Genomic DNA, 56,795 nt, shown 5'->3' with positions numbered 1-56,795 from the left:
TGTACAGGCTGAGGTGGACGGCGTAGCCGATCGGGATCAGCGTGCAGGCGGTGAACAGGACCAGGAACGGGGCGAGCAGCAGGGCCGCCGCCCCGTGACGGCCGCGCCGCCGGGCGCCGGCTCCCTGCCGAGGGGGCCGGCCGGCGGCACGGGCGGACGCCGCGGGCGGGGTGCGGTCCGTCACTGCTGGACCTTGAGTCCGCGGTTCTTCAGCTCGCCGAGGGTGGCCTGCTGTGCCGCGTCGAGGGCGCCCTGGACGGTGCCGCCCTGGGTGAGCTTGCCGAAGGAGTCCTTGAGCGAGGTGTTGGTGGCGCCCATGGCCGGGCCCCACTGCCAGTTCGGCTTGATCGACTTCGCGGCGTCGGCGTAGACGGCGTAGATGTCCTGGCCGCCGTAGAAGTCCGCCTTGAAGGCCTCCTTGGCGACCGGCACCAGCGCGGGGGCGGCCGGGTAGGCGGAGGAGGTGCCGGAGGCGATCCGGGCCTTGATGCCCTCGGGCGTGGTGGTGGCCCAGGTGGCGAACTCGACGGCTGCCCTGGCCTTCCTGCTGTCCTTGGAGACGGCGAAGGTGGTGCCGCCGACCATGCCGCTGGCCGCATTGCCGTCCCAGGTCGGGACGGGCGCCACGGCCCACTTGCCGGCGGCGTCGGGCAGGGTGCTCTTCAGCACGCCACCGCCCCAGGAGGCGCCCAGGTAGCCGGCGGTCTCGCCCTTCTGCAGGGAGGCCGTCCACTGCTGGCTGAACGAGGGCTGGACGCGGACGAGGTCCTCGGCGATCAGCTGCTGCCAGTACTCGGCGGCCTGCTTGGTCCGGCCGCCGTTCACGTCCACGTTCCAGGTGTCGCCGACGCCGGTGAACCAGTGCGCGTCGGCCTGCCAGGCCATCGCCTCGAGGGTGACCGGGTCGTCGGGGAAGAAGGTGGCGATCCGGGCGTCGGGCTGGGCCTGCTTCAGCTTCTGCGCGGCGGTGCGGAACTCCTGCCAGGTCTTCGGCGGGGTGAGGCCGGCCTTGTCGAAGAGGTCCTTGCGGTAGTAGAAGGCCTGCGGAGAGGCGTCCAGCGGCAGGGCCCAGGTGGCGCCGCCGAGGGTGGTCAGCTCGACCGCCTGGGGCAGGTACTTCGCCTTGAGGTCGGTGCCGACCAGCTTGCCGATGTTCTGGACGGCGCCCTGGCTGACGAAGTCCGGCAGCTGGGCGTACTCGACGTTGAACACGTCGGGTGCGTTGCCGGCCTTCACCGCGTTGGTGATCTTCGCGTAGCCGCCGGCCACGCCGGACGGGATCTCCTCGAAGGTGACCTTGATGTTCGGGTGCGAGGCGTTGAAGGCGTCGACGACCTCCTTCGTCCCCTTCGACCAGGCCCAGAACGTCAGGGTGACGGGCTTGCCGTCCGAGGCCCCGGCGTCCGAGCTGCTGTCACCGCTGCCGCAGGCCGCGAGGAGGGTGGTGCAGAGGGCGGCCGCGGTGGCACCGGACGCGGCGCGGAGGGCTCTGCGACGGGAGAACGAAGCTGAGGGCATGCACGGCTCCTGGGGCGAGAACGCGGTCCGGGCGACGGGTCGGGGTGGATCGGCCCGCGGACCGCGAGGGGTGGGGGCGAATGCACGCCATCTTGGGCGGGCGTTCGATCGGAGTCAAGGGATTGAGATCAAATGATGTCATTCGATCGCTCGATCCGGGGTGCCGGTGCGTCGCTCGTCACTCCCATGACCTGCGACTATGCGGGCTCGGTGGAGAATCCGGCCGAGGGGTTACGATCCGATCTCGTGGATCATTCGATCGGTAAGGTGTGGCGAATGATCAGCCGCTTCCCGGCGACGCCGCAGCGCCCGCCGGTTCGGCCCGCAGGTCGGGAGCGCGGTGCGGAGCTGGAGCGGGTGCGGAGTTGGGGTAGTGCGGAGTTGGGGTAGTGCGGAGTTGGAGCGCAGGGCCGACCGGGTGGGTCGGGGGTGGGCCGGGTGGACCGGTGCCCGTCCGGGCTCAGCCGCCGCAGGAGGTGCGGACGCTGAGCCCGGGCAGCAGGGAGATCCGGTGCACGGGCAGCTCGCGGCCGGCCGCGAGCCGGCGCAGCAGCAGACCGACGGCGGTCTCGCCGACTGCCCGGGTCGGCGGGGCGACGGCGGTCAGCGCGGGCGCGGCGAGGGCGGCGAACACGTCGTCGTAGGAGATCAGCGCGAGGTCGTCCGGTACGGCCAGGCCGTGCGAGCGCAGCAGCGGGGGGAGCTGGATGGCGTCCTGGTCGTTGTGGACCAGGACGGCCCGCACGCCCTCCGCGGCGGCCTCCGCGATCCTCCGTGCGAGCTCGCCGGGGTCGGTCGGCCGGCCGTCCGGTCCCAAGGTGTCGAGGACCGGCAGCGGGGCGAGGCCGAGCCGGCGGGTGCCGTCCTCGTACCCCGCCCGGACTTCGCGGGCCGTCCAGGAGTCCCCGCGGGCCGCCAGCAGGACCGACCCGTGGCCCAGCCCGGCGAGGTGGTGCAGGGCCAGCAGGACGCCGTGGCGGTGGTCGGAGCTGACCGCGTCCAGGCCGGCGCCGGGCGTGCCGTACCCGGGGGAGCCGCGCTCGACCAGGACGGCTGGTACCGGGAGGGTGTCCAGCCAGTCGTGCTCCCGGCCGGCCCGCCCGGGAGCGAGACCGGGGGTGAGGTCGGGACCGAGGTTGGGGGTGAGGAGCAGGCCGTCGGCGCCGGACTCCAGCAGCCGTTCGGCCTGGGCGCGGTCGTCGCCCGCCTCGTACGGGGCGATGCCGAGGATCAGGTGGGAGCCGCCGGCCGTGGCGGCGGCCCGGGCGCCGGCGATCAGTGCGTCGAAGTAGGAGCCGACGGACGGCACCAGCAGTCCGAGGGTGTACTGCCGGACGCCGGACGCGGCGGCGGGCGGGCCGGTCCGCGGGTCCGACAGCCCCGCTCCCGGACCGGTCCGCGGGTCCGCCCGCCCGTCGGCCTGCGGGCGGCCCAGGGAGACGAAGCCGTGCGAGCGGCCCAGCCGGCCCGCCTCGGCGAGTTCGGCGACGTCGCGGCGCACCGTGACCGCTGGGATGCCGAGGTGGGTCGCGAGGTCGGTGAGGCGGACGGGGCCGTCCAGATCGCGGACGGCCCCGAGGATCAGCTCCCGACGCTCCTCGGCCGAGATGGCCATGGTTCTCCTCCAGGCTGGTCCGGACCGGGCGCTCTTTGATCGAACAGTATCGTTCGATCAACTTCCGATCAAGTGTGCCGTGCCTGCCGGCTGTGTCCTACCGCTGTGTCCGCCCGCCGGCACCGCCCCGACGCATCGGGGCGGTGCCGGCCGCCCGGCCCGTCAGCTGTTGAGGGCCGACCAGAGCCAGGCGCCGTTCACCCGGACGTAGAGCCGACGGTCGGCCGTGTCGACGGCGAGCGTCCCGTCCGCCGGGGGCCGGGGGAACGACGCGTCGCTCACCGGTCCGGCGACCAGCCGCAGCGGTGCGTTCGGTGCGTGGCGGGTGGGCAGGGTGCCCCCGGCCTGGCTGCCGGTGTTCCCGTAGGAGTTCTCGACCCGGAAGTCACCGGTGCTGGAGCTCTCGTAGTAGACGTGGTGGCCGGTCGGCCGGGTGCCGTAGAGGCCGACGACGTCGCGCAGTACGGCCACCGCGCCGGGGCCGGAGTACAGGTCGACGCCGGAGTTCACCGTCGCGACCGGCCCGTTGGCGATCAGGACGTTCTCCAGGGCGGAGGCGGTGCCGGCCCAGGCGATGATGTTCTGCGGCGTGGACCAGCCGGCCGCGAAGTTGCCGGCGTAGGCGTAGATGTTGCGGGCGTACACGTGCTTGCAGGAGGCGTCGACCTTGAGGTGCGGGCCGCCCTGCATCTGCGAAGTCTCGAACTTGCAGTCCGTCAGGTAGATCCCGTTCGGGTTGTTGGACGCCGCGGCGCCCTGGGTGATCCAGAGCGCGCCGGTGCCGAAGGCCTCGAACCGGCAGCCGGTGAAGTGGATCTGGTTGACGTTGTCGCCGCTGTAGCCCCAGCCCGTGGTGGCGGAGGAGTTGCGCAGCCAGACGTTGGGCTGGGTGGTGCTGCCCGCCGGGCCGGTGCTGGACTCGACGACCAGGTTGTAGAACCGGGAGTCCCAGAACTCCACCGCGTCGATGCAGAGATCGTTGTTGCTGCTGATGTAGACGTCGCGGACGTAGGTGTTGTCGTTGTAGTAGAGCTCCAGGACGAGCCCGGTGCGGCGGTTGCCGTTGAAGCCGAGGTCCTCCACCGAGCAGTAGCGGCGGTGGGTGGCGCCGCTCGGGTCGGCCCGGTCGCCCGAGACCCGCAGCAGGATCCCGTCCCCGCCCTTGACCAGCGTGGACGCCTTGCTGCTCGCGCCGACCAGCCGGATTCCGTTGCCGCTCACGGTCAGCGCGGGCGCGCCGGCCGCCGGCACGACGAGGTACGCGCCGACCGGGAAGTAGACGGTGCCCCCGCCGGCGGCCGCCGCCGCGTTGATCGCGCCCTGCACGGCGGCCGTGTCGTTGGCGACCCCGTCGCCGACGGCGCCGTGGGCCTTGACGTCGAACCAGTCGGGAGCTGCGCCGGTCGTCGCCGTGGTCGCCGCCGTCGCGGGCCCGGTGGCCGCGACCGTCGCCGCCCCCGCCAGCCCGGCCACCGCGCCGGCGAGCAGCGCCCGGCGCCGCGTGGTGTCCCCCGATGCCCGTGCGGCTGCTGCCCGGTCGGTCTCTGCCCTGTTCATCGTGGCCCCCTGGGGTGTCCGCCGGGCACGGCCCCCTGCCGCCCCCGGATCGGCCCACAAGATCGCAGGACGTCCGACGGGCCGTCAACCCCGTTCCGGCGGGCCGGCCGCCGGGGAGGGGCCGGTGCCGGCGGCCCGCCCGGTGCGCTGCCGACCGCGCGCTCCCCGGCGGTCGACGGGGTGTCCGGACGGACCCGCCGCGCCTAGACTGCGGAACTCGCGCGTATTACCGGCCGGTAGGGATGGGAGTTCGCATGGCGGAGGAGCGGGTTCACGCGTTCGGGGACGACGCGCTGGGGGAGCACGACGCGGTCGGGCTGGCGGCGTTGGTGCGGGCCGGTGCGGTGAGTCCGGCGGAGCTGGCGCAGGCCGCGGCGGCCCGTGCCGAGCGGGTCGACGCGGCCCTGGCACCGGTCGCGTACGCCGCGTACGGGCATCCGCGGACCGCGCCGGCCGGAGCGGACGGTCTGCTGTTCGGAGTGCCCAGCTACCTGAAGGACAACGTGGACCTGCAGGGCATGCCGACGGGGCAGGGGAGTTCGGCGTTCCGTGCCCGGCCCGCGCGCCGGACGGCCGGCTTCGCCGAGCAGTTCCTCGGCACCGGCCTGGCCGTCCTCGGCAAGACCAGGCTGCCGGAGTTCGGCCTCAACGCCTCGACCGAGTTCGCCGAGGCCCGCCCGGTGCGCAACCCGTGGCGGCCCTCGCACTCGCCCGGCGCCTCCTCGGGCGGTGCGGCCGCGCTGGTCGCGGCGGGTGTCGTCCCGATCGCGCACGCCAACGACGGCGGCGGCTCGATACGGATCCCCGCGGCCTGCTGCGGCCTGGTCGGCCTGAAGCCCACCCGCGGCCGTACGGTCGTCAACGACCAGGGCCGCCGGCTGCCGATCGACCTGGTCACCGACGGCGTGCTGACCCGCACCGTGCGCGACACGGCCGCGTTCTTCGCCGCGGCCGAGCGCCACCACCGCAACCCCGCGCTGCCCCCGCTGGGCCTGGTCGAAGGCCCCGGCGACCGGCCGCTGCGGATCGGGCTGGTGGTGGACTCACCGGTGGCGGTCACCGACGCGCCGACCCGGCAGGCGGTCGAGCTGACGGCGGCCCGGTTGGAGGCGATGGGCCACAAGGTGACGCCGGCGGTCCTGCCGTTCGGCGAGGAGTTCTCCCGCGACTTCACCCTCTACTGGGGCTACATCGCCTTCCTGATCGCCGCCACCGGCAAGCTGATGCTGGACCCGGGCTTCCAGGCCCGCAGGCTGGACGGCCTGACCACCGGGCTGCGGCGCACCTTCCACCGCGAGTTCCGGAAGACGCCGGGCGTCCTGCGCCGGCTGCGGCGGGCGGAGGCCGCGTACGCGGGGCTGTTCCGCGACCACGACGTGATCCTCTCGCCGGTGCTCGCGCACGTGGCACCGCCGATCGGGCACCTGAGCCCGAACGTGGCGTTCGAGGAGCTGATTCAGCGGCTGCACCGCTACGTGGCGTTCACGCCGGTGAACAACGTGACCGGCAGCCCGGCGATCTCGCTGCCGGCCGAGCCGGCGGGCAACGGCCTGCCGATCGGCGTGCACCTCTCCGCGGCGCACGGTCAGGAGCGGCTGCTGCTGGAGCTGGCCTTCGCCCTGGAGGCGGACCGGCCCTGGCGCCGGATCCAGGACTGAGCCGGGCCGGTCGCGAGGGCCCGCGGCCGGTCGCGAGGGCTTGCGCCCGGTCGTGAGGGCTCGCCGGGAGTGTCTGCCGGGAGTGCCCGCTCAGGCCGGGGCCGGTGTGGCGATCACCTGCGCGGCCCGGACCTCGCGGCGGAGCGGGTCCAGCACACCGCTCGGCCCGCCGCCGCGAGCACCGGGGCTGCGAGCACCGGGGCCGCCGGGGCTGCCGCGGTCGTCGAGACCGCCCGGGCCGCCCGGGCCGTCGGCGCCGTCCGTCGCCCCCGCCGGGGCCGTCGGCCCGACCCCCGTCCTCAGCGCGTCCGCCAGTGCGGTCAGCTCCCGGGAGATGGCCGCGACCTCGGCGGGCGGCGGCTCCGGCTCCCCGTGGTCGACCCGGACCCGGGTGGCCGTGGTGGCCTCCACGATCCGCTCGACGGCGATCACCAGCGGCCACCAGGCGGCCGCGCGCGTCCCCACCGGCGGCGGCTCGGTGAGCGCGCGCTGGAACTCCGACCGGACGACCGACAGGTCGCGGTAGAGCCGCCGCCGGTGGCGCAGCCGGCCGCCCTGGTCCCGCCCGGGCGGCCGGGCGAAGGCCAGCGTGACGTACGCGGCGGTGTCCGCGACGGCGTCGGCGAGCCGGTCGCCGATCCGGGTGTGCCAGGACTCCGGCCAGCACAGGTACCCGGCCAGCAGCGAGATCGCGCAGCCGATCAGCGAGTCGTACAGGCGGGGCAGCACCAGCTGGAAGCCCTGGTGGTTGAGCTGGTCGGAGAGCAGCAGGATGACCGGTGTGACGGCGGCCGTCTGGAACGCGTAGCCCTTCGCCGAGAAGGCCGGGATCAGCATGGCGAGCAGCGCCGCCATGGGGACGTCCCACCACCCGCGCGGTACTTCGGCGAGCACCGGGATGGCGATCAGCAGGCCGGCCGCGGTGCCGAGCGCGCGCAGCACGGCCCGCGAGAAGACCGAGCCGAAGTCCGGCTTCATGACGAAGGTGACGGTCAGCGCCACCCAGTACGAGCGGGGGACGACCAGCGTCGAGACGAGCACCTGGGCGAGGCCGATGCAGAGCGCGAGCCGCAGCCCGTACCGCCAGGAGGCCCCGGAGAGCAGGGCCGCCCGGGCGGCCCGCCGGGTGCGGACGCGCAGGCCGGCGGGCCGTCCGAGCCGGTCGGCCGGGCCGAACGGGTCGGGCGAGGGCTCCCGGGCGATGTCGGCCGCGTACCGCAGCGCCTGGTCCAGGGCGCGCTCCGAGGGGCCGGTCGGCGGCGGCAGGTCGAGGGCGCCCGTGCCGGGCCGGCCCCGGTCGACGACGGTGGCCAGGCTCCGCAGCGCCGCCGGGTAGGCGGGCGCGAGCGGGCCCAGCGAGGGCGGCCGCAGCTTGGCCGCCGAGCCGGCCTCGACGACCGGCATCACCGCGTTGAGCTGGGCGATCAGCCGGGCGAGCGCGGGGGAGCGGCCGTGCCGCCGGGTGCGGTGCGCGAGCAGCAGGTCGTAGGAGCGGTTGAGGGACTGCGTGACGGCCTGCCGCTGCTCGTCGTGCGCGGGTGTGCCGGCCGCCGCCAGGAAGTCGGCGACGGTCCGGTACGCCGCGGCGACGGCCACCCGTTCCGGCACGCCGCCGCGCAGTGGCCAGGCGAACAGCGTGAGGACCAGCACCCACAGGCCGCCCAGGGTCAGCAGCAGCGGCGGCTTCCACCACGGCGCGGGCATCGGCAGGCCGGCGCCGACCACGGCGTTGAGCAGGAGCAACAGCCCGGAGGCGGAGGCGACGGCGCCGATCGAGGAGATCATGCCGGAGACCAGCGCGACCGCGGTGAGCGCGACGACCGCGCTCCAGCCCTCCCCGTACACGAGCGTCCCGAGGGTGACGCCGAGCGCGCCGAACAACTGGGGGACGGCGATGTTGAACACCCGCATCCGGTACGCGTCGGCGGTGTCGCCGATGACGGCGTTGAGCGCGCCCATCGAGGCGATCGCGCCGTAGCCGGGCTGCCCGGCGGCCAGGCCGACCGCGAGCGGCGCGGAGAGCGCGAGGCCGGCCCGGGCCACCGCCGCCCGGGGGACGGGTGTGGGGTGCGGGCGCAGGCCCGCCGTGAGCCAGCTGGGGGGTGCGAGCCGCCCGGCCCGTGAGCTCCGTGTCACAGGAAGAACGTACGGCTCCGGGGGCTGCCGGGCCCGGGGGCGGCCCGGGCCCGGCGCGCCGCGTCAGTGACCGGGCAGGGCGGCCGGTCCGTCGCGGCGGGTCAGCTCCATGACCCAGTTGGTCAGCCAGGTCGTGCCCCCGTCGACGGAGAACGCCTGCTCCCAGCGGGCGGAGTCGGCGGTGATGCCGGACCAGACGAAGCGGACCCGCACCGCCCGGCCGTCGTACGTGTCGTCGCCGTGGAACTCGCCCCGGCCGTCCGTGAACCCGCCGACGACGGGCGGGAACAGGGTGCCGCTCCGGGTGCTCGACCAGTACAGCGACCACGTCCGGGCCGCGGGGTCGAAGAGCCGCAGCGTCAGGCCGGTGAAGCCCTCGGTCGGGAACTCGATCTCGTCGAAGCTCGCGCCGCCGCCGAAGTGCCGGGTGGCGCGGCTGACCGCGGGGAACTCCCGCCAGTCGGCGGCCGGGTCGAGGAAGTCGGCCCGGCGCCGGTTGGCGACGTCCCAGGTGCCGAGCAGGAAGTCGAAGTCGTTCACGGGCAGGGTGTCCACGGGCAGGTCGCTCACGGGCGGTCTCCGGTCGTGCGTGCGGGCAGGGCGTCGGCGGCCGGACCGGCAGGGCTCTCGCCGCCGGGGGCACAGCTGGACGCTAGGCGCCGTCCGCTGACATCCTCTGTCAGTGAAGTCCGGCCGCATGCTCTCGATCCTGCTGCTCCTCCAGACCAACGGCCGGATGACCGCGGCCCGGCTGGCCGAGGAGCTGGAGGTCTCGGTCCGTACGGTCTACCGGGACATCGACTCCCTGCAGGCGGCCGGCGTGCCGCTGTACGCCGACGCCGGGCACGGCGGCGGCTACGAAGTCCTGGCCGGCTACCGCACCCGCCTGACCGGGCTCAACTCCGGCGAGGCGGAGGCGCTCTTCCTCTCCGGCCTGCCCGGGCCCGCCGCCGCGCTCGGACTGGGCCCCGCCCTCGCCGCCGCCCAGCTCAAGCTGCTCGCCGCGATCCCGCCCGAACTGCGCGCGGACGCCGACCGGATCCGCTCGCGGTTCCACCTGGAGGCACCCGGCTGGTACGCGGAGAACGACGAGGTGCCGTTCCTGCCGCAGGTCGCGGAGGCGGTCTGGACCGGGCGCGTCCTCCGGGTGCGGTACCGGCGCTGGAAGGAGCCGGCCGAGGTCGAGCGGCGCCTGGAGCCCTACGGCCTGGTGCTGAAGGCGGGCCGCTGGTACGTCGTGGCCGGGCCAGGACCACGCACCTACCGGGTCGACCAGATCATCGAACTCGCCTTCTCCGGCGAGCGGTTCGACGCTCCCGAAGGGTTCGACCTGCCCGCCCACTGGCGGGGCTACGAGGCGGACTTCCACGCCCGGCTGCACCAGGGCGAGGCGGTGGTGCGGTTGGCGCCCGCCGCCGCGGAACGGCTCACGGGTGCCGTGGCGCGGGCCCTGCGTGCGAGCGCGGTCACCGAGCCCGACGGCCGGGTGCGGGCCGTCCTGCCGATCGAGTCGCTCGACCGGGCCCACGCCTTCTTCCTCGGGCTCGGGGCGGACGTCGAGGTCCTGGAGCCGGCGGAGCTGCGGGAGCGGCTGGCCGGGACGGTCCGCACGCTGGCCGCTCGCTACGGTGCGTGACCGTCGGTGGCCCGACGCACCGCGTGACGGCCGGCCGCGCGTTGCCGTGACACGCCGGCCGCCCGCCGCCCGCCGCGCACTACGGCGCCACCGGACCGCCCCCGGTGGCCGCGTGCCGGGCCAGGCTCTCGCGCAGCAGGGTCAGCCGGGCGATCTCGGCGTCCAGGGCGGCCAGCCGCTGTTCGACCACCGGCGCGAAGGTCTCCGGCCCGGCGTCCCCCGTCGAGGCGCAGCTGCGCGGTGGGTCCTCGGTGAGCAGGTCGAGCCGGTGCGCCCGGCTGCGCACGTCCTCGACGGTCAGCCCGAGGGCCAGCAGCTCGCGGATCGCCCGCACCCGGGCCACCTCGGCCGGCCCGTACTCGCGCTGGCCGGCCGCTGTGCGGACGGGCGGCGTCAGCAGGCCGCGCTGCTCGTAGAACCGCAGTGCCCGGGGCGTCGTGCCCGCCGCTGCCGCCGCGTCGCCGATCCGCATCCGCTCCCCCTCCCGCTGCCGGCCGCGCCGGCCCGCCGGGCGGCCGGTGCCCGGCGGCGCACCGCCGGGCCGGCAGTCGCTCACACTTCGACGATCAGAGCTCCGAACGTACGGCCCTCGATCAGTTGCGGCAACGCCTGGGGGGCCCGGTCGAGTCCCGGCACGGCCGTCCACGGGAAGACGATCTCCCCGGCGCGCAGCCAGCCGCCGAACCGCTCCCGCCACTCCGCCTCCAGATCGGGGTGGTCCTGACCGCGGAACCCGCGCACGGTGACGCCCTGGTTCAGCAGCCGGAAGGTGTCGACCACCGCCGGGGAGCTGCCGCCCCTGCGGTCCGGCGCCAGCTGCCCGGCCAGCGCCCCGACCAGCGCGAACCGCGCACCCGGCCGGGCCGCCTCGACGGCCGCGGTCAGCTGCTCGCCGCCGACGTTGTCCAGCAGCACGTCGATGCCCTCCGGCGCGGCCTTCGCCAGCTGCTCGCCGATCGGCCCGGCGCCACGCACCAGCACCGCGTCGAAGCCGAGCTCGGCCGTCAGCCGCTCGGCCTTGGCCGGTGAGCCGGTGGTGCCGATCACCCGCGAGGCCCCCAGCAGTCGGGCGACCTGCCCGGCCACCGTGCCGACCGCACCCGCGGCACCGGTGACCAGCACGACGTCACCGGCCCGCACCCCGGCCGACCGGGTCAGCGCGCCGTACCCGGCCGAGGACGGGGAGAGCAGGGCGACCGGGTCCGGCAGCGTGGCGTCCACCGGGGTGAAACCGGCCGCGTCGCCGACGGCGTGGTCCCGCCAGCCCTGCAGGTGGGTGACGAGGTCGCCCGGGCGCAGCGGGCCGTCCGCCGGGGCGGCCAGCACCTCGCCGAGCGCCGGACCGAACAGTGCCCCGCCCGGCAGGATCCGCGGCAGCGGGAGGCCCTGCAGCTCGCCGCCGATCAGGGTGCGCAGACCGGGGAAGACCAGGAAGGACCGGTTGCGGACCAGCACCTGGCCGGGCCCGGGCGCGGCGAGCGGGGTCTCGACGAGCGCGAAGTCCCCGGGGGCGGGCAGCCCGTCCGGGGCGGTGATGAGCCGGACCTCGCGGGCGGTCGTCGGGAGAGGCATGGTGGAACTCCGGGAGACACGGCAGCGGCCGTCCCGCTGCGGGTGCCGGGACGCTAACCCCTGACCCGCGGGTCAGGGGCAAGAGACGGCGGCCGAGCGGTGCCTGACGGACGGTCCGCCGGGCGGTCCGCCGGACAGGAGGCCCGATGATCTTCTAGAGTCGCCCGCGGTACGAACACGCGAACGCACCACCCGTATCCACCCGCACCAGCCATACCCACCCGCACCACCTGTACCGACTGCACCACCTGTACCGACTGCACGACCCGCACCGACTGCACCGCATGCACCACGGAGAGGCGGCACCACCATGAACGAGCAGCAGGCCCCCGAGCCCTTCGAGCCCGTCACCGAGGACTGGCAGACCGCGCTGGCGGTGGTCGCCCACCCCGACGACATGGAGTACGGCGGTGCCGCGGCCGTCGCCCGCTGGACGGCCCAGGGCAAGAAGGTGGTCTACGTGATGGTCACCAGCGGCGAGGCCGGCATCGACTCGCTGGACCCCGCGGAGTGCGGCCCGTTGCGCGAGGCCGAGCAGATCGCCTCCGCCGCCGTGGTCGGCGTCGACACCGTCGAGTTCCTCGGCCACCCGGACGGCGTCCTGGAGTACGGGCTGCCGCTGCGCCGCGACATCGCCCGCACCGTCCGCCGGCACCGCCCGGACATCGTCATCACGAGCAACTTCCGTGAGACGTACGGCGGGACGTTCCTCAACCAGGCCGACCACATCGCCGTCGGCCGGGCCACCCTGGACGCGGTGCGGGACGCCGGGAACCGCTGGGTGTTCCGCGAGCTGACCGCCGAGGGGCACGAGCCGTGGGGCGGCGTCCGCGAGGTCTGGGCGGTCGCCTCGCCCGAGTCGCGGCACGCCGTCGACACCACCGACCACTTCGAGAAGGGCATCGCCTCGCTGGCCGAGCACAAGGCGTACCTGGCCGGTCTCGGCGGGGCGATGGCCGACCCGCGGGAGTTCCTGGAGGGCTTCGGCCGCGGCGCCGGCAGCCGGCTCGGGACGCGCTTCGCCGTCCCGTTCGAGGTGTTCCCGCTCCACTAGGGAGTGCTCCGCCGCCCGTCGCCGCCGGCCGGTCCCCTGCCCTCGTTCTCGCCCCGGTTCCTGCGTTCGCTCCTGCGCGCGCCCTCGCCGCCGCCGTCGTCGTCCCGCCCGTGTCCCCGCCGCCGGCGGAGCAGGTGCCGGACGGCGACGGCGGCGCAGAGCACGACGACCGCCACCAGCAGCCAGAGCTGGTAGCGCACCGCCGTCCGGTACACGGCGCCGATGTTGGCCCCGGCCAGGTAGCCGAAGGCGGACCAGACGCCGACCCAGAGCGCCGCGCCGAGCACGTTGAACGGCTGGAACCGGCGCCACGGCATCTCGGTGGTGCCGGCGATGATGCCGTTCGTCTGGCGCAGCCCGTCCACGAAACGGGCGACGGTGACGACCTTGCCGCCGTGCCGGGCGAAGAACCCGTCGGCGCGCTCCATCCGGGCCGGGGTGAGCAGGACGTACGGGCCCCACCGGTGCACGAAGGCGCGTCCGCCGGTGCTGCCGATCAGGTGGCCGAGGCTGTTGCTGACGACCGCGGCAGCGAAGGCGATCGCCACGACGGCGGTGAAGCTCAGGTGTCCGGCACCGGCGTAGACGGCGGCGAGCACCAGGATGGTCTGGCCGGGCGCCGGGATGCCGCAGTTGTCCAGCAGGACGAAGAGCGCGACCGCCTGGTAGCCGTACTGGTCGAGCAGCGGCGCCAGGCCGGCGAGCGCACCGGGCAGCGCGGGAGCGGGTTCGGACACGAGGGTCACCACCCCGCGCCGCGGGAGCGCGGGGTGGTGGCGGGCTGGGTCAGCGGAGCACCTCGCGGGGCTCGATGTTGCAGTCGGGCCCGGGGTAGATCAGGCCGGTGTGGCCGTCCTCGAAGCGGACCATGTAGGGCGGCTCGCCGCCGGCGCCCCGCACCTCGATGATCTCGCCCTTCTGGTCGACCATGCCCACCGACCTGCTGTGGATGTGGAGCTGGTCACCTACCGCTGCGTGCATGGTCTGCTCCTCGGATCGCGCGGCCGCACGGGCAGCTGTTCTGCTTCCACCGTTCTGCTTCCACTGTGCTGCGGCGGGAGCGGGCCCGCAACGGCTCGGGCGGTCCGGCCGGGCCGCCCGCCGGCCGCCGGCCGGGCCCGGCGGTCTCAGCAGGGCGGGAGCGTGCCGGAGAGCTGTTCGGCCAGGTAGCAGCGGACCAGCCGCTTGCACTCGCCGATCAGGGCCGGGTCGCCGTCCGGATCGCTGCGGAAGGCGAGCTTGAGCACCGCGTCGGCCGCCTCCAGGGCCACCCGCAGCCCGAGCGTGAGCGTCACCGGGTCGGCCGCCGCGAACAGTTCGCCGCCGAGCGCCTGCAAACGCAGCGCGACGGCGGTGTTGTTGTCCAGGTCGGCGTCGATCAGGTGCCGGTCGTCCCGGACACCGGCCGGCACGGCGGCGCCGGCCAGCCCGAAGTCCACCTGGCCGAAGCCGGCCACACTCCGCTTCATCGTCACGAACTCGTCCACCGCGAGGTCGGTGAACCCGGCCGGCCCGGTCGGCGCCTCGGCGAGCAGCCGCCGGTCCAGCCGCTGCAGGTAGTGGTCGAGGTTGCGCCCGGCGAGGGCGGCCAGCAGGTCCTCCTTGCCGGCGAAGAACTGGTAGAGCGTCCCGATCGGCACCTCGGCGCGGTGCGCGACCTCCTTGGTGGTGAGCGCGGTCGCGCCGACCTCGTCGAGCAGTCCGGCGCAGGCGTCCAGGATCCGGCCGTAGCGCTCCTGGCTGCGCTGCTGCACCGGCCGTCGTCTCCCGGGGGCGGGTTGCCCGGCGACCTGGTGACTCCTCGTGTCCGCACTCATGGGCCCACTGTGCCGCATCGGGCGTTCCCCGGGCCAATCTCCGACATGAGTGTTGCTCGTGTTCTCCGCAGGTGGGACGGCCGGAGCGCCGTCGCGGCGTCAGGGGTGCGGGACGACGGCCACCGGACACCGGATGTGGTGGATCGCGGCGTGGGCGACCGGCCCGAGGTGCCCGCCGAACGGCGAGCGGTGCGCACGGCGGCCGACCACCACGAGGGCGGCCCGGTCCGCCGTCCCGACCAGGACGGCGGCGGCACTCCCGAGGATCAGCTCCGCCGTGGCCGCCACCCCCGGGTAGTGCTCCTGCCAGGGCCGCCAGGCATCCGCCAGCTCCCGGCGGGCGGCCGCCGCGAGGTCCTCGTCGGTGTTGCCGATCGCGGCGAACGCCATCAGGGCGCTGTCCGTCGGCGGGTCCCAGGCCCGGACGGCCCGCAGCGGCGCCGAGCGGGCGGCGGCGGCCCGGAAGGCGAAGGCGACCACCGCCGCGCACGGCTTCTCCAGGTCCAGGCCGACCACGACCTCCCGCCCGGTGCCGGTGCCGGTGCCCGTGCCGGGATCGGTGCCCCCGTCGGCCGTGGCGCTCCCGGCGTTCCCGGCCCCGGGGCCGTCGGCCGTACCGTGTGCGGGGCCCTCGGCCCGGACGAGCACCACCGGGCAGGTCGCCCGCCGCAGCACCTCCTGGCTCACGGACCCGACCAGGTAGCCGCGCAGCGCGCCGAGCCCGCGGGATCCGAGCACCAGCATCGTGGCGTCCCGGCCCGCGGCTGCCAGCACCGCCGCCGGATCCTCCGGGACCTGGATGGAGGTCACCTCGGCCCCCGGGGCGAGGGCGCGCAGCTCGGCCTCCCGCGTGATCAGGAGGTACCCGTCCCGGGCGTCGGAGGTGCCCGGCCCGCCCGTCCCGTCCCGGGGCCCGACCCGGACGAGCTCCAGCGGCAGCCGGCGGAGCACCGCCTCGTGGGCCGCCCACTCGGTGGCGGTGATGCTCTCGGCCGATCCGTCGAAGCCCGCCACGATCGGTCCGTTCACGGCGCCCTCCGATGCCGGTCGACGCTGCGCGCAGAGGGTGGCGGTGCGGGCACGGACGCGGCAGCGCGGCGGATGCCCGGCGCGCCGCCCGCCACGTCCTCCGGTACCGCGCATGGGTCCACTGCCAGCCTAGGCCCTCCGGACGTGCCGGACCGGCGCGTCCTGGCCCACCGGCGGCAGCGCGCGGGTCCATCGGCCCGGCGGCCCGTGCCGCCCGACCCTGGTGATCACCGCTCGCCGGGGGGAGGCTGGGGGAGAGGGGATCGGTACCGCCGCCGCCCGGTGGGCCCCGACCCCGACGGCCCGCGGACGGCCGGCACGCCTCGCCGCTGCGGCCCGGAGGCCGCGGGGTCGAGAACCAGGAAGTCGACGAACCGACGAACCGACGAACCGAGGAGTCGAGGAGTCGAGGAACAGGGAAGTCGACGAGCGGAGGAGCCGACGAGCGAGGAGCAGAGGGTGAACCAGAACGACGACATCGAAGCCGCCCGGCAGGCCGATCCCGCCGCCGTCGCCCGGCGGGTCGCCGAGCGCCGCGACCAGCTCGGGCTGACCGACGAGATGCTGGCCTACCAGGCGGCCATGGCGCCGCGCTACCTCCAGCACCTGCTGGAGGCCGGACCGGCCTTCGACCCGGGGGCCTACCTGCGGATCGCCGCCGCCCTGCGCCTCACCTTCCGGGGTCTCGTCGAGGGCCGCGCCGACGCCACGCCGGGACAGGGCGACGCGCCCGCGCACCCGATGCTGCGCCACCTCACCGCCGCCGAGTGCTGGGAGATGCTCGGCACCCACGGGGTGGGCCGGATCGCCCTCCCCGTCCAGCCGGGGCCGGCGGTCTTCCCGGTCAACTACACCGTGGACGCCGGGAGCATCCTCTTCCGCACGGCCGCCCGGAGCCCGGCCGCACCGGAGGACGGGCTCCCGGTGTCGTTCCAGGTCGACCGGATCGACGACCGCCTGAGCCGGGGCTGGAGCGTCCTGATCCTCGGCGAGGCGCACCACGTGACGGACGCCGACGAGGTGCGGCGGCTGTCGGGGCTGCCCGGGGCCACCCCCTGGGCCGGCGGGGACCGCCCGCTCTGGGTGCGGATCCGGGCGGACGAGATCACCGGCCGCCGGATCGGCGGCGACTGAGCCGGTGCCGGGCATGACTCCCGGTCAGGGGCGGTCGGGCGAGCGGTCGCGGTCGCGCGGTCAGTTCAGGCCGAGGCAGTCGCAGAGTGCGTGCACGCCGTCGAGGTAGACGCCTTCCCGGCCCGACGCGACGGCCCGACCGGGAAGCTCGGTGCGGTCCCGGTGGGTCAGTTCGATGCTGACCATGCCGTGCATGGCGGCCCGCAGCATGTCGAACGCCCGCTCGTGGAGGGTTTGAAGCATGCCCGTTCGGCTGCCGAAGCGGCTGTACACGCCCATGGTGGACGAACCGGCGGCTTCGGCGACCCGCCGCACCGTGAGGCCGGCCGGACCGTGCTCGGCGACCACCCGCAACGCGGCCTCGCCACCTTCCCGCCGGGGCTGCTGCTGATGGCCGCCGGCGTCGCCCGGCTGGGCATCACACTGATCAAGCGCGCACCGCGCCTCGAACCGTAGCGGCGCGGGCGAGCGGGGCATCCGCCGACTCGCCCGGCATCATCGAAGGTCTCCAGGACACCGAGCCTGCTCCGGGCCGGGCCCCTGCCACGACCGTCCGACGGAGCTCCGTCCGGCGGCACGAGGCCTGCACGAGCCCGGACGCCCCAGGCGGGGCGTCCGGGCTCGGCCGCCGGTGCGGCGCGGTGCGCGGTGCGCGGTCCGCGATCGGCACGGGGCGCGGTATCGGCGCGGCGGTGGAACTCTGGAAGGGGAGTCGTCGGCAGCCGACTCGGCAGGTCCGCGGGCTCCCCCGACCAGGGAGGCCGACATGGCGAGCAACGTCAACCAGCCGCAGCCCGGGCAGGCAACCGCCCGCCCCTCGCGGCACATCCTGCGATCCGGCTGGACCGTCCTCGCGGCCGTGCTGATGATCTTCGGCGGGGCCATCGCGGTCCTGGAGGGAATCAGCGCCATCGCCAAGGACGACCTGTTCGTCAGGACGGCGAACTACACGTTCAAGTTCAGCCTGACCGGCTGGGGCTGGATCCACCTCATCCTCGGCATCCTCGTGCTCGTCGCCGGCTTCGCCGTGTTCTACGGAGCCGTCTGGGCACGCGCCGTCGGCGTGGTGCTCGTCGGGCTGAGCCTGATCGCCAACTTCCTCTGGCTGCCCTACTACCCGTTCTGGGCCATCGTCCTGATCGCCGTCGACATCTTCATCATCTGGGCGCTGTGCGCGGGGACGCTGCACGACCGCAGCAGGCCGTAGCGGCTGACGGACCGTCGCATCAGGTGCCGGGGCGCCAGGTGGTCGGGGCACCGAGCGGTCGGGGGACCGGGCGGTCGGGCCGCGTCAGGCCTGGTTTTCGGCCGGCTCCTCCAGGACGGCCTGCGCCGCGTTGTGGCCCGGGATGCCGCTCACCCCGCCGCCGCGGATCGCTCCCGCTCCGCACAGCAGCACGTTCGGGTGCGCCGTGGCGACGCCCCAGCGGGCGGCGGCGCCGTCCGGCTGCTCGTCCGCCGCGAACGGGAACGAGAGGTCCCGGTGGAAGATGTGGCCGCCCGGGAGCCCGATCTCCCGCTCCAGCTCCGGCGGGGTCCTGGCCTCGATGCAGGGCCGTCCGGCGGCGTCCGTCGCCAGGCAGTCGGCGATCGGCTCGGCCAGTACCGCGTCGAGCTGCGCCAGGCTCGCCGCGAGTGCGCGCTCCTTGGCCGCCGGGTCGGTGAACAGCCGCGCGGGCATGTGCAGGCCGAACAGGGTCAGCGTCTGGAGCCCCTGCCGGACGGCCTCCGGCCCCAGGATCGACGGGTCGGTCAGGGTGTGGCAGTAGATCTCCGACGGCGGTGCCGAGGGGATCCGGCCCTCCTGTGCCTCGGCGTGGGCCGTCGCCAACTGCCGGTAACCCTCGGCGATGTGGAACGTCCCCGCGAAGGCGTCCCGGGGATCGGCGGCGGTGTCCCGGAGCTTCGGCAGCCGGCGCAGCACCATGTTGACCTTCAGCTGGGCGCCCTCGGGTGCGGGGCCCGGATCCTCGCCCAGCAGCCGGGCCAGGACGGCCGGGGCCGCGTTCACCAGGGCCCGGCGGCCCACTGCTCGCGCCTCCCCGCCCCGGTGGCGGTAGGACACCTCGACGTCCCCGACGCCGTCGGTGGCGACGGCGGTGACCTTGCAGCCCGTCCGGATCTCCGCGCCGGCCCGCAGTGCCGCGCCGGCCAGCGCGTCCGTCACCGCGCCCATGCCGCCGACCGGGACGTCCCAGTCGCCCGTCCCGTTGCCGATGGTGTGGTAGAGGAAGCAGCGGTTCTGCAGGAGCGAGGAGTCGTGGGCGTGGGTGAAGCTGCCGATCAGCGCGTCCGTCAGCACCACGCCGCGGACCAGGTCGTCGGTGAAGGTCCGCTCGACCGTCTCGCCCAGCGGCCGTTCGAACAGGGCGTCCCAGGCGGCATCGTCCGCGACCCGCCGGCGCAGCGCGGCCCGGGAGGGCAGCGGCTCGGTGAGGGTCGGGAACACCCGCTCGGCGACCTGCCCGGTCATCCCGTAGAAGCGCTGCCAGGCCTCCCACTCCCGCTCCGTACCGGTCACCGCCCGGAACGACTCCCGGGTCCGGCCGGGGTCGGCCGCGTCCACCAGCAGCCCGGTGGGCCGCCCGTCCCGGACGACGGGCGTGTACGAGGAGATCCGGCGGCGCCGCAGGTCCAGCCGGAGCCCGAGGTCCTTCACCACCTGGTGCGGCAGCAGGCTGACCAGGTACGAGTAGCGCGACAGCCGGGCGTCCACCCCCTCGAAGGCCCGGGCCGACACCGCCGCCCCGCCCACCTGCGGCAGCCGTTCGAGCACCAGCACCCGCTGCCCGGCCCGTGCCAGGTACGCCGCCGCCACCAGGCCGTTGTGCCCGCCACCGACGATCACGACATCGTGCCGGGAGGACGCGTTGGTCTTCACCCCGGCCACGCTACGGCAGTCCGGAGGGCCGGGGAACAGGCGCGTACGGGGCCGTCCGCCGTCCGCCGTCCGCCGTCGGCGCCGCGCGGGTCCGGCGCGGGCCTACAGTGGCAGGTGTGGCTCAGGGCAGCTCCGAGATCCCCGGACTGGCCGCAGTACGGCGGCGGCTCGGGGCGGAGCTGTTCGCCCGGGTGGCCGGACCGCAGGGCCCGGCGGCCCGGAGCCGGATCCACGACACGCCCGGTCCCCGGTGGTTCGGCCCGGAGCGGCCGATCCGCACCGTCCACGGCGACGCCTCGATGTTCATCGGCGGCGTCCGGGCCCTGCTGCTGCAGTCGCTGCACCCGACGGCCATGGCGGCCGTCGCCGCGCACTCCGGCTACCGGGGCGATCCGTGGGGGCGGCTCCAGCGCACCAGCACCTTCCTCGCGGTGACGACGTTCGGGACGGCCGCCGACGCCCGGCAGGCGGTCGACCGGGTCCGGGCTGTGCACGAGCGGGTCCGCGGCACCGGCCCGGGCGGCGAGCCGTACCGGGCCGCCGATCCGCACCTGCTCGGCTGGGTCCACGCCGCCGAGGTCGACAGCTTCCTCCGCGCCCACCGGCGCTACGGTGCGAGGACGTTGGACGAAGAGGCGTACGACGCGTACGTCGCCGACACAGCGATCGTCGGTGCCGCCCTGGGCGTCCTCGACCCGCCCCGCGACCAGCGTCAGCTGGCCGCGCTGCTCCGGGACTACCGGCCCGAACTGCGCGCCACCGCGCCCGCGCTCGACGCGGCCCGCTTCATCCTCCTGCAACCGCCCCTGCCCTGGGCCGCCCGCCCGCCGTACGGGCTGCTCGCGGCCGCCGCCGTCGCCCTGCTGCCCGGCTGGGCGCGGCGGGAGCTCCGGCTGCCGTACGTGCCGATCGTCGAGGAGACCGCGGTGCGGCTGGGCGGGGCCGGCGTCACCAGGGTGATCCGGTGGGCGATGGCCCGCCCGGCCGAGGCGGGCGGCCGCGCGGACGACGGGGCGGGCGACGGGGCGGGCGACCGGCCGCCGGCCGGAACCACACCGGACTGACCCGCGGCACAGGACCGCCGGCGCCGCCCGGACCGCCGGCGCTATCCCGGCCGGTGCCGCCCGACCCGGCGGCGGAGGTGTGTGACGAGCAGGGCGGTCAGGGCGACGGCGGCGACCGCCTGGGCGCAGGCCGTGACGGTCTTCTCGGTGAACCAGACGGGCTCGTTCAGTTCGGGCAGCGGCCCGAGGGCGCCGACGTCCACGTAGCGGTAGAGCAGCAGGGCGGCCAGCCCACCGGCGGCGACGGCCCAGGCGTACAGGTCGCCGGCGAAGCGGCGCCAGAGGACGACGAGGGCGACGGCCAGGAGGGCGAGGGCACCCTCGACGCGGAACAGGGTGCCCTCGCTGACGGTGGCGGTGACGCGGTCGTAGCGCTCGGCGAGGTGGAGGTGGACGGCGGCGTCGACGGCGAGCCCGGCGGCGGCGAACAGCCGCAGGGCCACCTCGGTGGCCTGTCGGCGCCGCAGGGTGCGGGGTGGGGAGGGGGAGGCCACGGCGGTGGTGGGGTCCGTTCGGTGGGGGCGCTGATGGTGGGCGGGCCTGCTCGTACCGGTACGGGCACGCACGGTGACGAGTCTGCCGTGGGAGGGCCGCCGGGCGGTGGGACGCGCCCGGCGTGGCCGGGGGAGGGGCGCTACGGAGGACGTGCGGGTGCGCGGTCGGCCGTCGGTGCCCGGAACGATGCACCAACGGTGCGAGTAGCCTGCCGGAAGTCACCGACGGGACGGTGGCAGGGTGACAGAGCTCCAGGATCAGTGGTCCGCCGAACGCCGCTTCGGTGCGGGGCGCCCCGGTGGGGGCCGCCCCGCACCGAAGCGGCGCGAAGCCCCGACCGGTCGTACGGACGCCCTGCGTGCCCTGATGCCGCTGGTGGCGCAGGGGGACCAGGACGCCTTCTCGCAGCTGTACGAAGTGCTGGCGCCACCGGTGCTGGGACTGGTGCGGCGGGTACTGCGGGATCCGGCGCAGTCGGAGGAGGTCGCACAGGAGGTGATGCTGGAGGTGTGGCGGAGCGCCGCGCAGTACCGCCCCGAGCGCGGCGAGGTGATGGCGTGGGCGCTGACCGTCGCGCACCGGCGCGCGGTGGACCGGGTGCGGGCCGCGCAGGCCGCCGCCGACCGCGACCGTCGGGTGGCAGCCGCCTCCCGGCTCCCGCTGTTCGACGAGGTCGCCGACCAGGTCGAGCGCCGGTCCGAGTGCGAGCGGGTGCGCGGCATCCTCCGTCAACTCACTTACGTGCAGCGCGAGTCGCTGGTGCTGGCCTACTACGGCGGCTTCTCGCAGTCGCAGATCGCCGAGATCCTCGGCACGCCGTTGGGCACGGTCAAGACCCGCATGCGCGACGGACTGGGCCGGCTGCGCGACCGGCTCACCGCCGAGGCCGGGCCCGGCCGGCGCGGACCGGCGGCAGCGCCGCTCCCCGCGCGGGCCGCCCGGGCCGGCCGGCCCGGGCCGGTGAACGGCTGCCCGCTGTCGGCCTGATCGGGCGCCGCCCGGACCGGCGGCGGACGGGACGGACCGGCGGGCGGGGCGGGATGGACCGGCGGGCGGACGGGACGGACAGGATGCACGACGGGACGGACAGAACGGAGTGGGGAGATGACGACGGAGCCGGACCGGGGCGGCGAGTCGGTCTGGGACTACCCGCGGCCGCCGAGGATCGACGCGGCGGACGGTCGGCTGGTACAGGTGCTGTTCGCCGGCCGGCAGGTGGCGTCCACCCGTCGCGCGCTGCGGGTGCTGGAGACCAGCCACCCGCCGGTCTGGTACGTCCCGCCGGAGGACGTGGCGACGGAGCTGCTCCACCCCGCGGCCGGCGAGAGCCACTGCGAGTGGAAGGGGTCCGCGCACTACTGGGACCTGCGGGTCGGCGGGCTCCGCTCCGAGCGCGCCGCTTGGTCCTACCCCCGGCCGGAGCCCGCGTTCCGGCAGCTCCGGGGCCACTTCGCGTTCTACCCGGCCCGGGTGGACCGCTGCACCGTCGACGGCGAGACGGTGCGCCCGCAGGAGGGCGACTTCTACGGGGGGTGGATCACGTCCGAGATCCGCGGGCCGTTCAAGGGCGCCCCGGGGACGGGCGGTTGGTGACGGGCCGGGACCCGGTGCGCCTCGCCGCGCAACTCGCCGCGCAACTCGCCGCGCAACTCGCCGCGCGCGACGCCGCACACCCCGCCGCGCACGACGCTGCGTGCCCCGCCGCGTGCGACGCTGCGAAAACGGTGCGAGATGCCGGTGGCCGGCCGGCGGACGAGACTGGGGACCAGCGAGCAGGAGCGGTGCAGCCCGGTACGGCCGAGGACAGCCGCACCGGGGACAGCCGCACCGGCCGAAGCCGAGGAGGTGCGTCCGAACCCGACCGAAGCGTTCGCCCCAGGGCCGCCGACCGGCCCGCGTCCCGTCCGGAGGATCACCATGGCGCTGACCGAGCCCGCCGCGGCAGCCGTCCGCCCGCCCGCCAGCAGGCCGAAGCCCACCGAGACCCCAGAGTGCGAAGCCTCCACCTGCGCGGGGATCTCCACCCCGGAGGCGCCCGAACTGCACACCGCCTGGCCGGGGTGGCTCCCGTTGCTGGTCATCGGCGTCCTGGTGGTGAGCTGCGTCGGCTTCGCGGTCGGCCGGATCGCCGGATGGTGAGCGTGGCGGCCGCCCCGCCCGTACCGCCCGAACCGGGGGCACCGGTCGTCCCGACGGCGCCGGGGCGACCGGGTGCGCCGCCCGTCGGCCGCCCGCCGGCGCCGTAAGCTCCGCACCGTGCCCGAATCCGCCCCGCCCCCGCCGTCCGCCGAGGTGAGCCTGCCCACCGGTGCGGTGGCCCGCCGGCTGGGCGTCTCGCCCACCACCGTCCGGTCCTGGGAGCGCCGCTACGGCATCGGCCCCGCACACCGGGAGAGCGGCCACCACCGCCGGTGGCGACCGCAGGACGTCGCCGTCCTGGAGGCGATGTGCCGGCTGACCGCCCGCGGTGTGCCGCCCGGCGAGGCGGCCCGGGCAGCGCTGGCGTCCGCCCCGGCTCCGACGTCCGCCCCGGCTGTCGCGGACCTCGCGGAACCCGCGACGCCGGAACCCGGGACGCCGGAGCCCGGGGCGTCGGAACCCGCGACGCCGGCGCCCCCGGACCGGTCGCATCTCCCGGTGCCCCCGGAGCGGGCGGAGGCGCCGGCCGGGCCGGGTGTGCCGCCGGGGCGCGCGGGTGGCTCCGGCACACCCGGTGGGAGCAACGCGTTGCCGGTCGGCCCGGTCCGTCCCGAGTGCCGGGGGCTCGCGCGGGCCGCCGTCCGCCTCGACACCCCCGAGGTGGCGCGGATCCTCCGCACGGTGGTCGACGACCTCGGGCCGGTGACGGCCTGGACCGAGGTGATGATGCCGGCGCTGCGCGCTGCCGGCCGCAAGTGGGCCGTCGAGGGCGAGCGTTACGTCGAGGTGGAGCACCTGCTGTCCTGGCACGTCTCCAGCGCCCTGCGGCGCATCGCCGACCCGTTGGGCGAGGTTCGGGAGGGCCCGCCCGTCCTGCTGGCCGGCATGCCGGCGGAGCTGCACACCCTGCCGCTGGAGGCCGTGGCCGCCGGCCTCGCCGAACGCGGGCTCCCGTTCCGGATGTTCGGCCCGGCCGTCCCCCCGGAGGCGCTGATGGAGGCGGTGCGCCGGACCGGCCCGGCGGCCGTCATGCTCTGGTCCCAGGTGCGCCGGACCGCCGACCGGGCCCTGGTCCGCCGCGTCACGGAGACCGTCTGGGGCGGCCGCGGCTCGCGGGCCCGCCCGGTCGTCCTCGCCGCGGGCCCCGGCTGGGCGGGCGTCCGGAGCCCCCAGGGCACGCTGCGCCCCCGCGACCTGCGCGGAGCAGTGGACCTGCTGGAGCAACTGCTCACCGCCTGACGGCGACCCGCCGCCCGCACGCCCGGCGGGTCGGAGCGTGCGGGCCGAGGGCGTCCGGACCGAGGCGTCCGGACCGAGGCGTCCGGGTGGAGGCGTCCGGGTCAGAGCGTGCGGGCCGCGGTACGGAGGCGGTGTGCGGTGGCGGCGGGGTCGCGGGCGGTGAAGAGGACGGTGAGCGAGCGGTCGGCCGCGGCCGCGTCCAGGATCCTTAGCAGGGTGGTGAGTTCACCGACCGGTTCGTCGGCGAGCAGCGCCTCGGCGCCGGTGACGAGCAGCAGGAGCCGTGCGGAGCCGCCGCCGGTCGGGTGGAGGGCGGTCGGGCCGAGGGCGGTCGGGTCGACGGTGGTCGGGTGGAGGGCGTCGCCCAGGCACTCCTCGAAGGCGTCCCAGTTGTGACCGAAGTAGCCGGGGAAGGCCAGCGCGTGGGCCCACGTGGTCAGCAGCTCCGGCTTGGTGCGGCAGCGCAGGCCGTCGACGGTGGCCCGGCGGACCGGCTCGGTGGGCCCGGCACTGGTCAGCCCGGCCCAGGGATGCCCGGGGAGGACGTCCCACCGGGCCGTCGCCAGCAGGTGGTCCGGCGGTACCTCCGGCATGTCAGCAACCGCCTGCGGTCGCACGGCCGTCGAGGCAGTGGCCGGTGGCGCACCGGGGCCGGGAGGTCGGCGGCAGGACGGCGCGGTCCGGGGCGGGTGCGGCCGGCCCGGGGCGGCGGCGTGAGGTCATGCCGGTAGCTGTAGCGCCTGCGGGGGCGGCGGTCCGGGGGCCACGCCGGGGCGTCCGGACGGCTCACCCGGGCGGGCGCGCGGCGGGGCCCCCTTCCGCCGCCGCCGATACCGCGAGGATCCGGAGCGACGGTCGCGGACCACGCCGTCCGCACGGGTGAGGCACCGTCACCGACGGTGCTGCGCAGCTCCCTCCGGAGCCGGGTGCCCGGCCGCACGCCGGGGCGGCCTTCGCCGCCGGGTGGAGACTTCGACAGGCCGTCACATCTGCCGGCCAAACACCGGTGCATTGCTTGGCGGAACATCCAATGGATGGGTTGCGATCCACCACATGTAATAAAGGCCACCGGTTGCAAGGGAGTTGGCCCTCGGGAAACATCGAGGAGAACACTTCGGCGCGGCTCGGCACACCACCCACCCGCGAGGAGAAGCACTGTGCGCGTCCTTTTCACGGCTCCCGGCTCCGTCGGCCATATCTTCCCGCTCGTCCCGACCGCGCAGGCCCTGCGGGCCGCCGGCCACGACGTCCTGTTCGCCGGGCAGACCCCGATCGAGAAGCTGCGCAACGTCGGGCTGCCCGCCGTGGACGTCGGCGACGGGACGGACGTCAACGACGCCTTCGCACGGGTCCTCAAGGGCGTCCGGTTCGCCTCCGGGGAGCGCTCCGAGGACGAGACGATGGAGCTGGCGGCCCAGGGCTTCGCCGAGCACGGCCGGGTGACCGTAGCGGGCCTGCTGGAGGTAGCCCGCGGCTGGCGGCCGGACGTCGTCGTGCACGCCCCGTTCCAGGCGGCCGCGCCGCTGGTGGCCGCCGAGCTCGGCATCCCGGCCGTGATGCACAACTTCGGCGTCACCACCGGCGGGGTGGCCGCCCGGATGGCCCGGATCCTCGGCCACGAGTACGCCGCGCACGGGCTCGAAGGCCCCGCGGAGCACACGGTCGTGGACGTCCTCCCGGCCTCGCTCGGCGGCGACGGCGGCGGCTGGCGCGTGCGCTACGTCCCGTTCAACGGGGGCGGCACCGTGCCGGCGGACCTCTTCGGCCGCGGCCCGCGCCGGCGGATCGCGGTGACGCTGGGGACGGTCTTCGCCCAGTGGGAGGGCATCGGCGCCCTCTCCGGCCTCATCGACCAGGCGGGCCGCGTCGACGCCGAGATCCTGCTCGCCCTGGGGGACACCGACCTCGCCCCGCTCGGCGAGCTGCCCGCCAACGTCCGGGCGCTGTCGTGGGTGCCGCTCAACGAACTGCTCGAAGCCTGCGACGCGGTGGTGCACCACGGCGGCTCCGGCACGATGATGACCGCTGCCGCGCTGGGCGTGCCGCAGCTGATCCTGCCTCAGGGGGCGGACCACTTCGCGAACGCCGCGGCCGGCGGGGCCGCCGGGTTCGCACTCACGTCGAGCACGGACGAGGTGGACGCCGAACTGCTCGACCGCCTGCTGGGTGACGACGCCCTGCGCAAGTCGGCCACCGCCGTGCGGGCGGAGATCCGGGCCATGCCGTCCCCGGCCGAGTTCGTCGCGAACTTCGAGGGCCTGCTCACCTGATCACCGGCTGCACGGCCCCGCTCGTGGGTGCGGCGGCCCGGACGGCCCGGCGGGGCCCCGGCCCCGGCTGACGTCCCGGCCACGTCCGCGCGGCCGGGGCGTCAGCCGTGCTCCGCCGAGCCGGTGAGCCGGAGCTTGCGCTGGGCCCGCTGGTAGAAGGTGGTGCGGCCGAGTCGTACGACGCGTGCGGCGGCGGGCAGCATCGTCACCCTGACGACGTCGCCCGGCGAGACGTGGCCGACCAGGAGGCCGTCGGCCTCCACGGCGAGACCGCCGCTCTGCGGCAGGACCACCAGGTCGAGCCGCTCGCCGCTGGAGAGGAAGACGGAGCGGTTGAACGCGGCATGCGGGGCCACGGGGGTGATCAGCAGCCCCTCCGCGTTCGGGGAGACGATCGGGCCGCCGGCCGAGAAGCTGTAGGCGGTGGAGCCGGTCGGGGTGGCGACCACGACCGCGTCGGCGGTGTAGTCCACGAAGGGCTCGTCCTGGACCCGCACGGCGACCGCCGCGGACTTGTGCCCCGGGCTGCGCAGGAGCACGACGTCGTTGAGCGCCGTCTCCCGGGCGGCCCCGAAACGGGCGTGGACGGCGGAGCGGACCTCCACGGTGAAGCGCTGGGCGTCGACGGCGTCCAGTGCCGCGGGGAGCTCCGGGATGTCGACCTCGGCGAGAAAGCCCAGCCGGCCGACGTTGACGCCCAGGACGGGCGCGTGGCCCCCGGTCGCGAGCCGCATCGTGCGCAGCATGGTGCCGTCCCCGCCGAGGCTGATCAGCAGGTCCGCGCTCGCGGCCATCTCCTCGGCCCCGACCGGTACGGCCTCGCAGCCGATCCGGGCCACCTCCGCCGCCAGCCCCAGGACCTTCGTGCCCCGGGCCCGGCTCCACCGGACCACGGCGTCCACGGTGGGCGCGCAGGTGCGCTCGGGGTGGAGTACCAGCCCCACCGTGCCGATGAATCCCATCCGGGCACCTCGATGTCGACCGGGACGCTGTTGCTCCCTCCAGTCATGCACAGCCCGGGCAGTCATGCACGGCCCGGGCCGGAGCGCCTACGCTGAAGACGCCCGACCGCTGCTCGTCGCGGAGTTCCGTACGAGCCGGCGGCCGGGGAACCGGACGGACCGGACCGATGGCTCCGGCGGCTCCGGTGGCGGCCCGCCGGACCGGCGTCCGACCGGGCCTTCGAGGAGAGGCGGGTCCGATGGCTGACAGCCCGATCCGGGGGGACAGTCCGATCCGGGGGATCGATCCCTCCGCGCGGCCGAGCGGGGACGGGTGCGTGGAGTGCCTGGCGGGCGACGGGCCCGGGTGGTGGTTCCACCTGCGGCGGTGTGCCGCGTGCGGGCACATCGGGTGCTGCGACTCCTCGCCCGCCCAGCACGGCACGCGGCACGCCCGGGAGGCGGGGCACCCGTTCCTGGCCAGCTTCGAGCCGGGTGAGGCGTGGCTGTGGAACATCGACACCGACCAGTACTACGAGGGCGCGGAGCTCGCGGAGCCGGCCGCGCACCCCACCTCGCAGCCGGCGCCCGGCCCACCGGGGAAGGTCCCGGCGGACTGGCAGCTGCACCTGCACTGAGGCGCCCGGCGCGGGGGCCTCGGTGGCGCTGCCGGAGTGGCGGAGGCCGGAGCCGTCGCTGCCGGCGCGGGGGCCGGAGCGTCGGGGCCGGCCGGGGTGGATGCGTGCTGGGGTGGCGTTCCTTCTGGGTACCGGAGGGACCGCCAGGTGTCCGCGGATCGGGTGCCTGTTCCGGGTGGGTGGGAGGACCAGGGTGCTCGTGAGGGTCGCGTTGGGATTCAGGGCCTCCCACAACCTCTGTGTCACACCTCAGTGGCAGACTGCGGCACGACGAAGTTTCGGAAGGGCAGGGCGTCGCGGCAGGGGTCACCCGTCGAACGCACTGCTCGGGGGTGGCTGGTGCCACGGGGGAGATGTTCGGCTGTGATCTTCGACAGTCTTGATGTGTCGTACGGCGAGATGTGGGGTCCCTATCGGGGAATGACCCATCGGAGCCCGATGTCACGCGCGCTCGCGGCACGCAAGCATGCGGCCGGGAAGGATTACGCGGTTCTGCTGTCCGCGCGGGAGCAACCGCTGGCACTGGTCGAATACTGGCCGGGGCGGATGTGGCGTGTGTATCTGTTCGACGACAGGTCTTGGTGCATGCAGATGATCGACCTCAAGCCGCACGGCACGGGGATGTTGCTGGCTCAGCAGAACATCCGATGGCAGTTTCCCAACGATCAGGCGCACTTGTACGGGAAGTGGGATGTTCAGGAGACCACCACCGTCTCAGCCGACGGACAGATCGAGGTGAAGTCCGAGTTCGTCGGACCGCGGGGCGGATCGCCGGAGTCATCGCACGATCGAGCATCCGGCCCGTCGAGCGTCCCCGGACGGCGGTTCGCGACGCCCGTCGAGGACTTCCTCTGTCCCGCACCGGAATTCGGCGACTGGCAAGTGTTCGCTCCGCTCCTCACCCAGCAGGGCCACGAGTCCGCCGCCACGACCGTAGTCCTGAACGACAGGTCGGTGGACGAAGGATCGGGACCGCTGCGCGCCACCGGAATTGAGCAACTGTTCAATCCGGGTGCGTGCGACACCCGGGAGGGGCCGGCCGTCGTCGAGCCCATTGACGCCGGCATGCTGCGGATCACCTCAGGGCAGCTGGCGGTCTCGGACCCCGGCTGGATCAGCAACCTGCGGACCGTCGCAGTGCCGCTGGGCGACTTCCCGGTCACACTGTCGCTTTTGCGCACGAAACACGGGGCCGATGTCGCCGCGGCCAGGGTGACGTTTCTGGACGCCCCTCCCCACGAGTGGGAAATGACCCTCCGGCCCGACGAGGACCTGGGGCTGCTCGGCGAGGGCCAGTTCTACGGGGTCGGCGTGGATACCGGAACAGCGGCTTTCATGGATGCGACGCGGACCGTGACCGAAGACCAGCTGGACGACGACATTTTCGTACCCCTCGACAGCGACAGCCATTTCAGCGTCGAACTGCCCGGCACGGAGCCCGAGCCGAATCTCATCGCCTTCCGTGCCGGCCAAGGCGACGGCTCCTACCCCGTCTGGACCGGCCGCACCGAAGACGGACAGGTTGGTTGCGTCGTCGTCGACTTCCAGCTCCATTCCGCCGCCGGGACAGAGTAAGGATCGCCGACCACCTGCGCGAGGCCGCACAGGCCGGTCAGCTGGGCGGACTGCTTCAGTTCAACACGCTGAACTTGACAGCGATAATGACGGGAGGTGAACGCGCGGTGACGGTCCGGGGTCGCGGCCGCGCGGCGCGGGGGGGCGAGGAGGGACGCCACGGACCATGGCTGCGTCCGTTCGTCGGTGCGCCACGTGCCCGGAGGAGTCCCCGTGTCTGCTGGTCGGTCAGTCGTGATCCGTTCCCTCACACCGTCGGTGCTGGCCCTCGCCCTGGCGGTCGCCGCCGCGGGGTGCGGCTCGGAGTCCGACAGCGAGGCAGGGGCCCCGCCGACCTCCGCATCGATCGCCTGTGACGGATCCGGCCAGCTGCTGGGCGCCGGTTCGACCGCCCAGGGCAACGCGATCGACCTGTGGAAGACCACGTACGGATCGGCGTGCCCGCACGTCACCGTCAACTACGGCGGTGGCGGGTCGGGCGCCGGAGTCCAGCAGTTCAACACGGGCAAGGTCGCCTTCGCGGGTACCGACGCGGCCCTCGCCCCCGCCGAGGTCGACGCCTCGAAGCAGGTCTGCACCGGCGGCCGGGGCATCGACCTGCCGATGGTCGGCGGCCTGATCTCGATCGTCTTCAACATCAGCGGGGTCGACAAGCTCGTCCTCGACGGACCCACCACCGCCAAGATCTTCGACTCGCAGATCACCACCTGGAACGACCCGGCGATCGTCGCCCTCAATCCGGGCACCGCCCTGCCCGACGCGCCGATCCAGGCCATCCACCGCGCGGACGACTCCGGCACCACCGCCAACCTGACCGCCTACTTCGCCGCGGCCTCCAACGGCGCCTGGGCCAATCCGGCCGGAAAGTCCTGGACGGGTCGGGGCGGCCAGTCCGCGAACGGCTCCGCCGGGGTCGCGGCGCAGGTCAAGCAGGTCGACAACGCCATCGGCTACGTCGAACTCTCCTTCGCGCAGACCAGCAAGCTGAAGAGCGCCGCCATCGACACCGGCGCCGCGGCGCCGGTCGACGCCACCGCGGCGAACGCGGCCACCACCCTGGCCAAGGCGCAGATCACCGGCACCGACGGCGACCTCACCCTGAGCCTGGACTACGCGACCAAGGACGCGAACGCCTACCCGCTCGTCCTCGTCACCTACGAGGTCGTCTGCGACAAGGGGAACAAGCCCTCGACGCTGCCCGCCCTGAAGTCGTTCCTGGCCTACACCAGCAGCGACACCGGCCAGCAGGCCATCGCCCCGATCGGCTACGTGCCCCTGCCGCAGGAGCTGACGTCCAAGGTGCAGACCGCGGTCGCCGGCCTCGCCTGAACCCTCGCCCGAACCCCCGACGGGCCCGTCGGGGCCGGCGCCCGGCAGCCCGTGCAGGAATCCGTTTGGCGGAGCGCGGTGGCCGCTGCTAGGTTTCCGGCAGCCGTGCGAGAGAACGAGGAGGTGGTACCCGTGAACGCTGTATCGACATGGGTGCTCCCCTCCGGGGTCACGGTCGGGCGATAGGTCGTCCGGGAGCGCCGTTCCAGAGCACTCCCGAAAGGCACGACCATGCAGTTCACCTCCGAACAGCGCCTCGACGACGGCGTCCTCGAACGCGAGTTCACCCTCGGTGAGATCCCCGGCATCCTGTGGACCCCCGGATCGGCCTCCGCCTCCGCGCCGGTGCCGCTGATCCTGCTCGGCCACCCCCCGCTCGGGTTGCAGCGGATGTACCCCCGGCTGGTGGAGCGGGCCCGGTCCGCCGCGGCGGACGGCTTCGCCGCGGCCACCATCGAGCTCCCCGGCAGCGGTGACCGGCCCCGCTGGCCCGCCGTCGAGCAGGCCCGCGCGGACCTGCGCCGGGTGCTGGCGGCCGGCGAGCCGGTCGGCGACGAGATCGTCGACGCCCTCGTCCTCCCGCTGGTCGACAAGGCGGTCCCGGAATGGCAGGCCGCCCTGGACGCCCTCCTCCTGCTGCCCGAGCTCGGCGGCCCGGTCGGGTACTCGGGGGGAGTGATCTCGATCGGGACCAGGCTGGCGGTGGTCGAGCCGCGCATCGCGGCCGCCGTGCTGTTCGCCGGGAGCTTCGTCCCGCGCGCCGTGTTCGAGGAGGCCCGACGGGTCACCGTTCCGCTGCACGTCCTGTTGCAGTGGGACGACGAGGGGAACGACCGGCAGGCGGCGCTGGATCTCTTCGACGCCTTCGGCTCCGAGGAGAAGACGCTGAACGCCAACATGGGCGGGCACACCGGCGTCCCGCCGTTCGCGGGGGAGGCCGCGGCCCGGTTCCTCGCGCGGCACCTGAGGTGAGGCCGGGCCGTCGGGCCACCTCCGGACGGTAGGCGGTGCCGGCCGGGATGCTGCCCGCCACGAGCAGCATCCCGGCTCTCCTCGCCCACTGCACCGGGGCCCGGCCGGACGTCCTCCGGCCGGGGCCCGGTGCACGCGACGGACCGCGACGGCGCACGCGACCGCGACCGCGACGGCGACCGCCGAGCGTCACGTCACTTCACGTCACTGTGCGGACAGCCGCGGCGTGCGCGACGGCGCCGTCCGCCGGTCGCCCGTCGCCTCGAAGGCCGCGCCGAGGGCCAGCAGCGCGTTGTCGTCGTAGGCACGGCCGGCGAAGGTCAGGCCGACGGGCATGCCGGTGTCCGTCATGGTGCCCATGGGCACGGTCACCGTGGGGATGCCGAGGTGACGGGGCACCAGGTTGCCGTTCGCGACCCAGACGCCGTTGCGCCAGCCGAGGTCGGCGGAGGCCTCGGAGACGTCCATGTCCGCGGGGCCGACGTCGGCGACGGCGGGGAACACGACCGCATCCAGGCGCAGTTCGTCCATCCACGACTCCAGGTCGACCCGGCGCGTCTCCTCCAGGCCGCGCAGCCCCTGTTCGAGGTGCGGCATGTCGGTGAAGGAGGCGTACGGGCGCTCGCGCACGAGACGCGGGTAGTCGCCGATCGTGTCGTCGAAGCCGGCGTAGCGGTCGGGGAGTTCGCCCGGCTGCTTGGGCCAGATGCGGTCGCTGTCGACGTCGGCCAGGGTGGGGAGGGCCGGGTCCCCGTTGGCGCGCAGGAAGTCGTCCCACGCCCACGCGGACAGGTCCTCGATCTCGACGGTGAGGTAGTCGCGGCCGACCAGGCCGCGGGTGAGCAGCGAGGGTGCGCCGGGGCGGTCGGACTCGTAGTTGGACACGACGGGGAAGTCGACCTCGACCACCTCGGCGCCGGCGGCCTCCAGGTCGCGGCGCGCGGCTTCCCACAGGGCGATCACGGAGGGGCGGGTGTCGATCCGGTCGCCGGTCTGGCCGCCGATGCCACCGTCGGGGTTGGTGCCGGCCTCCGGGTCGGCGTTGATGTACATCCTGGGGACGCCGACGCGCTTGCCGGCCAGCGCGGCGTGCGCCGTGCGGGCGTCAGCGGGTGCCAGTGCCGGGTACGAGGCGGGGCGCACCTGCGAGGCCGCGGGCAGCGGCACCCACGGCTGGGCGCGCCACAGGTCGCCGCGGGTGTCCGGGTCGTCGGCCACGATGACGTCGAGCAGTTCGAGCAGGTCGGCCATGGTGCGGGTGTGCGGGACCACGACGTCCATGGTCGGCACGAGCGGCCAGTTGCCGCGCACCGAGATCACGCCGCGGCTGGGCGTGTAGGCGCACAGCGCGTTGTTCGAGGCGGGCGCCCGGCCCGACGACCAGGTCTCCTCGCCGAGGCCGAACGCGCCGAACGACGCGGCGGTCGCGGTGCCGGAGCCGTTGGACGAGCCGGAGCCGTAGGCGCTGGTGAGCCAGTCGGCGCTGTACGGGCTCTCCGCGCGGCCGTACACGCCGCGCTGCATGCCGCCGTTCGCCATCGGCGGCATGTTGGTCAGGCCGATGAGGACGGCCCCGCCCGCGCGCAGCCGCTCGATGGCGAAGGCGTCGCGCTGGGCGACGAGGTGCTCGAAGGCGGGCGAACCGGCCGCGGCCGTCAGCCCCTTCGCGAGGTAGCTGTCCTTCGCGGTGTAGGGGATGCCGTCGAGCGGGCCGAGCGTCGCGCCGCCCGCTCGGCGTGCGTCGGAGGCCTCGGCCTCGGCGCGGGCGTCCGGGTTCATCACGACCATCGCGTTGAGTGCGGTGGCGGTGCCGGGCCGGTCGTAGGCGTCGATCCGTGCGAGGTAGGCGTCGAGCAGCTCGACCGCCGTCGTGCGGCCCTTCTCCAGCGCCTCGCGCAGGTCGGCGATACAGGTCTCCACTACGTCGAATCCGCGCGTCATGCGGGTGTCTCCTGGATGGTCGGGCCGGACGGGCAGATCGCTGGGCGTCGAACCGATCGCGCGCGGTGCCGTGCCTCCGGTCGTGCTGATTAGATTTTCAGTCTAGACTACCGATCTAGAACCCCAGAATCGAGATGAGGCCGCCATGCCGACGCCCGAGCCCGAGCCCGCGTCCGGATCCGAGCCCGCGTCCGGATCCGAGCCCGAGTTCGCGTCGGAGCGGCCGCAGCGCTCCCTCCCGGCGGACCGCGCGCCCGGGCCTGCGGCAGGCGCCGGCCCCGAGCCGCTCCCCACCCCGCTGCCGGCCCGGGCGGCCCCGGGTGGCCGGAAGCGCCAGCCCAGCGGCGACGAGGCGCGCGGCCGGGCGATGCAGGCCGCGATCAGCGCCATCGCGGAGAAGGGCGCCGCGGCCGTGCGAATGTCGGACATCGCCGCGCGGGCCGGGATGAGCACCGGTCACATCCTCTACCACTTCGGCAAGAAGGACCGGCTCCTGCTGGAGGTCCTCGCCTGGAGCGAGGCGGACCTCGGGGCCAGGTACCAGCAGGCCGCCGACGAGGCCGCGTCCCCTGCCGAGAAGCTGGCGCTGTTCGTCCGCTTCTACCTCCCCCGCCACCAGGGCGACGAACGCTACGCGTTGTGGACGCAGGTGCTGGCCCAGCGCCACGACGACGCCGGCCGGCAACTCCTCACCGCGCTGTCCGACGCCTGGGAGGAGCGCCTGGACGCCATCCTTCGCGAGGGGTGGGCGCTGGGACAGTTCGCCGAGGTCGACCTCCCCGAGTTCGTCATCAGGGCGGTGGCCATGCTCAACGGGCTCTCCGGCGACGTGATGTTCGGGCGGTCGCGTTGGCAGGACGCCTCCGCGCACACCTTCGCCCTGTCCGCCCTCGAACGCGAACTGCGCCCGACCGGTCGGGCGTGACGACGGGCCCGGCGGCACGCGGTACGCGCGCCGCCGCGTCCTTTCCGGCCGCGCGGGTCCTCAGTCCAGCAGGGCGCGCAGCGCCAGTTGGCCGACCCGCGCCAGCTCCTCGTGGTCGCGGCCGGCCGCGGCCTGGACGGCGATGCCGTCGGTGACCGTGTGGACGAGTGCGGCCAGGTCGGCCGGGGCGTAGCGGGAGGGGAGATCGGTGGCCTGCTCCAGCCGTCTGCGCAGTGCCGCCTCACCGGCTTTGCGTGCGGCGACGGCGTCCTGGCGTGCGGCCTGCGCGTCGGGCCCGCCGGCGTGGACGCTCTTGACGCAGAGGCAGCCGCTGGGCGTGCTCCTGCCCGTGGTCAGGTCGACGGCGCCGTGGATCAGCCGCTCGACGACCTCGCGGCCGGTGGGCGCGTCCAGCGCGTCGGCGGCGTAGGCTCCGGGGCCTTCGAGGTAACGGGCGAGGACCTTGCCGAACAGGTCCTCCTTGTTGCCGAAGGCGGCATAGAGGCTGGGCCTGTTGATGCCCATCGCGGCGGTCAGATCGGTCAGCGAGGTGCCCTCGTACCCCTGCCGCCAGAACACCTCCAGCGCGCGGTCGAGTGCGGTGTCCGTGTCGAACGACCGTGGGCGTCCACCGGGCATGCCGTCCTCCCTTCCCAGTTCTATACCTATCGGTACGTTACCTCTTGCGCGAGGGCGGCGCGCCCGCCTAGTTTCGTACCGGAAGGTACACAACTGAGGGGGCGCACATGATCCGAGTCGGAGTTGTCGGGGCGAGCGGCTGGGCGGACGGTTCGCACTTGCCGGCGCTCGCCGCACTGGAGGAGTTCGAAGTGACCGCGGTCGCGACGACCAACCGGGCCAGCGCGGAGCGCGCGGCAGCCGCCCACGGCGTACGACACGCCTTCACCGACGCGGGCAGGCTCGCCGCGCACCCCGACGTCGACCTGGTCGTCGTCTCGGTGAGGGCCTCCGGGCATGCCGCCGTGATCAGGGCCGCGCTCGCCGCCGGCAAGCACGTGGTGTCCGAATGGCCGCTGGGCGTCGACGCCGAGGAAGCGCACGAGCTGACCGAGGCCGCCTCCGCTGCCGGCATCGTCCACGCGGTCGTCCTCCAGGGCCATCACTCCCCGAGCGCCCGTTTCGCCGCCGACCTCGTGGCCGAAGGCCGGATCGGCACACTGGAGTCGGTCGTGCTGGTGGCCGACGGCGCCCCGTGGGGTGGCAGTCGCATCTGGCCGAACCTGGTCTTCGGCCTGGACCCCGCGGAGGGGACCGACATCCTGACCGTCATGGCCGGCCATTTCCTGGCCACACTCGAACGGGTCGCGGGCCCGCTGACCGAAGTCTCCGCACGACTGCCCCGGATGCACGACCGCGTGCTGGTCGCCGGAACGGAGCGGACCGCACCCAACGCCACGCCCAGCCACGTGCTGCTGCACGGCGCACTGGCGGGCGGCGCCACCGCCTCCGTCGCCGTGCACGGCGGCAACGAGCCCACCGGGGACGGCTTCCTCCTCGAACTCGTCGGCAGCGAGGCAACGTTGACCGCCACTCCGGCCCGGCCCGGTACGTTCATCCACTGGGGTGACTGGGCCATCAGGATCGGTGACGAAGTCCTGACCGTGCCCGACGCCTGTCGCACCGTCCCCGCCGCCGTCCGGTCCGGCCCGCCGGCCAACATCGCGGCCCTCTACCAGGAGGTCGCCCGGGCCATCGCCGAAGGCCGTCAGCCGCACCCGAGCTTCGGGACCGCCCTGCGCCACCACCGGCTCCTGGCCGCCATCGAACGGTCCGCGGCCGCCGGCGCCGTCCACGTGGTCCCGTAACGGCTCGGCGGCGTGCCGCCCGGGCGGTGCAGTAGGAAGAGCCCGGCATGCTGCTCGCCACCGCCCGGGACGGTTCGCCAAGGGGATGGCGATCAGCGGAAGACCCGCATGCCGGACCCCCGTTCGGCGGTGTTGATCAGGTCGATCACCTGGACCCGGTGGAGCGACAGTGCGTCGTTGGCGAGCCGGCCGACGTCCACGGGGTGGTCGGCTGTCCGAGCGGATGGGGGAAGCCGGTGACCACCCGGTTCCCGCCCAGCGGTGACGCGTCGTCGAGGACCCACTCCCGGTGCGCGCCGTGCTCGTCGCGTCCGCGGCCGGTGCTGCCTCGCCGACGGCTCCGCCGCAGGTGGGACGTAGTACCGCGGTACCACCGGCCGGGCGGGGCACCAGCCCCCGGTACCACGGTTACCGGGCCGGGCGCGGCTAGCGTTGCCGGTGAGGCGTCCCGGGACGGCCGGCGCCCGAGTGCGAGGGAGCACCCATGATCGAGGCGTACCAGCTGACCAAGCGGTACGGCGAGAAGACGGCGGTCGACCGGCTGGACTTCACCGTCCGGCCGGGGGCGGTCACCGGCTTCCTGGGACCCAACGGGGCCGGCAAGTCCACCACCATGCGGATGATCGTCGGCCTCGACGCCCCGACCGCGGGGGCGGTGACGGTCAACGGCCGCCGCTACGCCGAGCACACCTCGCCGTTGCAGGAGGTCGGCGCGCTGCTGGAGGCCAAGTCCATCCACCCGGGCCGCTCGGCCTTCGACCACCTGATGGCCCAGGCCTACACGCACGGCATTCCGCGCCGCCGGGTCGACGAGGTGATCGAGCTGACCGGACTGCGCACGGTGGCGAAGAAGCGCGCCGGGGCGTTCTCGCTCGGCATGGGCCAGCGGCTCGGCATCGCCGCCGCCCTGCTCGGCGACCCGGCCACGGTCATGCTCGACGAGCCGGTCAACGGCCTCGACCCCGAGGGCGTGCTCTGGATCCGCAACCTGCTCACCGCCCTCGCCGCCGAGGGCCGCACGGTCTTCGTCTCCTCGCACCTGATGAGCGAGATGGCGCTCGTCGCCGAGCACCTGATCATCGTCGGACGCGGGCGGCTGCTCGCCGACACCACCGTGAAGGACCTCGTCCGGCAGGCCGGCGGCGACACCGTCAAGGTGGCCAGTGCCGATGCGGCCCGGCTGCGCGAGGTGCTGGCCGGGCCCGGCGTCGAGATCACCGGCCGGGTCGGCTCCGAGGAGCTGCAGGTGACCGGCCTGACCCCGCGCGCGATCGGGCTGAAGGCCGCCGAGCACGGCATCGCGCTGTTCGAGCTGACGGCCAGGGCGGTGTCCCTGGAGGAGGCGTTCATGGACCTGACCAGGGACTCCGTCGAGTACCACGGGACCACCACCGGCATCGAGACCCCCGGGAGGGTGGCATGACCACCATCACCCCCGTCCACTCCGCGGAGCCGTCCGGTACCCGGCCCGCCCGCCCGGCCTACCGGGTCAGCGGCCGCCGGGTGCTGCGCGCGGAGTGGGCCAAGCTGTGGTCGCTGCGCTCCACCTGGATCACGCTGGGGCTCGCCCTGGTCTTCGTGATCGCCTTCGGCCTGATCGCCTGCGCGCAGTACAAGCACCGGATCACCTCCGGCGGGCACATGGACCGGGACTTCGCCGGTGCCACGGCCGTCCGCCTGTCGCTGTTCGGCACCAACTTCGGCCAGCTCGCGCTGGGCGTGCTGGGCGTCCTGGTCACCGCCGGCGAGTACTCCACCGGGATGATCCGCTCGACCCTGGCCGCCGTGCCGCGCCGGCTGCCGGTGCTGTGGTCCAAGGCCGCCGTGTACGGGGCGGTCGCCCTGGTGGTCGGGACGGTGGGGGCGTTCACCGCCTTCCTGATCGGCAGCGGGATCGTCGCCGGCACCCCGGCCGCGCTCACCGTCTCCGACCCCGGCGTGGTGCGCAGCCTGCTCGGCGCGGGCCTCTACCTGGCTCTGGTCGGTGTGGTCGGCGCCGCCCTGGGCGCGCTGCTGCGCTCCGTGGCGGGCGGGATCTCGGTGCTGGTCGCCACGCTGATGCTGATCCCCGGCCTGGTCAGCCTGCTGCCCACCTCCTGGCAGGACCACATCAGCCCGTACCTGCCCAGCAACGCGGGGGAGGCGATGTTCGCGCTGCACCACGACGCCACCATGCTGAGCCCGACCGCCGGGCTGCTGGTCCTCCTCGCCTGGGCCGCCCTGGCGCTGGGCGCCGCGGCCTGGCGCCTGGTGCGCACCGATGCGTGACGGCTGACGCATCGGTGCCCGATGCCCGACGTCCGACGCCTGACGTCCGACGCCTGACGTCCGATGCCTGACGTCCGATGCCCGACGTCCGACGCCTCCCGTCCGACGTCGGGCATCGGACATCGGGCGTCAGGCATCGGACCGCCGGCGGCACTGCTCGGGCGGCGGGCCGCCGGGCATCGCCCACTATGGACAGGTGACCTCCGTGACCGCAGACGACTCCGGCACCCGGGCGGGCCCCGCCACGCCCCCGGCGCCCCCTCCGCAGGGGCTCGAAACCCTGTGGGCGCACCCCGTGGTGGTCCGGCTGACCCGGGCCGGCCAGCGGCTGCGCGGGCTGGACCAGCGCCACCCGTGGCTACTGGACACGGCCGTGGTGGCCGTCGTCCTCCTGCTGTTCTGCGTACCGGACCTCGTGCACGACGCCGGGCCGCGCGAGCGGATCCGGATCGCGCACCTCTCGACCGCCGCCACCCTGGTCTGGCAGCTCGCGCTGGTGCTGCCCCTGTGGTGGCGCCGAAGGGCGCCGTCGGCGACATTCGCGGTGATCGCGGCGGTCTTCATGGCGCAGTGGGCCGGGATGGTCTGGCTGCGTGCGGACGTGGCGCTGCTGATCGCGTTGTACAGCCTGGCGCTGCACGGCCGGCTGCGGCACCTGCCCTGGGCCTGCGCCGTCATGGCTGCGGCGCTCGGGGTGGCCGCCGTGCGGCTGTCCAGCGCGGTGTTCTTCGGTGACGCGCTGTTCTTCCTCGCCAGCGCCGCCACCGCATCCGTCGCGCTGGGCCTGGTGCTCCGGATCCGCCGGGCGCACGTGGCCGCTCTGCGCGAGCGCGCCGTCCGGCTGGAGATCGAACGCGACCAGCGCACCGAGCTGGCAGCCGCCACCGAGCGGGCCAGGGTGGCCCGCGAGATGCACGACATCATCGGCCACAACCTGTCGGTGATCATCGGCCTCGCCGACGGCGGCGCGTACGCGGCGGAGCTCAACCCCGGCCGAGCCAAGGAGGCGCTGCAGCTGATCGCCGGCACCGGACGGCAGGCGCTCGGCGAGATGCGCCGGATGCTCGGCGTGCTGCGCGAGCAGCGGCAGGGGCCCGAGCTCAGCCCGCAGCCGGGCGTCGCCGACCTCGACGAGCTCTGCGAGCGGGTGCGGGCCGCCGGGCCGCAGGTCCGCTACCGCACCGCCGGTGACGTGGAACTGCTCGACCCGGCGGCCCAGCTGACCGTCTACCGCATCGTGCAGGAGGCGCTCACCAACAGCCTCAAGCACGCGGGCACCCGCACCCGGGCCGAGCTCCGGATCGCGGTCGAGGGCGACACGGTGCTGATCCGGGTGCAGGACAACGGCCCGCCGGACGGTCCGAGCGCCGCACCGCCCAACGAGGAGGGGCACGGCCTGGCCGGTATGCGCGAGCGGGCCGCCCTCTACGGCGGCACCGTCGCGGCCGGTCCGGCGCCGGGCGGCGGCTGGACGGTCGAAGCCCTCCTCAGCCTCACCCCGCCCACCGACCCCGGAGGCTCCGCGTCGTGACCACCGTGCTGATCGTCGACGACCAGCCGCTGCAGCGGCTGGGCTTCCGGATGCTGCTCGAAAGCAGCCCCGAGACCGAGGTGGTCGGTGAGGCCGGGCACGGCGCCGACGCGGTGCGCCGGGCCGCCGAACTGCGGCCCGACGTGGTGCTGATGGACGTGCGGATGCCGGGCATGGACGGGATCGAGGCCACCCGCCGGATCGTGGCCGCGGGCGGGCGCTGCCGGGTCCTGGTGCTGACCACCTTCGACATGGACGAGTACGCCCACGCGGCGCTGCGGGCCGGAGCCAGCGGGTTCCTGCTCAAGGACGCCCTGCCGGAGGAGCTGCTCGCCGGCATCCGGGCGGTTGCCTCGGGTGACGCGGTGATCGCCCCCGGGCTGACCCGGAGGCTGCTCGACGCCTACGCCCACCACCTGCCGGCCCGTGGGCCGGGCGAGGGGCCGGCCGGAGACCCGCGACTGGCCGCGCTGACCGAGCGCGAGCGGGAGATCCTGGTCGCGATCGCCCAGGGCTGGACCAACGGCGAGATCGCCCAACGCCTGGTGCTCGCCGAATCCACCGTCAAGACGCACGTCGGACGGGTGCTGGCGAAGATCGGCGCCCGGGACCGGGTGCAGGCCGTGATCTTCGCGTACGACATGGGGCTGACCCGGCCGGTGTGACGGGGGCGGGTCGGGGCCGGGGGCCGGACCGGGGGTGACGGCACCGAGGTGGCGGTCGCTCCCGTCGAGGCCGGGGACGACGACGTGGGGCGCTCGCCGTCGGTATCCGCGCGCCCGGCGTCCGCCCGCCCGGTATCCGCCCGCCCGGTATCCGTCCGCCTGTGCCGCCGTCCTGGCCGCAGAGGCGCCGCCCGTTCGGCGTAGGACCGTGGTACCGCCCCGACCACGAGGTTCCGTCCCGAGTACCACGGTCGGCCGCCGCTCTGCCGTTAGCGTGAATGGCAGGACGACCGGCCGGCCACCGGACCGACCGTCCGACCGAGGCCCTGGCCGGATCTCCCGGCTCCCCGGGGCCGTCCGTGCTCGCGACCAGCAGTACCGTCGACGGCATTCGGAGGTTGGCATGGACACCACGATCTCTTCGACCATGAACGGCCGCGGGCCCGTCCGGCCCGTCCGGCCCGTCCGGGCCCCAGGCTCCACCGTCACGCCCGCCGGGTGGGCGACCCGCCATCCCGGACCGCTGCCGACGCCGGCGCCCATGACCCGGAACGGCCTTGGCGCGCCGACTGCGGCCACCTGGACCCTGCGGGCGCCCGCGCCACCACGGTGCCCGTGTCCGTGCGCGTCCTCGGCCCGCGCCTCGGCCCCGTGGCAGGCCCCGTCCGCCTTCTCGCCGTGGTGATCCCGGTCGTACCGGAGGTCGCCATGCAGGACGAGGACGGCCGCGGCCCGGCGGTGTGGGACGGTTTCACCGCCCGGCCCGGCACCGTACGGGACGAGCCGATGCCGTCAGGGCTGCCCGATCAGAGGAGCTGGAAGGACCACTCCTGCTTCCAGCCGCCCTCGCAGCTCCACACGCCGAGTTGCTTGAAGTCGGAGTCGTGGGTGAGGCAGTCGTCGTCGGAGATCTGGATCCGGTACTTGCCGTTGCCGAGGCTGACGAACCGCCACTTCTGGTTGGAGGTGTCGCCCCACGCCTGCTGCTCGGCCAGGTAGGTCTCCGGGTTCTCGGTGAGGTTGTAGCCGAGGTCGTTGACGATCCGGTAGCGGTCGCCGCCCAGCGGTTTGATCGTCCATCGCGACCCCTTGTACCCCAGGATCCCGGCCACGATCGGCGAGCCCCAGCTCGCGGTCTCGGTGGGTGCCGACGCGCCCAGCCCGTTGGACAGTTTCAGGAACAGCGGCCGCTCGGTCGGGACGGCGGAACCGCCACCGGTCGTCGGGGGCTTCGGGTCCGTCGGCGGCTTCGGGTTCGTCGGAGTGCCCGGTTCGGCCGGGGTGATCACGCCGCCGGACTGGGACTCCAGGACCCACTCCTGCTGCCAGCCCCGCTTGCACGTCCACACGCCGAGTTGCTTGAAGTCGGCGTCGTGGGCGAGGCAGTCGTCGTCGGAGATCCGGATCTGGTACCTGCCGTTGCCGACTCCGAAGAGCTCCCACTTCTGCCGCGAGGAGTTGCTCCACGGCTGGAGTTCGGCCATGTAGTTGCTGCTCTCGGTGAGTTCCAGCCCGTAGGAGCTGGTGATGCGGTAGCGACCGCCGCCCACCGAGGTGATCTTCCACTTGGATTCGCTGCCGCCCCGGATCCCGGGGACGACCGAGGCGCCGGCGGAGCCGCTGAGCGGGACGGCGCCCAGTCCGTTGTCGAGCTTCAGGTACACGTCTGCGCCGTTGGCGGGCGTGGTCGGGGTGGTGGTCGGCGGGGTGCCGCCCCAGGCCCAGTTCTGGTTGGGGGCGTCCCGCCTGTCCTCGGCGCCGCAGGCCCAGGCCGTCACCGAACTGCTGTTGGCGGTCCGGCCGCTGAAGTCGTCGATGCAGACGTCCTTGGACCGGTCGTCCTGGTCCGTCATGTGCCTAAAGCCGCCGCCGGCCGACATGTTCCAGCGCTGACCGGGGATTTCCAGGCAGTCCCAGATCTGGAGCTTGGCCCCGTTCTCGGCTCTGTTGTCCGCAAGATCGAGGCACTTGCCGTTGGCTGCCCGGAGCTTGTAGCCGTTGTAGGTCCACTTCTGGGCGTCGCCGCCGTTGCACTCCCACATCTGCACGGGGGTGCCGTTCGCGGTGCCATTGCCGCTGACGTCCAGGCAGGCGTGGTAGCCGGGGCCACTGGAGTCGGGGGTCAGGCTGCCGGTCCTGGTGGCGTAACCGGATCGCGCGGGGAAGTGGATGGTGCGCACGTCACCGTCGCACTTGTAGGGCCGCGCGGTGCCCGACCGGCAGGTCCACGACTCCTTCTTGACGGTGTCGCCGTCATTGCCGACGAACGCCCAGTTCAGGTAGCCGCCGTCGCCCCGGTTGCGGAAGGTCGAGTCCCCCTGGAAGACCCAGATCCGGAACTTGTCGTAGCCGGAGGGCTCCTTCTTCTCCTTGTCCAGGAAGTGGTTGAGTTTGTAGGTGGTGTCGAGCAATACCCCCTTCATATCGGCCTTGTGCTCGTTCGTGAACCATTCGGTGTCATAGAGGTCGGTGCCCACCGTCTTGAACACCATGACGTTGAACCCCGGAAACTTCTGGCTCAACTTCGTCGCGGTGCTCTGGGTGAACTCCGCGTTGTCCAGCTTGTTGAGGTTGGCGGCATTGTGCATGAGTCTGATCGTGTCGAATGCGGAGCTGATCAACGAGCTCATGCAGTTGCCGCCACCAGGCACGGCCGGGGTTCCGCAGGTCTTGTCCACGGGGGCCGCCGCCGGCGCGGCCTGGGCCTGCACGGTCAGGCCGGAGACCACGGCGACTGCTGCCACCCCGCAGGCCAGGGCACGTTTCAGGCGGGACAGGGATTTCATGTCAGAAGCATCTTTCTTCTCGAAGAATATGGATGCTAGACCTCGGAAATCCTCCGTCCCGGGACTCCTGATGGGATCCATACGACAAGGTCGGGAGATCTGCCCTTTCGTGCACCACCCGCCCCGGTGGGCTTTGCGGGACAGGCGTCCTCGGCCGATCCCGGTCCTTTGTGACGGATCGCCGGCTCCGCCGGCGGGCCGTTCCGGATTGGCCGGGCCGGGTTTTCTCCTGCGGAATACGGCGAGGCTCCCGGCCTTGTGCGTGCGACCCTTACGCACCGGACCGGTTGGTGGTTCAGCTGCCGGCCGAGGATCCGGCCCGCCGGCCCGCCGGCCCGCCGGCGCGGACGCGCTGAACGGCCGGCGGGGCGCACCCGGCCGACCGTCAGCGCACTCCGACGGTCCGGGCCTACCGGCCACCCGCGGCGAGGGGGAGCGGTGCCCCGCTGCGGGCGGTGAGCGTCAGCCGCTCCAGCAGCTCGGACGGCGACACGGCGATGACCCGGCAGGTCGCACAGGTGCGGCAGTAGCGCAGGACGGAGCGGTGCAGCAGGCGGTCGAGGCGGCCGTGCCCGCCGGTGCCGACCACGAGCAGGTCGGCCGGGCCGGTGACCGCGCGGACCAAGGCCGCACCTGCGTGCCCCTGGACCACGAGAGGGTGGACGACCAGGCCGGCGGGGTAGCCGCCGAACGTCTGGGCGAAGGCGGTGTCGAGGCGCTTGCGGGCGGCATGCTCCAGCTCGGACAGCGGGCGCAGGTCGCCGCAGCCGGTGCCGTCGGACGGGGACCAGGCGACGACCGGCACCAGCGTGGCGCCGAGCCGGGCGGCCTCCTCCACGGCGCGGTACAACGCGGCGAGGCTGCTCAGCGAGCCGCTGAGTCCGACGATCACGCGGGTGGTTCCGGTCATGGCTGTTCGCCTCCGTCGGCGGATGGGTCTCGCCATGTCCAGTGAACGCGTAGCGAGGGCGTCCGCGGCACCTGCTGACGCCGTCATGACGCCCGGCGGCGGATTCCTGACGGACTCCTGACGTGCGAGGTCTCCGATGGTGACCAGCCGGCTCACCGCGTGAGCGCCCGGCCCGATACGCCACCTCCTGCCGGACCGGCCGGAAGCCGGCAGTGCACGGACACTCGTGGGGTCGTCCCCGCACCAGCCGCCATGGGTGCTGCGCCCGGCCGACGTGGAGTGTCTGCCCTTTCCCGGACGGGCACCCGAGCCACCTCGGCCGACGGCTCCGTCGAGGCCACCTCCGGCCGCCGCGGGACGCGGCTTCCGTTCGCTCGCGGCCGGGCCGGATCTCCCAGTGGGGCAGTACGTTCGACGTCCGGACGCCCCTGCCTCGTCAATGGGGCGTCAGGGAGGCGCAAGGGGTTCGTCAGGGTGGGCGGCCGGACATGGCCCGGACGGGCAGCGGAGGCTTTGATGGGGGCATGAACGGCTCGACACGCCACCACGACCGTCCGCCGCATACGCGGCCGCGGATCGTCGCTGTCGCGGTCGTCACCGCCGTCCGGTAGGACCGAGCCTCCCCGCTCCACTGCCGGCCGTGTCACGAGCCCGACCCCGATCCGTCGCGCCCGTGCCGCTCATCGCGTCCGTCCCTGCCCGTCCATTGTGCGGGCAGGGGCGGGCGCGCGCTCTCATCGCACCAACCTTCCTGCACGGACGGCCCCGTGGGCAGTCGGCACCTGCCGTGCCCGCGTGCCCCGCCGTGCCTTTCACCCTTGGACGGGTCATGTCCGACGCTGTTCTGTCCGCGCTCCCCCAGCCTTCGGCCGGGGGTGCCCCCATCGCCCTCGTCACCGGCGCCTCCTCCGGGATCGGCTGGGAGACCGCCCGCCTGCTGGCCGGGCACGGGGCGACCGTTCTGGTGCACGCCCGCACCACCGCCGAGGCCGAGGACGCCGTCGAGCGTCTGGTCGCCGTGGGCACCCGGCGCAACCGACTCGTCGCGCTGGCAGCCGACTTCACCCGTCTCTCGGAGGTGGCCGTACTGGCCGGCACGGTCGTGAAGCACTACCCGGCGCTGGACCTGCTGGTGAACAACGCCGCCGTGATGGCTCCCGAGCGCTGCACCCTCACCGACGACGGCAACGAGGTCTCGCTCCAGGTCAACTTCCTTGCCGCGCACCTGCTGGCCAAGCTGCTGCGGGCCCCGCTGTCCGCGGCCGGCGACGCGCGGATCGTCAACGTCTCCTCCTCGCTGCACCGCACCGCCTCGATGAACTGGACGGACCCGCACCGGGTGAAGAAGTACTCGCGGGTTGCCGCATACGCGCAGTCGCAGTTGGCGCTGACCATGGCGACCGCCGACATGGCCCCGGCAGGCTCGGGCATCACCGCCGTCAGTCTCAACCCGGGCCCGTGCGACACCGCCTTGCTGCCGCTGTACGGGCGGGTCGGCGCGCCGCCGGCCGAGGGTGCGGCGGCCGTGGTCCGGCTCTGCCTTCCGTCCGCCGCCCTCACCAACGGCGCCTACTACGACGGGGGAGCCGTCGCACCCACCGCCCAGGCGGTCCAGGAGGAGCGCTCGCAGAAGCGTCTGTCCAAGCTCGCCGACCAGCTCGTCGGCCAGGCCGTCTGAACGCGCCGACCCAACGATCCGGGAGGAGCAGCATGCCCAGGTGCTCCCGCAGGAAGCAGGCCGTTGGAGGAAGAAGGCGGACCACGGCCGCCCGCGCCACCTGATCACCGAGCCGGGTATCGGCCACCGCTTCCAGCCATGACCCCGGCGCCAACGATCCGTCAAGATCGATGCCTTGCGCGTCAAGGAGGCGTCAGTGCCGACCGGACAGGGCGGGTTCCGGCCATAGCGTGATCAGTGCAGAAACGGTTCGCCACCAGCTCAACGGCTGGGGGCGGCCCGGGCCGAATCCCAGCCCCGGCCAGCTGCGCCGGGGCAAGTTCGGCGGCCAGTGAAAAACAGGGGAGGGGGCGCGCGGCGATGCCAACGGGTTCGTCGAGCGGAACGATCGTCGTGGGGAAAGCGGGCGAGCCGGGGGTGGCGAGCCCGGATACGACTGTTCCACGACCCGTGCCGCGTGTCCCCCGTCACTGGACCTCCCCCGGCTGGCGCAGCCGTGCCTGGTGGAACACCCCGCGCCTGGTCCGCGCGCTGACCGCCCTCTGCCTGGTGGCGCTGCTCGCCGCCGGGGCCGTGACCGCCACCGTCCTGGGCGGGGCCCGGGACGGGACGGACGTGATCGGCCACCGGGCCGCCCCGCAGGTGGTGCGCTCGGCCGACCTGTACTTCGCGCTCAACGACATGGACGCCCAGGCCGCCAACCTGCTGCTGTTCGGCGCCGAGCCGGACTACGCGAAGCCGCGCCAGGAGACGCTGGACACCTACGAGCGGCGCCGCACCCAGGCCGACAACGACCTGCAGCGCGTCGCGGAGGCGGCGGCGGGCGATCCGGCCGGACAGCGGGCCGTGCAGGCGGTGATCGGCGAACTCGGCCACTACGAGGCCCTGGTGGCCCGGGCCCAGCTCCTGGAGGACCAGGCCCACGCACCCGCGGGCAAGCCGTCGGCGGACGCGCTGGCGTCCTACCGGCAGGCCACCGACCTGCTGCGGCAGCGCCTGCTGCCCGCCGTGGACGAGGTGACGGCGGCCAACTCGGCCACCGTCCAGCACATTTACGACGCCCGGCGCGGTGATCTGGCGGCCGGCTGGTGGTGGATCCTGGTCACGGGTCTGCTCGCGCTCGCCGCGCTCGGTGTGCTGCAGCGGTTGCTGGCGGTCTGCTTCCACCGGCTGGTCAACGTGCCGCTCGCCGTCACCACCCTGCTCGCCCTCGCCGGGTTGCTCACCGCGCTGACGCTGGCCTCCCGGGCCGACCACCAGCTGGTCGTGGCGAAGAGCAACTCCTTCGACTCGGTGATCGCGCTCAGCCGCGCCAGGGCGGTGGCGTACGACCTCAACGCGGACGAGAGCCGCTACCTCACGGATCCGGCCCGCTCGGCCGCCTACGAGCAGAGCTTCCTCGACAAGACCCAGTCCTTCGCCCGCCTCGACGGCGCCACCCTGGCCGGCTACAACACCGAGCTCGCCTCCTTCGCGGACCGGCATCGCGCCGACCACGCCGCCGTCGGCTTCGGCGGGTACCTCGGCGACGAACTGCGCAACATCACCTTCGACGGGGAGCAGGACGCCGCCGAGCAGGTGCTGACCGCTTTCCAGCAGTACCAGCGGGACGACCGAAAGATCCGCGAACTGAACGTGCAGGGGCGCCTCAAGGAGGCCGTCACCTTCAACACCGGCACCGCCGCCGGCCAGTCCAACGCCGACTTCGGCGTGCTCAGCGGCGCCATCGACGCCACCCAGGCGATCAACCAGCGAGCCTTCGAGAGCGCGGTCGCCGCCACCGACGACGACCTCGGCGTGACCACCGCAGCCCTCGGCGGGGCCGCGCTCGCGGCGGCGCTGGCCCTGACGGCGCTGGGAGTCCGGCCGCGGCTCCGCGAGTTCGGGTGATCCCCGGCGGGCTGATCGAAGTTCGTCGGGACCCGTCAGTGGATCATCGAAGCGGGGCTTTCGGTGAATCCGGTGCACAGCGTGCCGTGGAAGGTCACGGCGTGGACGGTGAGGTCGTGCTGTCCGCCGAGGATCCGGATCCGTTGCGCGCCGGCGTTGCCCGTCGTGCCGTTCATCGCTCCGTCTCCGTCTCCGTCTCCCTCTCCGGTCGCGCGCCGACGGTCCTTGTCAGCCGAGGCCGGGGACGAACCGGATCAGCAGGTCGATGGCCTTGATGCCGAGGAAGGGGAGGATCAGGCCGCCGAGTCCGTAGACGCGCAGGTTGCGGCGGAGCAGGTCGGTGGCGTTGGCGGGCTGGTAGCGGACGCCACGCAGGGCGAGCGGGATCAGGGCGACGATGATCAGGGCGTTGAAGACGATCGCGGAGGCGATGGCCGAGGTCGGGCTGTGCAGTTCCATGATGTTGAGATGCCGCAGTCCGGGGTGCGAGGCGGAGAACATCGCGGGGATGATCGCGAAGAACTTGGCGACGTCGTTGGTGATCGAGAAGGTGGTCAACGCTCCTCGGGTGATGAGGAGTTGCTTGCCGACGCGGATGATCTCGATCAGCTTGGTGGGGTTGGAGTCGAGGTCGACCATGTTGCCGGCCTCCTTGGCTGCCGGGGTGCCGGTGTTCATGGCGACGCCGACGTCGGCCTGGGCGAGGGCGGGGGCGTCGTTGGTGCCGTCGCCAGTCATCGCGACCATGTTCCCGGCCGCCTGCTCCTTCTTCAGGTAGGCGAGTTTGTCCTCTGGCGTGGCCTCGGCCAGGACGTCGTCCACGCCGGCCTCGGCGGCGATGGCCCGCGCGGTGAGCGGGTTGTCCCCGGTGACCATCACGGTGCGGATGCCCATCCGGCGCAGCTCCGCGAAGCGTTCGGCGATGCCCTCCTTGACCACGTCCTTGAGCTCGACCACGCCCAGCGCCCGCGCGCCGTGCCGGTCGTGGACGGCGACCAGCAGCGGGGTGCCGCCGGCGGCGGAGATCCGGTCGACCACGCCCTTGGCCTCCATCGGAAGCCGGCCACCCGAGCGCACCACCCACTGGGCGACCGCACTGGCCGCGCCCTTGCGGACGAGGCAGCCTGCCCCGTCCGGCCAGGAGAGGTCGACGCCGCTCATCCGGCTCTGCGCGGTGAACGGGACGGGCCGGTGCTCGCCCAGTTCGCCCGGTGCGCGCGGCGGTACCCAGTACTGGCGGTCGGTGAGCTCGATGATCGACCGGCCCTCGGGGGTTCCGTCGGCGAATGAGGCGAGCTGGGCGGCCTCGGCGAGCTGTTCGACGGTGGCGCCGGGGAGCGGGTGCAGGGCGGTCGCGCGGCGGTTGCCGTGGGTGATGGTGCCGGTCTTGTCGAGCAGCAGCACGTCCACGTCGCCGGCCGCCTCGACGGCGCGGCCGGAGAGCGCGACCACGTTGCGCTGCACCAGCCGGTCCATGCCGGCGATGCCGATCGCCGAGAGCAGGGCACCGATGGTGGTCGGGATGAGCGCGACCATCAGGGCGACCAGGACGACGCTGGTCTGCGGGGCGCCCGCGTAGATCGCCATCGGCTGGAGCGACACCACGGAGAGGACGAAGACGACGGTCAGCGAGGCGAGGAGGATGTTGAGGGCGATCTCGTTCGGGGTCTTCTGCCGGTTCGCGCCCTCGACCAGGGCGATCATGCGGTCGATGAAGCTCTGGCCCGGCCGGGAGGTGATCCGGACGACGAGGTGGTCGGAGAGCACCCGGGTGCCGCCGGTGACACTGGTGCGGTCGCCGCCGGACTCGCGGATCACGGGCGCGGACTCGCCGGTGATCGCCGACTCGTCCACCGAGGCCACGCCCTCGATCACCTCGCCGTCGCCGGGGATCGCCTCGCCGGCATGCACGAGCACGATGTGGACGGTCGGTGGGATTCGGCGTAACGGGGACGCGGCACAGCGAAGCACCGGATCTCCGCACGCCCGGCGCATCTTGACGGGAGCTTGGCGCGGCGCCGTTCATCCTTGACAGCTCCCTGACGTCGCGTCGGACCCCTCCCCGCCGGACCGCCCCGCCACGGTCGCCCGCCACGGTCGCGCCGACGACCCGCGCCGAGGATCACCAGGAGCCACGTGGCGCTGTCGGGTCTGCTGCGGCGCGCCGAGACCGGGTCGGCGGCGAGCGGCACTCCCGGCCGGTGGTCGCCGTGCATGATCGGTGCATCGACCGCCCGATGCACCTCGCCGGAGCGGGAGCAGTCCACCCGGAGGAGGATCACCTTGGCCAGGGACGGTTCCACTGCACGGCCGCCGGAGGCCCGCCACTCGCCCGCGCACGACACGGCGCGGCTCGGGCTGGTGGTCGGTGCTCTCGGCGTGGTCTTCGGCGACATCGGGACCAGCCCGATCTACACCCTCCAGACGGTGTTCGATCCGGACGACCCCCACCCCGTTCCGGTCACCACGCAGAACGTGTACGGGGTGGTGTCGCTCGTCTTCTGGTCGGTGGTGATCATCGTCCTGGTCACCTATGTGCTGCTGGCGATGCGCGCCGACAACGACGGCGAGGGCGGCATCATGGCGCTGATCACCCTGCTGCGACGCTCGGGCTCAAGGCGCGGCCGGCGGACCACCGCCGTGCTGGCCGCGTTGGGCATCTTCGGTGCGTCGCTGTTCTTCGGCGACAGCATGATCACCCCGGCGATCTCGGTGCTCTCCGCGGTCGAGGGCCTCAAGGTCGTCGAGCCCTCGCTGGGGGACGCGGTCGTGCCGATCACCGCGGCGATCATCGTGGTGCTGTTCCTGGTCCAGCGCAGGGGAACGGCGGCGGTCGGCCGGGTGTTCGGGCCGGTGATGATCGTCTGGTTCACGGCCATCGGCGCGTGCGGCCTCTCCGGTATCGCCGACCACCCTCGGATCCTCAGGGCGCTGTCGCCGAGCTATGCCCTGGGCTTCCTGTTCGGCCACTTCGGCACCGCGTTCTTCGCCCTCGCCGCGGTGGTGCTCGCCGTCACCGGCGCCGAGGCGCTCTACGCCGACATGGGGCATTTCGGCCGCCGGCCGATCACCCGCGGCTGGCTGTTCCTGGTCTTCCCCGCCTGCGTGCTGAGCTACCTCGGCCAGGGCGCGCTGATCCTGGACGACCCGGCGCACATCAGCAGTCCGTTCTTCCTCCTGGTACCCGGCTGGGGACGCTGGCCGATGGTCGTGCTGGCGACGGCGGCCACCGTGATCGCCTCCCAGGCCGTGATCACCGGCGCGTACTCGGTCGCCTCCCAGGCCGCCCAGCTCGGCTACCTGCCGAGGCTGCGGATCGCCTACACCTCCGAGTCCACCATGGGTCAGATCTACGTCCCCTGGATCAACTGGCTGCTGATGGTCTCGGTCCTCACCCTGGTCTTCGCCTTCCGCAGCTCCGCCGCCCTGGCCTTCGCCTTCGGCATGGCGGTCACCGGCACCATCACCATCACCACCCTGCTGTTCTTCCACGTGGCCCGCGCCCGGTGGGACACGCCGAAGTGGCTGGTCGCCGTCGGGGCGACCGTGCTGCTCTTCGTCGACCTGCTGTTCGTGGCCGCCAACGCGACCAAGCTCCTCCACGGAGCCTGGCTGCCGCTGCTCATCGGCCTCAGCGCGTTCACCGTCATGACCACCTGGCAGCGCGGCCGCGAGATCGTCACCACGGGGCGGGCGCGCCACGAAGGCCCGCTCCGCGAGTTCGTCGATGGCCTCCACACCGGGCAGGTACGGGCACAGAAGGTCCCCGGCACGGCCGTATTCCTCAACCGGGGCAAGCAGACCGCACCGCTCGCCATGCGCGCCAACGTCGAGCACAACCACGTCCGGCACGACCAGGTCGTGATCCTCTCCATCGAGACCGAGACGGTGCCCCGCGTACCGGCCGATCGGCGGATCCTCCTCGACGACCTCGGCTACGCCGAGGACGGGATCATCCACGTCACCGCCCGGTTCGGCTACATGGAGACCCCGGACGTGCCCGGCACGCTGGCGCTGCTCGACCCGGCACGGACGGAAGGACGGCTGGAGCTCGACCAGGCGTCCTACTTCCTGTCGAAGATCGAGCTCCGGCGAGGGAAGGAACCGACCATGGCACCCTGGCGCAAGCGGCTGTTCATCGCCACCTCCTACATCACCGCCGACGCCGCCGAGTACTTCGGCCTGCCCCGCGACCGCACCATCATCATGGGCTCGCAGATCGAGGTGTAGGTGTCGGGGTCGGGGCTGGCCTGCACTGCTCCGCCCCCGGTACGAGGTGAGCAGCCTCCCGCGAGGACCAGAAGACGCATCTCGTCCGCGACGCGACGCCACTGCAGGATCACGTCCCAGCCCCCCCGGACAGGGCTGACCGCCAAAGCCCCGTCAAGACGGCCGTCAAGCGCGTCAAGGACGCGTCAGGGCGGGCGGACGGAGGCTCGGCCGCACCTAGCGTGATCTGCGAGGAAACGGTTCGCCGCTCGGGCGTGGGGCCTGGCGGCGAACCGTTTGCCGACCCCCGGCCCCGGTGAGTTCCACCGGGATGGTTCGGCGGCCGGTGAAGGCAGGGGGAGAGGCGCACGGCGACGCCAACGGGTACGCCGGGCGGTACGGCCGACGCGGAGACCACGGGTCGCGTCGGCCGGGCGTCGCCGACAGCGACCGCCTGCGTCATCGGCCCGGCCGGCAGCAGGATGTGCGTGGGCTTGGTCCACCCGGCGTGAATGGTGCATCACTATTGACGACTTGTTGACAACTCCTGTCATTAACCAACTTGACCGGATCATCGACCAGGGGAGGGAATGATCAGCGGTGAGATCGCCGGATTTCAACGAAGGGGCCGACACGGCCGGGAGTCCTGCGCCTCTGAAGGCGGCGCTGCACGAACTCGCGGAGGAGAACGACAGGATCCGCGCGCTCGGCGCCCGCTCGGCCGCCTCCGCGGCGGCAGCCCTCGACGGATTCGCCACCGGCGACGCGCTGCGTACGGCGCTCACCCGATGGCAGCACCGGGCCGATGCGGTGGCCGAATCGCTCGCCGAGGCGTCGACGGCCCTCGGTGACAGCCCGGATCCTGGCGCCTGACCGATCGAGCCGGAAGCGCGCTCCATGCACCCGACCGAACTCGCCGGGCAACTCGACGGCCGGACCGCTGTGAGGGTGCGGCCCCACGAGTCTCGCGCCGCCAACGCCGAGGCCCGCTGGATCTGCCATCTGCACGGCTGCCGGACAGCGGACGAACGCCGCGCCGGGCCGCACCCGGAACTGCTCGCCGTCCCGGACTCCGCCCCTGCTGCCCTCAACGAACGACGGCCTCGGGGTCAAGGGGCCGCAGGTTCACATCCTGTCGCCGGTCGGTCCGGCTCACCCGCGGAGCGGCTCCTGACCGGCGGCGATGGCAGGGGTGACCGTCCAGGAGGGGTGGGTGTTGACCTGGGTCACGGTGGCCCCGCCCAGCTGCTTGTAGCGGGCCGCGATCTGCTCGGCCTCCCCGACGGGCAGCGCCCCGCCGTGCTCCTCGGCTCGGGCGATGGTCTCCTCCGGCCCGGAATCCCGGTTGGCCAGCACGATCGCGTTGACGGTCGGCCGACGCATCCGGTCGTAGCGGTTCAGAGCGGCGACGGCGTCGTCGTCCCGGGCCAGGCACCAGGCCAGCACCCGGCCGTCGACGACGGACTGCGATCCTCCGTTCATGCCCATGGGGAACATCGGGTGCGCGGCGTCGCCGAGGAGCGTGACCCGTCCGAAGCTCCAGCGGGGCAGCGGATCGCGGTCGATCATCGGGTACTCGACGATCGCCGAGGAGCGTTCGGCGAGCGCCGTGAGGTCGATCCAGGGCAGGTCCCACGACGACAGCCCGGCGCGGGCCTCCGCCGCGGTGACGCGACGGCCGGGGCCGCCCGCGGGTGGGGCGGACGGGCCGTGCCGCACCTCCAGCACCCAGTTCACCAGGGCGTCGGCGGACGCGGTCGCGGTGTCCTCGATCGGGTAGGCGACGAACTTCGCGCCGGGGGTGCCGCCGGCCACCACGATCGAACGGCCGTCGAGGACGTGCGGGAGCTGTGCGACCCCGCGCCACATGTGGACGCCGTTCCCGTTCGGGAGGCCCTCGTCCGGGTACAGCCGACTGCGGACCGCGGAGTCGATGCCGTCGGCGCCGACCAGCACGTCGGCGTCATCGACCACGGGCCGACCGCTCGACCGGTCCAGGAACTGGGCGCGGACGCCGCCGGCGCTCTGCTCGAAGCTCCGGAACCGCAGGCCGGTGCGGACCGAGTCCGGCCCCAGCCGCTCGCGTACCGCCGCGAGCAGCAGCATCTGCAGACGGCCGCGGTGCACGGAGTACTGCGGCCAGTGGTACCCGGCGGCGCGTCCCAGCGGCTCCTCCCAGACCGTCCGGCCCGCCCGGTCGCGGTAGCTCAGCAGGTGCGGGGGCAGTGCGACGGAGGCCAGCTCGCCGTCCAGGCCGAGTTCGGATAGTTCCCGGACGGCGTGCGGCAACAGGTTGATCCCGACGCCGACCGCCTCGACCGTGCGTGCCGCCTCGTACACCCGTGGTGCGAAGCCGGCGGCGTGCAGGCTCAGGGCGCAGGTCAGTCCGGCGATGCCGCCGCCGACGACGGTCACTCTCATCGGTCCGTTCCCACCCTTCGCCGGGCCGGGAGTCCGGCCGACACACTGCCACCAAGCTTCGGGGCCCCGGCCGCGCGCGTCCAATACGGATCGGTGATGGGGGCGGTCACGATCGCTGATCGCGCCTGGGCCCGCTGTACCGGGACGGAACCCGGGACCGCACGCCGGATCGGTGGTCGATGTCACAACCAGGCTGGTGAGCTGCGGAATTGATAGTCTGTCGGCCGTGGAACTCCGTACCCTTGAGTATTTCGTCGCGGTGGCGGAGGAGCGGTCGTTCACGAAGGCGGCGGCCCGCTGTCATGTCGTGCAGCCCGCGATCAGCCAGCAGATCCAGGCCCTGGAGAAGGAGCTGGGGGAGCTGCTGTTCGAACGGCTGCCCCGGCAGGTGGTCCTCACCTCCGGCGGCGCCGCGCTGCTACCGCACGCCCGTGCCTGTCTGGCGTCGGCCGCGTCGGCCGTCCTGGAGTTCGCCGACCGCTCGGGCCTGCTCGGCGGCTCGTTCGCGCTGGGGACCGTCGGCGGTCTGGAGGGCACCGGCATCCCCCGGCTGCTGGGGGAGTACCACCGCCGGTACCCCCGGGTCGCGGTGAGTCTCACCGGGGCGTCGAGCCCGTCACTGCTGGCGAAGGTCCGCGACGGGGAGATCGACGCGGCCGTGGTCGCGGGACCGCCGGACGGCGAACCCGCCGGGGTGGCCTCGCGGGTGCTCCTGGAGGACCGGATCGTCGCGGTCCTCCCCGCCGGAAGCCGGCCCGCGAACCGTCCGATGACCTTCGACGAGGCGGTCCGCGGTTCGGTCATCAGCTACGGCCCCGACAGCGGAGTGCACGCGTTCGTCCGCGCGGCCTTCGCCGCGGAGGGGCTGCGGCTGGACATCGCCTACGCGACGAACGACGTCGCCCTCCAGCTCGCGCTGGTCGCCGAGCGGATCGGTATCGCCCTGACCTCCCGTGCGAGTCCGGTCCTCGCCGCCGACCCGCGCTTCACCGTGGTGCCGCTGGAGCCCGCCATCCGGTTGCGGAAGGTGTTCGTGTGGAGAGCCGGTACCCGGCCGAGCGTGCCGCTGAGGGCCTTTCTCGACCTGTGGGCGGAGCTGTCCGACCTGCCGGCGCCCGACGGTCCGGCGGCCGGGGCCGTCGTCGGTGGATGACGTCCGCAGGGGGCGCAGGCCGAAGCGGTTCGGCGCACCGCCGGACCGGGGCGCGAAGGGGCTACGGCCCGAGGGGTGATGACGGTTCGGCAGCACTCTCTCGGATCAGGCGGCGGTAGTGGAGCGGGGCTGTGCCGGTGACGCGTTTGAAGGCGTTGCTGAAGGCGCTCTCCGAGGAGTACCCGAGGGCGGCGGCCAGGGCGGCGACCGGCCTGTCGTCGTACCGAAGGCCGTGTCGGGCCAGCCGTATACGCCAGTTGCAGAGGTAGGTCAGGGGCGGAGCGCCGGCGACGGTCCTGAACCGGTTCGCGAAGCTGGTGCGC

Annotated in this window: 50 protein-coding genes and 2 pseudogenes (2 of these 52 running past the window's edge); 27 read left to right on the top strand and 25 right to left on the bottom strand. The window is 74.0% G+C overall.

Annotation, left to right across the window (positions count from 1 at the left end; translation table 11 throughout):
• The 4 genes from OH807_RS07275 to OH807_RS07260 form a co-directional block, all read right to left on the bottom strand.
• On the bottom strand, window positions 1-184 hold the beginning of the coding sequence (locus OH807_RS07275; RefSeq protein ID WP_406195325.1) for a carbohydrate ABC transporter permease. Its footprint begins 785 nt before the window's first position; the window shows 184 of its 969 coding nt (coding positions 1-184); the start codon lies at window positions 182-184; its stop codon lies beyond the left edge, outside the window.
• Complete coding sequence (locus OH807_RS07270; protein WP_406195323.1) at window positions 181-1,518, bottom strand: ABC transporter substrate-binding protein; 1,338 nt, start codon at window positions 1,516-1,518, stop codon at window positions 181-183. The genes OH807_RS07275 and OH807_RS07270 overlap by 4 nt, the downstream gene beginning before the upstream one ends.
• 460 nt (window positions 1,519-1,978) lie before the next feature.
• Window positions 1,979-3,133 carry a substrate-binding domain-containing protein gene (locus tag OH807_RS07265; protein WP_406195320.1) on the bottom strand — a complete coding sequence of 385 codons (1,155 nt, stop codon included), beginning with the start codon at window positions 3,131-3,133 and terminating at the stop codon, window positions 1,979-1,981.
• A gap of 162 nt (window positions 3,134-3,295) precedes the next feature.
• Window positions 3,296-4,690 carry a glycosyl hydrolase family 28-related protein gene (locus OH807_RS07260; protein WP_406195318.1) on the bottom strand — a complete coding sequence of 465 codons (1,395 nt, stop codon included), beginning with the start codon at window positions 4,688-4,690 and terminating at the stop codon, window positions 3,296-3,298.
• Between the two features lie 254 nt (window positions 4,691-4,944).
• On the opposite strand from OH807_RS07260, the gene OH807_RS07255 reads away from it, so the two are divergent.
• A complete protein-coding gene (locus tag OH807_RS07255; RefSeq protein WP_406195314.1) occupies window positions 4,945-6,348 on the top strand; it encodes an amidase in 1,404 nt (467 codons plus the stop codon).
• Window positions 6,349-6,438: 90 nt separating this feature from the next.
• Here OH807_RS07255 and OH807_RS07250 read toward each other — a convergent pair whose 3' ends face one another.
• Together OH807_RS07250 and OH807_RS07245 are read right to left on the bottom strand one after the other, a co-directional pair.
• On the bottom strand, window positions 6,439-8,484 hold the full coding sequence (locus OH807_RS07250; protein ID WP_406195312.1) for an FUSC family protein: 2,046 nt from the start codon (window positions 8,482-8,484) through the stop codon (window positions 6,439-6,441).
• A 63-nt stretch (window positions 8,485-8,547) separates the two neighbouring features.
• Window positions 8,548-9,054, bottom strand: a complete 507-nt coding sequence (locus tag OH807_RS07245) for a hypothetical protein (protein ID WP_406195310.1) — start codon at window positions 9,052-9,054, stop codon at window positions 8,548-8,550.
• Window positions 9,055-9,166: 112 nt separating this feature from the next.
• On the opposite strand from OH807_RS07245, the gene OH807_RS07240 reads away from it, so the two are divergent.
• The gene (locus OH807_RS07240) at window positions 9,167-10,120 is read left to right on the top strand and encodes a helix-turn-helix transcriptional regulator (RefSeq protein WP_406195309.1); all 954 of its coding nucleotides are present in this window, start codon (window positions 9,167-9,169) and stop codon (window positions 10,118-10,120) included.
• Between the two features lie 79 nt (window positions 10,121-10,199).
• Here the strand turns inward: OH807_RS07240 and OH807_RS07235 are convergent, their stop codons facing one another.
• Window positions 10,200-10,592 carry a MerR family transcriptional regulator gene (locus OH807_RS07235; protein WP_406210774.1) on the bottom strand — a complete coding sequence of 131 codons (393 nt, stop codon included), beginning with the start codon at window positions 10,590-10,592 and terminating at the stop codon, window positions 10,200-10,202.
• 80 nt (window positions 10,593-10,672) lie between these two features.
• Window positions 10,673-11,692 carry an MDR family NADP-dependent oxidoreductase gene (locus tag OH807_RS07230; protein ID WP_406195305.1) on the bottom strand — a complete coding sequence of 340 codons (1,020 nt, stop codon included), beginning with the start codon at window positions 11,690-11,692 and terminating at the stop codon, window positions 10,673-10,675.
• Between the two features lie 310 nt (window positions 11,693-12,002).
• Here OH807_RS07230 and OH807_RS07225 point away from each other — a divergent pair, with 310 nt between their 5' ends.
• Entirely contained in the window at window positions 12,003-12,746 is a 744-nt protein-coding gene (locus tag OH807_RS07225) for a PIG-L deacetylase family protein (RefSeq protein WP_406195303.1), read from the top strand.
• Here the strand turns inward: OH807_RS07225 and OH807_RS07220 are convergent.
• The 4 genes from OH807_RS07220 to OH807_RS07205 form a co-directional block, all read right to left on the bottom strand.
• Window positions 12,743-13,483 (bottom strand): DedA family protein, encoded by a 741-nt coding sequence (locus OH807_RS07220; protein WP_406195302.1) that lies wholly within the window; start codon window positions 13,481-13,483, stop codon window positions 12,743-12,745. The genes OH807_RS07225 and OH807_RS07220 overlap by 4 nt on opposite strands.
• Window positions 13,484-13,532: 49 nt before the next feature.
• The gene (locus tag OH807_RS07215) at window positions 13,533-13,727 is read right to left on the bottom strand and encodes a DUF1918 domain-containing protein (RefSeq protein WP_406195300.1); all 195 of its coding nucleotides are present in this window, start codon (window positions 13,725-13,727) and stop codon (window positions 13,533-13,535) included.
• Window positions 13,728-13,873: 146 nt separating this feature from the next.
• Window positions 13,874-14,563 (bottom strand): TetR/AcrR family transcriptional regulator, encoded by a 690-nt coding sequence (locus OH807_RS07210; RefSeq protein WP_406195298.1) that lies wholly within the window; start codon window positions 14,561-14,563, stop codon window positions 13,874-13,876.
• A gap of 99 nt (window positions 14,564-14,662) precedes the next feature.
• Complete coding sequence (locus tag OH807_RS07205; RefSeq protein WP_406195296.1) at window positions 14,663-15,592, bottom strand: universal stress protein; 930 nt, start codon at window positions 15,590-15,592, stop codon at window positions 14,663-14,665.
• A 459-nt stretch (window positions 15,593-16,051) separates the two neighbouring features.
• Here OH807_RS07205 and OH807_RS07200 point away from each other — a divergent pair, with 459 nt between their 5' ends.
• Window positions 16,052-16,726 carry a pyridoxamine 5'-phosphate oxidase family protein gene (locus OH807_RS07200; RefSeq protein ID WP_406195294.1) on the top strand — a complete coding sequence of 225 codons (675 nt, stop codon included), beginning with the start codon at window positions 16,052-16,054 and terminating at the stop codon, window positions 16,724-16,726.
• Window positions 16,727-16,786: 60 nt separating this feature from the next.
• On the opposite strand, the gene OH807_RS07195 is transcribed toward OH807_RS07200, so the two are convergent.
• Window positions 16,787-16,969 carry a hypothetical protein gene (locus OH807_RS07195; protein WP_406211464.1) on the bottom strand — a complete coding sequence of 61 codons (183 nt, stop codon included), beginning with the start codon at window positions 16,967-16,969 and terminating at the stop codon, window positions 16,787-16,789.
• Window positions 16,970-17,059: 90 nt separating this feature from the next.
• On the opposite strand from OH807_RS07195, the gene OH807_RS07190 reads away from it, so the two are divergent.
• Both OH807_RS07190 and OH807_RS07185 read left to right on the top strand, forming a co-directional pair.
• Window positions 17,060-17,182, top strand: coding sequence for a hypothetical protein (locus OH807_RS07190; RefSeq protein WP_406211463.1), 123 nt, complete (start codon window positions 17,060-17,062; stop codon window positions 17,180-17,182).
• Window positions 17,183-17,492: 310 nt separating this feature from the next.
• Complete coding sequence (locus tag OH807_RS07185; protein ID WP_406195292.1) at window positions 17,493-17,933, top strand: hypothetical protein; 441 nt, start codon at window positions 17,493-17,495, stop codon at window positions 17,931-17,933.
• A gap of 84 nt (window positions 17,934-18,017) precedes the next feature.
• Here OH807_RS07185 and OH807_RS07180 read toward each other — a convergent pair whose 3' ends face one another.
• Entirely contained in the window at window positions 18,018-19,607 is a 1,590-nt protein-coding gene (locus OH807_RS07180; RefSeq protein WP_406195290.1) for a phytoene desaturase family protein, read from the bottom strand.
• A gap of 116 nt (window positions 19,608-19,723) precedes the next feature.
• On the opposite strand from OH807_RS07180, the gene OH807_RS07175 reads away from it, so the two are divergent.
• Complete coding sequence (locus OH807_RS07175; protein ID WP_406195287.1) at window positions 19,724-20,671, top strand: oxygenase MpaB family protein; 948 nt, start codon at window positions 19,724-19,726, stop codon at window positions 20,669-20,671.
• Between the two features lie 41 nt (window positions 20,672-20,712).
• Here OH807_RS07175 and OH807_RS07170 read toward each other — a convergent pair whose 3' ends face one another.
• Entirely contained in the window at window positions 20,713-21,237 is a 525-nt protein-coding gene (locus OH807_RS07170) for a hypothetical protein (RefSeq protein WP_406195284.1), read from the bottom strand.
• 169 nt (window positions 21,238-21,406) lie between these two features.
• Between OH807_RS07170 and sigK the strand changes: the two are divergent.
• The 4 genes and pseudogenes from sigK to OH807_RS07150 form a co-directional block, all read left to right on the top strand.
• Window positions 21,407-22,054 (top strand): annotated as a pseudogene (gene sigK / locus OH807_RS07165) (ECF RNA polymerase sigma factor SigK); the annotation flags it as partial.
• Between the two features lie 216 nt (window positions 22,055-22,270).
• Entirely contained in the window at window positions 22,271-22,759 is a 489-nt protein-coding gene (locus tag OH807_RS07160) for a DUF427 domain-containing protein (protein WP_406195281.1), read from the top strand.
• 324 nt (window positions 22,760-23,083) lie between these two features.
• On the top strand, window positions 23,084-23,305 hold the full coding sequence (locus OH807_RS07155) for a DUF6480 family protein (protein ID WP_406195279.1): 222 nt from the start codon (window positions 23,084-23,086) through the stop codon (window positions 23,303-23,305).
• A 117-nt stretch (window positions 23,306-23,422) separates the two neighbouring features.
• Window positions 23,423-24,544, top strand: coding sequence for a MerR family transcriptional regulator (locus OH807_RS07150; protein WP_406195277.1), 1,122 nt, complete (start codon window positions 23,423-23,425; stop codon window positions 24,542-24,544).
• Between the two features lie 101 nt (window positions 24,545-24,645).
• On the opposite strand, the gene OH807_RS07145 is transcribed toward OH807_RS07150, so the two are convergent.
• Window positions 24,646-25,137 carry a barstar family protein gene (locus OH807_RS07145; RefSeq protein ID WP_406195275.1) on the bottom strand — a complete coding sequence of 164 codons (492 nt, stop codon included), beginning with the start codon at window positions 25,135-25,137 and terminating at the stop codon, window positions 24,646-24,648.
• A 564-nt stretch (window positions 25,138-25,701) separates the two neighbouring features.
• Between OH807_RS07145 and OH807_RS07140 the strand changes: the two genes are divergently transcribed.
• A complete protein-coding gene (locus OH807_RS07140) occupies window positions 25,702-26,814 on the top strand; it encodes a nucleotide disphospho-sugar-binding domain-containing protein (RefSeq protein ID WP_406195273.1) in 1,113 nt (370 codons plus the stop codon).
• A 101-nt stretch (window positions 26,815-26,915) separates the two neighbouring features.
• Here OH807_RS07140 and OH807_RS07135 read toward each other — a convergent pair whose 3' ends face one another.
• A complete protein-coding gene (locus OH807_RS07135) occupies window positions 26,916-27,776 on the bottom strand; it encodes an NAD(+)/NADH kinase (protein ID WP_406195270.1) in 861 nt (286 codons plus the stop codon).
• A 239-nt stretch (window positions 27,777-28,015) separates the two neighbouring features.
• On the opposite strand from OH807_RS07135, the gene OH807_RS07130 reads away from it, so the two are divergent.
• The 4 genes from OH807_RS07130 (at window position 28,016) to OH807_RS07115 (ending at window position 32,269) form a co-directional block, all read left to right on the top strand.
• A complete protein-coding gene (locus OH807_RS07130) occupies window positions 28,016-28,393 on the top strand; it encodes a UBP-type zinc finger domain-containing protein (RefSeq protein WP_406195268.1) in 378 nt (125 codons plus the stop codon).
• 363 nt (window positions 28,394-28,756) lie between these two features.
• The gene (locus OH807_RS07125; RefSeq protein ID WP_406195266.1) at window positions 28,757-29,968 is read left to right on the top strand and encodes a DUF4241 domain-containing protein; all 1,212 of its coding nucleotides are present in this window, start codon (window positions 28,757-28,759) and stop codon (window positions 29,966-29,968) included.
• Between the two features lie 234 nt (window positions 29,969-30,202).
• On the top strand, window positions 30,203-31,297 hold the full coding sequence (pstS, locus tag OH807_RS07120) for a phosphate ABC transporter substrate-binding protein PstS (protein ID WP_406195264.1): 1,095 nt from the start codon (window positions 30,203-30,205) through the stop codon (window positions 31,295-31,297).
• A 231-nt stretch (window positions 31,298-31,528) separates the two neighbouring features.
• Complete coding sequence (locus tag OH807_RS07115) at window positions 31,529-32,269, top strand: alpha/beta hydrolase (RefSeq protein ID WP_406195262.1); 741 nt, start codon at window positions 31,529-31,531, stop codon at window positions 32,267-32,269.
• A 204-nt stretch (window positions 32,270-32,473) separates the two neighbouring features.
• On the opposite strand, the gene OH807_RS07110 is transcribed toward OH807_RS07115, so the two are convergent.
• Entirely contained in the window at window positions 32,474-34,210 is a 1,737-nt protein-coding gene (locus tag OH807_RS07110) for an amidase (protein ID WP_406195259.1), read from the bottom strand.
• 145 nt (window positions 34,211-34,355) lie between these two features.
• Between OH807_RS07110 and OH807_RS07105 the strand changes: the two genes are divergently transcribed.
• The gene (locus tag OH807_RS07105; protein ID WP_406195258.1) at window positions 34,356-35,135 is read left to right on the top strand and encodes a TetR/AcrR family transcriptional regulator; all 780 of its coding nucleotides are present in this window, start codon (window positions 34,356-34,358) and stop codon (window positions 35,133-35,135) included.
• Between the two features lie 60 nt (window positions 35,136-35,195).
• Here the strand turns inward: OH807_RS07105 and OH807_RS07100 are convergent, their stop codons facing one another.
• Window positions 35,196-35,774, bottom strand: a complete 579-nt coding sequence (locus tag OH807_RS07100) for a TetR/AcrR family transcriptional regulator (protein ID WP_406195256.1) — start codon at window positions 35,772-35,774, stop codon at window positions 35,196-35,198.
• Window positions 35,775-35,881: 107 nt separating this feature from the next.
• Here OH807_RS07100 and OH807_RS07095 point away from each other — a divergent pair, with 107 nt between their 5' ends.
• From OH807_RS07095 to OH807_RS07075, 5 genes are all read left to right on the top strand, one after another.
• Window positions 35,882-36,961 (top strand): Gfo/Idh/MocA family protein, encoded by a 1,080-nt coding sequence (locus OH807_RS07095; RefSeq protein WP_406195253.1) that lies wholly within the window; start codon window positions 35,882-35,884, stop codon window positions 36,959-36,961.
• A 484-nt stretch (window positions 36,962-37,445) separates the two neighbouring features.
• Window positions 37,446-38,384, top strand: a complete 939-nt coding sequence (locus tag OH807_RS07090) for an ATP-binding cassette domain-containing protein (protein ID WP_406195251.1) — start codon at window positions 37,446-37,448, stop codon at window positions 38,382-38,384.
• Window positions 38,381-39,229: an ABC transporter permease gene (locus OH807_RS07085; protein WP_406195249.1), complete on the top strand. Its 849-nt coding sequence runs from the start codon at window positions 38,381-38,383 to the stop codon at window positions 39,227-39,229. Before OH807_RS07090 ends, OH807_RS07085 begins: the two co-directional genes overlap by 4 nt.
• A gap of 280 nt (window positions 39,230-39,509) precedes the next feature.
• Entirely contained in the window at window positions 39,510-40,760 is a 1,251-nt protein-coding gene (locus OH807_RS07080) for a sensor histidine kinase (RefSeq protein WP_406210772.1), read from the top strand.
• A complete protein-coding gene (locus OH807_RS07075) occupies window positions 40,757-41,425 on the top strand; it encodes a response regulator (RefSeq protein ID WP_406195246.1) in 669 nt (222 codons plus the stop codon). The genes OH807_RS07080 and OH807_RS07075 overlap by 4 nt, the downstream gene beginning before the upstream one ends.
• 806 nt (window positions 41,426-42,231) lie before the next feature.
• Here the strand turns inward: OH807_RS07075 and OH807_RS07070 are convergent.
• Complete coding sequence (locus OH807_RS07070) at window positions 42,232-44,211, bottom strand: ricin-type beta-trefoil lectin domain protein (protein WP_406195243.1); 1,980 nt, start codon at window positions 44,209-44,211, stop codon at window positions 42,232-42,234.
• 409 nt (window positions 44,212-44,620) lie between these two features.
• Entirely contained in the window at window positions 44,621-45,121 is a 501-nt protein-coding gene (locus OH807_RS07065) for a universal stress protein (protein ID WP_406195241.1), read from the bottom strand.
• Between the two features lie 829 nt (window positions 45,122-45,950).
• On the opposite strand from OH807_RS07065, the gene OH807_RS07060 reads away from it, so the two are divergent.
• A complete protein-coding gene (locus tag OH807_RS07060; RefSeq protein WP_406195239.1) occupies window positions 45,951-46,799 on the top strand; it encodes an SDR family NAD(P)-dependent oxidoreductase in 849 nt (282 codons plus the stop codon).
• 450 nt (window positions 46,800-47,249) lie between these two features.
• A complete protein-coding gene (locus OH807_RS07055; protein ID WP_406195237.1) occupies window positions 47,250-48,689 on the top strand; it encodes a hypothetical protein in 1,440 nt (479 codons plus the stop codon).
• 35 nt (window positions 48,690-48,724) lie between these two features.
• Here OH807_RS07055 and OH807_RS07050 read toward each other — a convergent pair whose 3' ends face one another.
• On the bottom strand, window positions 48,725-48,865 hold the full coding sequence (locus OH807_RS07050) for a hypothetical protein (RefSeq protein WP_406195235.1): 141 nt from the start codon (window positions 48,863-48,865) through the stop codon (window positions 48,725-48,727).
• Between the two features lie 52 nt (window positions 48,866-48,917).
• A pseudogene (kdpB, locus tag OH807_RS07045) lies at window positions 48,918-50,684 on the bottom strand (potassium-transporting ATPase subunit KdpB); the annotation flags it as partial.
• A 288-nt stretch (window positions 50,685-50,972) separates the two neighbouring features.
• On the opposite strand from kdpB, the gene OH807_RS07040 reads away from it, so the two are divergent.
• Entirely contained in the window at window positions 50,973-52,919 is a 1,947-nt protein-coding gene (locus tag OH807_RS07040) for a potassium transporter Kup (protein WP_406195232.1), read from the top strand.
• A gap of 579 nt (window positions 52,920-53,498) precedes the next feature.
• Entirely contained in the window at window positions 53,499-53,771 is a 273-nt protein-coding gene (locus OH807_RS07035) for a hypothetical protein (protein WP_406195229.1), read from the top strand.
• A 279-nt stretch (window positions 53,772-54,050) separates the two neighbouring features.
• Here OH807_RS07035 and OH807_RS07030 read toward each other — a convergent pair whose 3' ends face one another.
• The gene (locus OH807_RS07030; protein ID WP_406195226.1) at window positions 54,051-55,319 is read right to left on the bottom strand and encodes an FAD-dependent monooxygenase; all 1,269 of its coding nucleotides are present in this window, start codon (window positions 55,317-55,319) and stop codon (window positions 54,051-54,053) included.
• Between the two features lie 226 nt (window positions 55,320-55,545).
• Between OH807_RS07030 and OH807_RS07025 the strand changes: the two genes are divergently transcribed.
• On the top strand, window positions 55,546-56,472 hold the full coding sequence (locus tag OH807_RS07025) for a LysR family transcriptional regulator (RefSeq protein WP_406195224.1): 927 nt from the start codon (window positions 55,546-55,548) through the stop codon (window positions 56,470-56,472).
• A 61-nt stretch (window positions 56,473-56,533) separates the two neighbouring features.
• Here OH807_RS07025 and OH807_RS07020 read toward each other — a convergent pair whose 3' ends face one another.
• Window positions 56,534-56,795, bottom strand: the 3' portion of a protein-coding gene (locus OH807_RS07020) for an AraC family transcriptional regulator (RefSeq protein ID WP_406195222.1). The gene runs 728 nt beyond the window's last position; 262 of the gene's 990 nt are visible here — the last part of the coding sequence; its start codon lies beyond the right edge, outside the window; its stop codon occupies window positions 56,534-56,536.

It is taken from the genome of Kitasatospora sp. NBC_01560 (assembly GCF_045208415.1).
Lineage (GTDB): Bacteria > Actinomycetota > Actinomycetes > Streptomycetales > Streptomycetaceae > Kitasatospora.
The sequence above is the reverse complement of the archived record's forward strand: the minus strand, read 5'-3'. Positions and strand labels throughout refer to the sequence as shown.

What these genes read in the sequence shown, in the direction of transcription:
- OH807_RS07270 (WP_406195323.1), bottom strand. Translation starts at nt 1,518, where the DNA reads ATGCCCTCAGCTTCGTTCTCCCGTCGCAGAGCCCTCCGCGCCGCGTCC.
- OH807_RS07265 (WP_406195320.1), bottom strand. Translation starts at nt 3,133, where the DNA reads ATGGCCATCTCGGCCGAGGAGCGTCGGGAGCTGATCCTCGGGGCCGTC.
- OH807_RS07260 (WP_406195318.1), bottom strand. Translation starts at nt 4,690, where the DNA reads ATGAACAGGGCAGAGACCGACCGGGCAGCAGCCGCACGGGCATCGGGG.
- OH807_RS07255 (WP_406195314.1), top strand. Translation starts at nt 4,945, where the DNA reads ATGGCGGAGGAGCGGGTTCACGCGTTCGGGGACGACGCGCTGGGGGAG.
- OH807_RS07235 (WP_406210774.1), bottom strand. Translation starts at nt 10,592, where the DNA reads ATGCGGATCGGCGACGCGGCGGCAGCGGCGGGCACGACGCCCCGGGCA.
- OH807_RS07230 (WP_406195305.1), bottom strand. Translation starts at nt 11,692, where the DNA reads ATGCCTCTCCCGACGACCGCCCGCGAGGTCCGGCTCATCACCGCCCCG.
- OH807_RS07225 (WP_406195303.1), top strand. Translation starts at nt 12,003, where the DNA reads ATGAACGAGCAGCAGGCCCCCGAGCCCTTCGAGCCCGTCACCGAGGAC.
- OH807_RS07215 (WP_406195300.1), bottom strand. Translation starts at nt 13,727, where the DNA reads ATGCACGCAGCGGTAGGTGACCAGCTCCACATCCACAGCAGGTCGGTG.
- OH807_RS07210 (WP_406195298.1), bottom strand. Translation starts at nt 14,563, where the DNA reads ATGAGTGCGGACACGAGGAGTCACCAGGTCGCCGGGCAACCCGCCCCC.
- OH807_RS07195 (WP_406211464.1), bottom strand. Translation starts at nt 16,969, where the DNA reads ATGCTTCAAACCCTCCACGAGCGGGCGTTCGACATGCTGCGGGCCGCC.
- OH807_RS07185 (WP_406195292.1), top strand. Translation starts at nt 17,493, where the DNA reads ATGGCGAGCAACGTCAACCAGCCGCAGCCCGGGCAGGCAACCGCCCGC.
- OH807_RS07160 (WP_406195281.1), top strand. Translation starts at nt 22,271, where the DNA reads ATGACGACGGAGCCGGACCGGGGCGGCGAGTCGGTCTGGGACTACCCG.
- OH807_RS07155 (WP_406195279.1), top strand. Translation starts at nt 23,084, where the DNA reads ATGGCGCTGACCGAGCCCGCCGCGGCAGCCGTCCGCCCGCCCGCCAGC.
- OH807_RS07145 (WP_406195275.1), bottom strand. Translation starts at nt 25,137, where the DNA reads ATGCCGGAGGTACCGCCGGACCACCTGCTGGCGACGGCCCGGTGGGAC.
- OH807_RS07135 (WP_406195270.1), bottom strand. Translation starts at nt 27,776, where the DNA reads ATGGGATTCATCGGCACGGTGGGGCTGGTACTCCACCCCGAGCGCACC.
- OH807_RS07130 (WP_406195268.1), top strand. Translation starts at nt 28,016, where the DNA reads ATGGCTGACAGCCCGATCCGGGGGGACAGTCCGATCCGGGGGATCGAT.
- OH807_RS07115 (WP_406195262.1), top strand. Translation starts at nt 31,529, where the DNA reads ATGCAGTTCACCTCCGAACAGCGCCTCGACGACGGCGTCCTCGAACGC.
- OH807_RS07110 (WP_406195259.1), bottom strand. Translation starts at nt 34,210, where the DNA reads ATGACGCGCGGATTCGACGTAGTGGAGACCTGTATCGCCGACCTGCGC.
- OH807_RS07105 (WP_406195258.1), top strand. Translation starts at nt 34,356, where the DNA reads ATGCCGACGCCCGAGCCCGAGCCCGCGTCCGGATCCGAGCCCGCGTCC.
- OH807_RS07100 (WP_406195256.1), bottom strand. Translation starts at nt 35,774, where the DNA reads ATGCCCGGTGGACGCCCACGGTCGTTCGACACGGACACCGCACTCGAC.
- OH807_RS07095 (WP_406195253.1), top strand. Translation starts at nt 35,882, where the DNA reads ATGATCCGAGTCGGAGTTGTCGGGGCGAGCGGCTGGGCGGACGGTTCG.
- OH807_RS07090 (WP_406195251.1), top strand. Translation starts at nt 37,446, where the DNA reads ATGATCGAGGCGTACCAGCTGACCAAGCGGTACGGCGAGAAGACGGCG.
- OH807_RS07085 (WP_406195249.1), top strand. Translation starts at nt 38,381, where the DNA reads ATGACCACCATCACCCCCGTCCACTCCGCGGAGCCGTCCGGTACCCGG.
- OH807_RS07070 (WP_406195243.1), bottom strand. Translation starts at nt 44,211, where the DNA reads ATGAAATCCCTGTCCCGCCTGAAACGTGCCCTGGCCTGCGGGGTGGCA.
- OH807_RS07065 (WP_406195241.1), bottom strand. Translation starts at nt 45,121, where the DNA reads ATGACCGGAACCACCCGCGTGATCGTCGGACTCAGCGGCTCGCTGAGC.
- OH807_RS07060 (WP_406195239.1), top strand. Translation starts at nt 45,951, where the DNA reads ATGTCCGACGCTGTTCTGTCCGCGCTCCCCCAGCCTTCGGCCGGGGGT.
- OH807_RS07050 (WP_406195235.1), bottom strand. Translation starts at nt 48,865, where the DNA reads ATGAACGGCACGACGGGCAACGCCGGCGCGCAACGGATCCGGATCCTC.
- OH807_RS07030 (WP_406195226.1), bottom strand. Translation starts at nt 55,319, where the DNA reads ATGAGAGTGACCGTCGTCGGCGGCGGCATCGCCGGACTGACCTGCGCC.